Genomic DNA, 57,523 nt, shown 5'->3' on the forward strand with positions numbered 1-57,523 from the left:
CTGTTCTTCGGTATTGCCGCCTTGCTGCTCGGCCGTCGCCTGTGCTTCCTTGGCGAGTTGTTCCAACTCACTATAGGCCGCAGTGAAACCTGCCAGAGACAGTTCAAGTTCGACCGGGTTTTTGGGATCCGAACCAAAGGGCAGCAATTCCACATTGGCCTTGGAACCGCCTTTCAACGCGCCCAATTCATCCGCGGTGAATCCCATGCGCGAAACGCAACCAACCGGAGCGCAGAAGCTGAACGGATAGCCGCTTGCCTTGTTTCCGTCGATTCCGAAGCTCAGGCCCTTGGTCAGGTCGGTTTCCAGCGGAACGACCATGGTGGCGCCAGCGGCAACTTCGCCATTGCTCAGAGGAATAAGCGTCATCTCGGCGACGGAATTGCCGTCGCTGTCCTTCAGCAACTGATACAATTCGCAGGGATCATTGCCGCTTTCGGTCGTGACACAGCGAATCGTCCAGTCGGAATGAGTCGATTTCGCATAGTAGGAACCGACCTTCGGTTCGTCATCCGCGCCTTCGGCTGCCTGTTCGGAAGGCGTTCCGCCTTCGACCGGGGCACCAGGTGCCGCAGCTTCGCCGGTTTCTGCGGCTTCGCCTGCAGCGGCAGGTTCATCCGAGGCTGGTTCTTCTGCGGCAGCTTCAGGCTGCTCGGTCGCTGATTCGGCCTCGTCCGCATTCGCTTCGCCCGCGGCGGTTCCTTCTGCGGAAGCACCATCGTCGGATGTTGCGGCAGCTTCTCCCTCGGTCGCCGCATCCGCACCGGCTTCTTCTTCAGCCGCATCGCCATTCACGGCATCGGCTGCGTCTTGAGCGGCGGATTCCGCGTTATCAGCGGCGTTCTGGGCTTCCTCGGCCAAATCTGCTGCAGATTGCGGCAATTGCGCCGCGCCATCTGCCGGCGCCTCTGCTTCAGGGGCTGGGGCGTCCTGTGCGAAGGCAGGGGATGCGATGACCGCCAGAACCGCGAGAAGCGAGTACGAATTCCTGAGTTGCATAATCGGTTCTTTCCTTTGCTCGATGTTTTGCTGTCGCGTAACACGTATAAATGCGTTTGTCAGCGTGTAACACGATATCAGAGTTCAACATGGTTTGAGCGATTTCGCATTCAGCCAACCCGGGTTGCTACGACGAAAGGCGCGAAATGGCAAAATTATCGATGAACAGGGGCCGCATAGACAGTTGACGTCCTTGTGACACAAGAATAGCTTGCGACGAATGATGACCGGCCAGTCCGGCAGGGAGACAGCGTTCTCAAACGCAGGGGCCATGACATATGTCATGGCCCAACTCTTATTCCCGGATTGCCGGCTTGGCCGATTGACGCCATTCAATGTTTGGCACGGCTGATCTTCTTAAAGCCCGAACTCCCGGTAAACCCGGGGCAGCAATTCGGGCAGATCGTCGGCGATCAGTCCGGGACCGAACAAGCGTGCCGCATATGCATGCAGCAGGCAGCCAATGCCCGCAGCTTCCAGGACAGGCAAATCTCGCGCAAGCAAGCCGGTGATCAGCCCGGCCAACACATCTCCGGATCCCGCTGTCGCCAGCCAGGGGATGTCGAAGGCCGAATGCACCCATGCCCGCCCGTCAGGCGCCCCGATCACGCTATCCGGCCCTTTCAGCAGGACAACCGCATTGCAATGCGATGCCGCCTCTCGGACAGCGTCGATGCGGGAATATGCCGGACCGTGGCGGGCGGGCTTTTTCATTCGTCGGGAGATATCCGGGAAAAGTCGCGCAAATTCGCCCTCATGCGGCGTCAGAACGCAATGATCCGGCAACTGCCCGACCCAGTCGGGATTTTGCGCCAGGGCCGAGAGCGCGTCGGCATCCAGAACGCAGGGCAGGCGCGCATTCATTGCCGTCGGCAGCAGATCGGCGGCCCGTCGCAATCCGCAACCCGGACCTAGACAAAGCGCAGTGATCCGTCGGTCGGTCAGGAGATTTTGCAGAGCTTCGGCATTCCCGATATTGCGCAGCATCAGGGCGTCAGGTCCCTGCCTGCCGTGGCCGGTAATATCATCCGGCAGGCCAAGCGTCACAAGCCCGGCTCCGCTTCTGATCGCCGCCCGCGCCGCCAGCCGCGCGGCACCATCCTGCCCTGCTGCTCCGCCTACAATCAGTGCATGTCCGTATCTGTATTTATGCGCATCCTGGGGTTGGCCCGCCGCGACACCTTTGCCGAGCATTCTTGGAAGCACGGAACGGATTGGTTCAGCCCGTCGGTCATGGACGGGGAAGCGCGGCCAGATAGCGTAAAGATCGGCCTGCCTGGTCCGCCGCTCGCGCCATGGCCGCAAGCCGATATCCGCAATGATCAGCCGACCGCAGGCGGCAGGACCGGATGCCAGAAGATGCCCCGGCTTGGGGCTGTCGAAGCCGATGGTAAGTGTCGCGGCAAGCGGGGAGGGCGGATCGGTATCGCCGCCCAGCCAGCGACCGCTATCCATGCAGAGTCCCGAGGGACAATCCACGGCGACAAGCGGTGTATTTTCGTGACGGGTCAGATGAGAAAGATGGCGAAGCAGCACCGCGATCTCATCTTGTGGCGGTCTGCTCAGACCGGTGCCGAAAATGGCGTCCACATGAATGCTGTTTACGGGCGACTCGCGCAGGGTGGCCAGTGTCAGCGGCAGGATCGGGCCGATTTCCTGCCAGCGGCGTTTTGCGTCACCCGCATCGGAGCCGGGGATATTGTCCAGCCCCAATACCCGCAATCTCCATCCCACCTTCGCCAGAAGCCGCGCGATCACATACCCGTCGCCGCCATTATTGCCCGGACCGCAGAGAATCGTCGCATGTCCCGGTTTTGGCCATTGCAGCCGGATATGCCCGGCCACCGCGGCGCCCGCGCGTTCCATCAAGGTCAACCCCGGGAGTTCTCCGCCATCCATGGCCGCGGATTCGATGGCGCGCATTTGGGCGGTCGTGAGGATTTCAGTGCCAAACAGCATAGAAGTTGCCTATAGTTTCGTCATGAAGCCTAAATATTAGGCAAATACATCGGTCCGCCGCGTTCGGATCGTCCATCCGGCTCTTGCCGCATTTACGCCAGACATCAAACCCGCCAATCAGTCTTCAGGCAAGCCGCGAGGAAGGATCAATAGCGATGAAAAAGATCGAGGCGATCATCAAGCCGTTCAAACTGGACGACGTGAAAGAAGCTCTTCAGGAAGTAGGCGTACAGGGTCTGTCGGTTACCGAGGTCAAGGGCTTCGGGCGTCAGAAGGGGCATACGGAACTTTATCGCGGCGCTGAATATGTCGTGGATTTCCTGCCAAAGGTGAAAATCGAAATGGTCCTGCCCGACGACCAGGTCGAGGCGGCTGTCGATGCGATCGTAAGTGCCGCGCGCACCGAGAAGATCGGCGATGGCAAGATCTTCGTGTCGCCCGTCGAACAGGCAATCCGCATCCGCACTGGCGAAACCGGCGACGACGCGGTTTGAATATCTCCAGCGACACAGGTTCTGCGCCCGGCGAATGTGATTGCCGGGCCGATTTTACGAAGAAAGGGAAGTGATGAAAATCAAGGATGTCTTGAAATTGATCGAAGATGAAGACGTCGCCTATGTCGACGTGCGCTTCACCGATCCCAAGGGCAAGCTGCAGCATGTGACGCTGGACAAGGATCTGGTGGATGAGGATTTCTTCGAGGAAGGCTTCATGTTCGACGGCAGTTCGATTGCCGGCTGGAAGTCGATCGATCAATCCGACATGAAGCTGATTCCGGATCCGTCATCGGTCTATATCGATCCGTTCTATGCGGAAAAGACCCTGTGCGTGCACTGCAATGTGGTCGAGCCGGATACGGGCGAACCCTATAGCCGCGATCCGCGCGGAACCGCTGTCAAGGCAGAGGCTTATCTGAAATCATCGGGCGTTGGCGATGCCGCTTATTTCGGCCCGGAAGCCGAATTCTTCCTGTTCGATGACGTGCGCTATTCGGTTACTCCGCAAAAGGTCGCCTTCAGCATCGACGCGCTTGATGCGGCATGGAATACCGATACCGAATACGAGATGGGCAATCAGGGACATCGCGCCGGTCACAAGGGCGGTTACTTCCCCGTGAACCCGGTCGATGCCGCACAGGATATCCGCAGCGAGATGCTGTCGACCATGAAGCGCATCGGCATGAAGGTGGACAAGCACCATCACGAGGTTGCCTCGGCGCAGCATGAATTGGGGCTGATCTTCGGTTCGTTGACCGAACAGGCCGACAATATGCAGAAGTACAAATATATCATCCATAATGTCGCCGATGCTTATGGCAAATCCGCGACTTTCATGCCCAAGCCGATGAAGGGCGATAACGGCTCGGGGATGCATGTGAACATGTCGATCTGGAAAGACGGCAAGCCTTTGTTCGCGGGCGACAAATATGCCGATCTGTCGCAAGAGGCGCTGTATTTCATCGGCGGCATCCTGAAACATGCCAAGGCGCTCAACGCACTCACCAACCCCTCGACCAACAGCTACAAACGCCTGATCCCGGGCTTCGAGGCTCCGGTTCTGCGGGCCTATTCGGCGCGGAACCGTTCGGGCTGCGTGCGTATTCCGTGGACCGAAAGCCCCAAGGCAAAGCGTGTCGAGGCCCGCTTCCCGGATCCCTCGGCCAACCCTTATCTGTGCTTTGCCGCCTTGCTGATGGCCGGTCTGGACGGCATCAAGAACAAGATCGATCCGGGTTCGGCTTCGGACAAGGATCTCTACGATCTGCCGCCCGAGGAACTGGCCGAAATCCCGACCGTCTGCGGCAGTCTGCGCGAGGCGCTCGAGGAACTCGAAAAGGACATGGACTTCCTGTTGGCGGGCGACGTGTTCACCCGCGACCAGCTTGAAGGTTACATGGCACTGAAATGGGAAGAGGTTTATGCCTATGAGCATACGCCGCACCCGGTTGAGTATCAGATGTATTACTCCTGCTGATACGAGTTCGAAATCAGGAAAAGAGGCGCCGTCCGGGCGCCTCTTTTTTTTAAGATGCCTGGCAAAAGCGGCGCTCGATCGAACCCGCGCCCCGCCCCTTCTTCTTTGCACAAATACCTCGGGGGGCCGGGGGCTGGCCCCCGGTTCAGGAACCAGCCGACCCCAGCTGCTACGGGTGCAGATCAGGCGTCAACAATATCCGTTGCAAACGGGTAATCGGTATATCCTTTCTCGCCACCGACATAGAGGCCCGAGGTATCGAGCTCGTTCAACTCCAGACCGTTGCGGAACCGTTCGGGCAGATCGGGCGTGGCGATGAAGTCGCGACCGAAAGCGGCCGCATCGGCCACACCGTCGCGCAGCAATTGCGAGGCCGTGTCGAATGTCAGCCCCTCATTCGCGATGATCACACCGCCAAAGGTCCGCTTGATTTCGGGCAGAAGACTGTCATCCCCGACATGTTCCCGCAAGGCAAGGAAGGCCACGCCGCGCGCCGCCATATCCTGGGCGACCTGAGTGAATAGGGCGCGCGGATCGCTGTCACCCATGTCATGACTGTCACCGCGCGGGGCAAGATGCACGCCGACCCGATCCGCGCCCCAGACACCGATCACCGCATCGGCGATCTCGTTCAGCAGGCGCGTCCGGTTTTCGATCGCGCCGCCATAACCGTCAGTTCGCTGATTGGTGCTATCCTGCAGAAACTGGTCGATCAGATAGCCATTGGCGGCATGGATCTCGACCCCGTCGAAACCTGCGCGTTTGGCGTTTTCCGCACCCTGACGATAGGCTTCGACAACACCCGGGATTTCTGCTGTTTCAAGGGCGCGGGGCGTGACATATTCGGATTTTGGCCGCACCAGGCTGACATGGCCTGCGGGCTGGATCGCGCTTGGGGCAACAGGCAGCTCACCATTCAGGAATATCGGATGCGAGATGCGCCCGACATGCCAAAGCTGCAACAGGATCAGGCCGCCGGCCTCATGCACGGCCTGAGTGACGGCTTTCCAGCCTTCGACCTGCGCCTCGTTCCAGATCCCTGGCGTGTCGGCATAGCCCACACCCACCGGGGTGACACTGGTCGCTTCGCTCAGGATCAGACCGGCACCGGCACGCTGGCGGTAATATTCGGCCATAAGTGCGTTGGGCACACGTTCAGTCCCTGCGCGAGATCGTGTCAGTGGCGCCATGATAACCCGGTTTTTCAGGCTGAGAGGGCCGATCTGCAGCGGATCGAAAAGAGTCGTCATCGAATGTCCTTTCATCGTGACCAATGTCTTCCAGATGTGAGTTGTTTGCCCTTTTCGCAGCTTTCAATACCGCCTCGTGCATAGCCGCATCTCATTCAGCGCAACGCAAGGCGCTTGACAAGCGCGTCCCGGTTTGTGACCGTAGGCGCAGTCAGGGGAGTCCCGCCCAAGGGACTGAGAGGCTGATTGGTGGCAGCATCATGCAAATGAGCTGCCACGGTGTGGCGACCCTTTGAACCTGACCCAGTTGAGACTGGCGTAGGAAGACCGAAGGGCACATGCTCTTTGGGCCGTTCTGGCCCCCGCTGGGCCGGACGCCCGCTTTCTGCCTCCGACGCTTCTGGGTCTTTTCGAGTGAGCTTGAGGAGACATCATGAATAAGCATAGCAATCTTTCCGACGATCCCACGCCAGCACCGAAGATCACCACCGGCCCGCTGCCCGCCTCGAAAAAGGTCTGGCATGGCGATTTGCGCGTGCCGATGCGCGAGATCGAACTGCATCCTTCGGCCATGGAGCCGCCGGTGACGGTTTACGATTCCTCCGGCCCCTATACCGACCCGCAGGCAGTGATCGATATTGCGGCGGGATTGCCACGCTTGCGTGAAGGCTGGATTGCGGGACGTGGTGATGTCGAGCGTTACGATGGCCGGGTGGTGAAGCCCGAGGATAACGGGTTTGCAACGGGTGAACGGCTGGTTCCGGGCTTTCCCGTGCGGCATGAGCCGTTCCGGGCGAAATCGGGCGCGGTGACGCAGATGGCCTATGCGCGGGCCGGGATCATCACGCCCGAGATGGAATTCGTGGCGATCCGCGAAAATCTGGGGCGGCGGGCCGCGAAGGAAAAGCTGATCCGCGATGGACAAGATTGGGGGGCGTCGGTCCCGGATCACGTGACCCCGGAATTCGTGCGGCAGGAAATCGCCTCGGGCCGTGCCATCATTCCGGCGAATATCAACCATCCCGAGATCGAGCCGATGGCGATCGGGCGGAATTTCCTTGTGAAGATCAACGCCAATATCGGCAATTCCGCCGTGACCTCCTCGATGGAGGAAGAGGTCGAGAAGATGGTCTGGGCGATCCGCTGGGGCGCGGATACGGTGATGGATCTGTCGACGGGCCGCAATATCCACAATATCCGCGACTGGATCATCCGCAACAGCCCGGTCCCCATCGGCACGGTGCCGATCTACCAGGCGCTCGAAAAGGTGGGCGGCGTTGCTGAGGACCTGTCCTGGGAGGTGTTCCGCGACACGCTGATCGAACAGGCCGAGCAGGGCGTGGATTACTTCACCATCCATGCCGGTGTGCGCCTCCCCTTCATCCATCTGACCGCCGAACGGGTGACCGGGATCGTCAGCCGCGGTGGTTCGATCATGGCGAAATGGTGCCTGCATCATCACCGCGAGTCGTTCCTGTATGAACATTTCGACGAGATTTGCGACATCATGCGCGCCTATGACGTCAGCTTCAGTCTGGGTGACGGGCTGCGTCCGGGTTCGATTGCGGACGCCAATGATGCTGCGCAGTTCGCGGAATTGGAAACGCTTGGCGAGTTGACCAAAATTGCGTGGGAAAAGGACTGTCAGGTGATGATCGAAGGCCCCGGCCATGTGCCGATGCACAAGATCAAGGAGAATATGGACAAGCAGCTGGAGGTTTGCGGGGAAGCGCCGTTCTATACGCTTGGGCCGCTGACCACGGATATCGCGCCGGGCTACGATCATATCACCAGTGCCATCGGCGCCGCGATGATCGGGTGGTTCGGCACGGCGATGCTGTGCTATGTCACGCCAAAGGAACATCTGGGCCTGCCCGATCGCGACGACGTGAAAACCGGCGTTATCACCTATAAGATCGCGGCCCATGCCGCCGATCTGGCCAAGGGACACCCAGCGGCGAAACTGCGTGACGACGCGCTGTCCCGCGCCCGGTTCGAGTTCCGTTGGGAGGATCAGTTCAATCTCTCGCTTGACCCCGATACAGCACGCGAATTCCACGACCAGACCTTGCCGAAAGAGGCGCATAAGGTTGCGCATTTCTGTTCGATGTGCGGACCGAAATTCTGCTCGATGAAGATCAGCCACGATATCCGCGCCGAGGCACGGGCATCAGGCATGGAGAAAATGGCCGAAAAATACCGCGAGGGCGGAGACCTCTATATGCCGGTCGATGAGGTGGAGAAGATCGAGGGATGACGACGCATCCGGACAGGCACGCACAGGCGTCCGATCATGGGAGGCGCGATCCGGACATTGCGCAATGCAGTTTGCTGTTCAACTCCGGGCGCGCATGCTCCAGAGGTTCCGACGGCACTAGGGTCTGTCGCACCTGTCCGGTTTCGTGTCCCCTCCTTGTGCTTCTTCTTTGTCCAAATACCTCGGGGGTCGCCGGCAGGTGCGCCACTGGTTCAAGAACCAGCCGGCGACGGGCTGGCCCCGGCCATCGCGGGACGCAAGTAACCGGCGTTTCCGATGCAGCAGGGCACGCTCAAAAGCGCCGATCTTTGGACACGCCCGGGCGCATGTGCCGGGCGCCTTCGGTCCCTGCTTTCGCATGGAGAGATGATCGATGTTTTCGGTTTTAGGGGCGGGCGTTGCCGGGCTTTGCGTGACCACCGTTTTGGCCGAACGCGGCCTGCCTGTCGAACTGTTATCTGACGACTCCATCCCTGCCTCTCATTGGGCGGGTGGCATGCTCGCGCCGGGCTGCGAAGGAGAATCCGCCCCGCCCGAGGTCATCATTGCAGGTGTAAAAGCCGTCGAATGGTGGTCGTCCCATGTGCCCGGTGTCGTCCGGCGGGGAACGCTGGTTGTGGCTCCTCCTCGCGATGGTGCGGAACTGGATCGCTTTGCGCGGATGACGACTGGCCATGCCCCCGCCGATCCCGCCACGCTGGAGCCCGATCTGGCGGGGCGCTTCGCGCGCGGGCTGTTCTTCGCGGAGGAAGCCCATCTTGACCCCCGCAAGGCGATGGCTGCGCTGCGGGACCGGTTGACCGGCATGGGCATTCCCATCCGTCAGGGTCAGCCACGCGGAAGAATCATCGATTGCCGGGGGCTGGCCGCCCGTGACCTGCTGCCCGATCTGCGCGGAGTCAGAGGCGAGATGCTGATCGTCGATGCCCCGGATGTGACGCTGACCCGCACGGTGCGGCTGCTGCATCCGCGCTTCCCCTGCTATGTCGTGCCGCGTGGGGATGGGCGCTACATGATCGGCGCGACGACGGTCGAAACCGACGATCCCGGCCCGGTCACGGCGCGGGCGGTGATGGAACTGCTTTCCGCCGCCTATACCCTGCATCCCGGTTTCGCCGAGGCGCGGCTGATCGAGACCGGCGCGGGCCTTCGCCCCGCCTTTCCCGATAATATCCCGCAATTCCGCGAGGCGGGCGGAAGATTGCATGTCAATGGCATGTATCGCCACGGCTTCCTGATGGCGCCCGCATTGGCCGAGAAATTGGCGGATCATCTGATACGAAAGGAAAAACATGCGAGTTGAATTGAATGGCGAAGCGATCCGGACACAGGCCACCACCTTGTCGGAACTGATCGAAGAGCGCGATTTACCGGCCGCCTCGGTGGCGACCGCCGTGAATGGCGATTTCGTCCCCAGGACCTTCCGCGACGGAACGGCCTTGTCCGAGGGCATGCGGATCGAGATCCTGTCGCCCATGCAAGGGGGCTAAGTCATGTTCTATGATGTGACGCCGGTTTCCCGCTTGTTTCTGGGAACTGCGCAATACCCTTCTCCTGCGGTACTGGCCGACGCGATTTCCGCCTCGGGAAGCGAGATCATCACGGTCAGTCTGCGCCGCGAAGGGGCAGGGGGCGCGCATTTCCGCGATCTGCTTCAGGCCAGCGGCTGTCATATCCTGCCCAATACTGCGGGATGTCACAGCGCCCGCGAGGCGATTACCACGGCACGGATGGCGCGCGAGGTTTTCGGCACCAACTGGGTCAAGCTGGAAGTCATCGGCCATGCTGATACGCTGCAACCCGACCCTTTCGCGCTGGTCGAGGCTGCGCGTGAACTCTGCGCCGACGGGTTCGAGGTTTTCCCCTATACGACCGAAGATCTGATCGTCGGTGAAAAGCTGGTCGAAGCGGGCTGCCGGGTATTGATGCCCTGGGGATCTCCGATCGGATCGGGACAGGGTCTGAGGCATGAGGATGCGCTATGTTCCATGCGGGCGCATTTTCCCGATATTCCGCTGGTGATCGATGCGGGGATCGGCGCACCGTCGCAGGCTGCCCGGGCAATGGAGATGGGCTTCGATGCCGTGCTGTTGAATACCGCCGTTGCAAAGGCCGGCGATCCGGTCGCAATGGCGCGGGCGTTTGCCGGCGCTGTCGAATCCGGAAGGCTTGCCCATGAGGCCGGATTGATGGGGCGGCGGGATATGGCCGTGGCCTCGACCCCGCTCTTCGGCATGGCAGCACTGACATGACGCTGGATCGCTTTTATCTCATCACCGGAACGACCACGCTTCTGGAACGGCTCGTTCCGCTGGGCGTCAAACTGGTGCAATTGCGGCTCAAGGAGGTTCCCGATGAGGAGCTTCCCAACCATATCCTGCGTGCGAAGGCATGTTGCGCAGCGCATGGGGCGCAGCTGGTGCTGAACGATTACTGGCAGCTTGCGATCGATCTGGATATTGATTTCGTGCATCTGGGACAGGAAGATATGGATCTCGCGGATTTCACGGCATTACGCCGCGCGAATGTGCGATTCGGGCTTTCCACCCATGACGAAACCGAACTGGATCGCGCCCTGTCATATGGCCCCGAATATGTCGCCCTTGGTCCGGTTTATCCGACGCTGCTGAAAAAGATGAAATGGGGTCCACAGGGGCTGGAGCGTGTGCGCGAATGGAAGAGGCTCGCGGGAAAAGTGCCTTTGGTTGCCATCGGTGGATTGACGCCGGAACGGCTGCCGGGCGTCTTCGCGGCTGGTGCGGATTGCGCGGCGGTGGTGACGGATATTCAACAGGCAACCGACCCGGAGGCGCGCTGTCGTGAATGGATCGCGGCAACACGGTGACAAGCCCCGAATTGCCCCTGCCGGTCAGGCCCGGTCAAGATTGACGTCAATCAGTCCGGCGACCTGATCGGGATGCGTGATCGGTGCCATATGGCCGGCATCCGGCACAACCGCCCTGCCGACATCCGGCAGGCGGGATGCCAGCGTCTCGGCGATTGCGTGGATGGATGGCGGTGATTGCTCGCCGGAAATCAGCAGGACCGGCGCCGTGATCGCCTCCAGCCCGCCTTCGCGCAGCAGGTTTGCCCGGTCACGCATGAGATCGGGCGTGCAGGCCGCAACCAGTCTGACGCAAGCCCGCATCCTGTCCTTCATATCGTCTGGCAGGACGTCATAGGATTGCGTTCCCCATGCCGCGAGGAATTGCCGGGTTGCTTCTTCGTCCCGGCCTTCGGAAATAAGCCGTTCAAGATCGCCATCGGGCTGAACCGCAACCATTTCATCCGGCGCGGCGGCAAAAAGAACCGGTTCGATCAGGGTCAGGCTACGAATGGCCTCGGGCGCGGCGAGGGCGATGCGCAGGGCGACCGTGGCCCCCATACTGTGGCCGATCAGATCCAACGGATGGTTGATGAAGCTGGCGGCGATCCGGGTGGTGGCAGTATGGTAATCGGGACCGTTCGCTTCCGGTTGCCAAGGCCCGCTGCGGCCATGGCCGGGCATGTCGAAACCATGCAGATCGACCTTGCCTTCAAGGCGTTCGGCAATCGGCCCCCAATATCCGGCCGAGGCCATCATGCAGTGCAATGCCAGTGCCGGACGATCGGTATCGCCGGGCCAGTGGCGCCGGAAAATCTCGGTCACAATGCTTCGAGATGCCGGTCGAGGAAATCCAGCCTGTCCTGCCCCCAGAACCGCAGATCGGTCTCGCGGACGATATAGAAAGGTGCGCCGAAAACCCCGGCGGCGACCGCCTCTTCCAGATTGCGCCCATAGGTTTCGGCGCCGGTCAGCAGACCCTTGTCGCACAGATCGGGATCGAAACCATGCGCCTGCAGGATATCGCGGATGACGGCGTCGTCGCTGATATCCCGCTCTTCTGCCCAGACGGCCTGCAGGAACCCCTGAACGAGCGCGCCGATATTCCCGCCTCCGGCATTCTGGGCGGCGATGACTGCGTAGGATGACGGAGCCATATTCACCGGGAAATGCGCCGGTTTGGGATTGAGCGGCATTTTCAGATGCTCTGCCCAGCGGGGAAGTTCCTGCATCCTGTATTCAATGCGGCTTGGATGCCGCTTGGCTGGGGGTAAACCGCCCGTCCGCTCGAACAATTGCATGATGTCCAGCGGTTTATAGGTGATTTCTGCCCCGCGGGCGGCGGCAATCTTTTCCAGCCGATCCCCCGCAAGATAGGTAAACGGGCTGATCGTCGTGAAGTAATAGTCGATATGCGCCATCGAAAGCTCCTTTGGGGTTTGCTCAATTGTTAACCCGGTGTTAATGGCGGTGCAATCTCACGAAACACGACAGAGGCCCTGCTTCATATGCCCGTCATGACCGAGCCCAAACTTATCTCCGGCAATGCCAACAAACCCCTTGCCGCGTCGATCGCGCGTCGCATGTCCATGCATCGCGGCATGAATGTCGGGCTTTGCGATGCCCGGATCGAGCGTTTCAACGATCAGGAAATTTTCATCGAGGTCTTCGAGAATGTCCGCGGCGAGGATATGTATATCATTCAGCCGACCTCGAACCCGGCGAATGACAATCTGATGGAATTGCTGATCATGGTCGATGCGCTGCGCCGTTCTTCGGCCGCCCGGATCACTGCTGTCATTCCCTATTTCGGTTATGCAAGGCAGGATCGCCGCGCCAAGGCCCGCACACCGATTTCGGCCAAGCTGGTGGCAAATCTGCTGACCGAGGCCGGAGTGGACAGGATCCTGACGATGGATCTGCATGCGACGCAGATTCAGGGCTTTTTCGATATTCCGGTGGATAACCTTTATGCGGCGCCGATATTCGCGCTTGATGTGCAGCATCATTTCAAGGGCCGGATGAATGACCTGATGGTGGTCTCGCCCGATGTCGGCGGAGTGGCGCGGGCGCGGGAACTGGCGCAAAGGATCGGTGCGCCGTTGTCGATCGTGGACAAGCGCCGCGAAAAGCCGGGTGAAGTGGCCGAAATGACGGTGATCGGCGATGTGAAGGGCAGGGCCTGTGTCATCGTCGATGACATCTGCGACACTGCGGGAACTCTGGTGAAGGCGGCGCAGGTGCTGAAGGATGAGGGCGCGACCGAGGTGCATGCTTATATCACCCATGGCGTCCTGTCGGGACCGGCGGTCGAGCGGGTGTCGAAATCGGTGATGAAATCGCTTGTTATTACCGATTCGATCCAGCCATCCGAAGCCGTGAAGGCCGCGCCGAATATCCGCATCGTGCCGACGGCGCCGATGTTTACGCAGGCAATCCTGAATATCTGGAACGGCACCTCGGTCAGTTCGCTGTTCGAAACGGATACCCTGCTGCCGATCTATGAGGGGCTTTACTCGACGTCGTAATCGCTTGCATATCCGCATGATCTGCCGTTGCTGCAAAGGACGGATGATGTGAGTTGTCAGCTGGATGCTTTGTGCCATAAAGTCCGGCCGGTGGTTGGTACCGATCAAGGGCAGGACAAGATGGATCAGACGGCATTGTTGCAGGCAGGCAGAAATTGTTGGCGTGTCGAACATGCCGACAGATTTGCGTTCATCGTTGATGCCCGGGATTATTTCATCGCCCTTCGTAAAGCGATGATTGCGGCGAAGCACAGTATCCTGCTGGTGGGCTGGGATTTCGATCCTCGCATTCCGTTCGGCATTCCCGACGATGGCGGGCCCGAATGTCTGGGCGATTTCATCATCTGGCTCGTTGATCGCACGCCTGAACTGAAAACCAGGTTGCTTCAATGGGATACCGGTGCGATCAAAGAACTTTTCAAGCGAAATCTGTTCTACACATTTATTCGCTGGAAGGCGCATCCACAGATCGAATTGCGTCTGGATGGCGCGCATCCTCTGGCCGGTTCACATCACCAGAAAGTCGTTTCCATCGATGATAATCTCGCCTTTTGCGGCGGTATCGACATGACGGATGAACGCTGGGACACGCGGGAACATCTGGATGACGATCCCGGACGCGTGGGGCCGGATGGAACGCCCAATGATCCGTGGCATGATGCAACAAGCGCGTTCGACGGCGAGGCGGCCCGTGCAATCGCGGATCTGGCCCGGTTGCGATGGAAAATCGCCACCAAGCAAGAACTTGCACCCGTTTCCGAGATTCGGGATTGCTGGCCGGACGGCTTGGAGCCGAATTTGCGCGATCTGCGCCTTGGCATCGCCCGTACCATTCCCGAAATGGACGATAGGGCGCCAACGCATGAGATCGAGACGATGTATCTTGATCTGATCGCGCGCGCCGAGAAAATCATCTATGCTGAAAGCCAGTATTTCGCCTCGCGCCGGATCGCCCATGCGATTGCCAAACGGCTTGAAGAAGAAGACGGCCCGGAAATCGTCATCATCAATCCCCACACGGCGGATGGCTGGCTTGAGCCGGTCGCGATGGACACGGCGCGGGCACGTCTGGTCGAGTCGCTGAAGCGGATCGACAAGCATGGAAGGTTTCGCATCTATCATCCGGTTACCGAAGGCGGCAATGAAATCTACGTTCATGCCAAGGTGACGGTGGTGGATGACAGATTCCTGAGGGTCGGATCATCGAATTTCAACAATCGCTCCATGCGTCTGGATACCGAATGCGACGTGATCCTTTCGGTCGACGAACCCGGATGCGCGCATTTGAAGGACGAGATTACGACATTGCGGAACGACCTGCTTGCCGAGCATCTCGGGGTCGGAATGGATCAGATCGAGGAAGGTTTGAACCGAACCGGCTCGCTGATTGCGGTCATCGAGGAACTGCGCGGCGAGGGACGGTCGCTGGTGCCTTATGAAATCCCTGAACTCTCGGGGATCGAGGAGTGGCTTGCCGAGAATGAAATCCTTGATCCAGACGGGCCGGACGAGATTTTCGAATCTCCTTCGAAACGTGGATTATTCACAGGCTGGGGCCGTATCCGGAAGGATTGAGGCGAAGAGATCGCAAGGATGATATAGCCGATCATCAGGCGTTTCTTGGTTCCGATAAATTCAGGAATATGCCTGCGTCACTTCTGCGCGGGCGCATCTTTCGTCATTGTCGTAAAAGCGTCATTCATCCCTTACGAAATCGTCACGATTGCAGGTCACAACCCGCTGGAGTTCATTTCCCAGAGGTTTATCTGCCATGCGTCTGACTCTGACGTCGCTGATCGCGCTCACCGTGGCCACACCCATATTGGCCGAACCGGTCCTTAACCGTATTTCCAGCTTTCCAACGACCGATAATTTCGCCGAGGGCGAGGATCGCTCGCAGGAAACCAGCGCCGAAATCATGGCGGTGACGGAGGATGGCAATACGCTGATCTACTCTGACAGTCCGTTGGAAGCCCTGGGGCTGATCGATATCACCGATCCGAAGCAGCCTAAGCCGCTTGGCCATATCGCCATGGAGGGCGAGCCGACGACGACCGTGGTTCTTGGCGGCACGGCTTTCGTGGGAGTGAATACTTCGGAAAGCTATACCGACCCGTCGGGCGCATTGCGCAGCGTGGATATCGCAACCCAGAAAATCACCGCAAGCTGCGATATCGGCGGTCAGCCGGATTCGGTCGCGCTTAACAAGGATGGCAGCCAGATCGCGATCGCCATCGAGAATGAGCGCGACGAAGATGTGAATGACGGTGCGATCCCGCAGATGCCGGCCGGTTATGTCGTGACAATCCCCGTTTCCGATGGCACGGCGGATTGCGAGTCCCTGACCAAGATCGACCTGACCGGTCTGGCCGATATCGCGGGCGATGATCCCGAACCGGAATATGTCGCCTATAACGACGCCGGTGAACTGGCCGTGACCCTGCAGGAAAACAATCACATCGTCATCATCGGGGCGGACGGTTCGATTGCCGGTCATTTCAGTGCGGGCAGCGTCGATCTTGACGGAATCGATACCGAGGATGACGGCAAGATCGATCCAAGCGGGAGCCAGACCGGAATCCCTCGCGAGCCGGATGCCGTGGCGTGGCTGGACGATGAGCATCTGGTGACCGCGAATGAAGGAGACTGGAACGGCGGTAGCCGGGGCTTCACGATCTGGAAGAAAGATGGCAGCGTCGTTTACGACAGCGGAAACCTGTTGGACCGCAAGCTGATCGAGCTGGGGCATTACCCGGATGGCCGCTCGGACAACAAGGGGGGCGAGCCCGAGGCCGTGATCACCGCGACCTATGACGATGTGCCGATGATCTTCGTTGCATCGGAGCGTGGCAGCATCGTCTTTGTCTTCGACGCAAGCGATCCCGCTGCCCCCGAACTGCTTCAGGCGCTTCCTTCCGGTATCGGCCCCGAAGGGCTGGTCGCCATTCCACAGCGGGGACTGTTCGCGACAGCCAACGAAACCGATCTGGGTGAGGATGGCGCCGCGCGGGCCCATGTCATGGTCTATGAACGGCAGGATACTGGGGCCAGTTATCCGATGATTACATCTGAAGGGGCGGAGGATCTGATCCCCTGGGCGGCCCTGTCCGGTCTGGCCGCGGATCCTGAAGATGCCACGAAGCTTTATGCCGTCAGCGACAGCGTCCTGTCCGATACTCCGTCGATCTATACCATCGATGCGTCGCAAAATCCGGCGCAGATCACTTCCCGTGTTCTTGTGACCCGTGACGGTCAGACTGCCGAAAAGCTGGACCTTGAAGGGATCACGACAGATGGCGAGGGTGGCTTCTGGCTGGCATCGGAAGGAGATTCCGAGGAGGAGGTTCCCCATGCCGTGCTGCATGTGACGGCGGATGGAGCGATCACGCAGGAAATCGGCCTGCCGGACTCCCTGACATCGCATGAGACGCGCTTCGGCTTCGAGGGGGTCTCACTGGTGGAAGGCAAGCTTTGGCTGGCCATGCAGCGCGAATGGGGCGATGATCCTGCGGGCCATGTCAAACTGCTTCAACTTGACCCGGCGAATGAAGAATGGTCCGCAGTCCATTACCCGATCGAGCAGGGCGAGGGTTGGGTCGGTCTGTCCGATCTGGCCTATCATGACGGCGCGCTTTACGTGATCGAACGGGACAACCTGATCGGTGAGGCGGCCGCTCTGAAACAGATCACGCGTGTCGATCTGGCAGGGCTGGAGCCCGCGTCTCTGGGTGGTGACCTGCCGGTTGTCTCGAAGGAGGTTCTGCGTGATCTGATTCCGGATCTGCAGGCTACCGGCGGATATGTCGTGGATAAGGTGGAGGGATTGGCCATCACCTCGGACGGGACCGCTTATGTCGCGACGGATAATGACGGGACTGATGACAGTTCCGGAGAGACGCTGTTCTGGAGCTTTGATCTCCGGTAAAGGAAGCTGCGTCCTGATTGACGTTGCGAGGCGTAAGCAGGATACCCGGCCTTGAATAAAAAGCCCCGGATCTGGTCCGGGGCTTTCCTGTTTCGAAAAGGGGCGGAAACTCAGAAACTGTAACCCACCTTCACGCCGACACCCCAACCTTTGCGGTCATCGGTTTCCCCAACGACCAGCCTTTCCCCGGGATCGCCAATACCCACATCCGACTGGCTGAGTCTGACATAGCTGATGCCGGTGGTGATTTTCAGGTTATCCTGCGTGTAGATTGCCGCAAGGGTGATACCTTTCCGGCCCTCATAGGGTGACAGTGGCGTTCCGACCCCATCGCCGCCACCTTCATACTGGAAGGATACCGCGCCGGACCATTGATCGGTGAATTTCTTGGCCACACCAAGCGTATATGTGGTCGAATCCTCGAAATGGGTGAGGCTGGTTCCGCCAAGCACGCTTGGGCGGACCTTGAATTCGGACCAGTCAACCCAGCGAATCGAGCCAAGCACCAGCATGGTGGGCGAAATCCCGGTCTGAAATTCCAGATTGACGGATTTCGGCATTTTCACTTCGGTAATGTCCTCGGGCACCTGCATGCCCGGAATGCTTTGGATCGTGTCGAAATCATGCGTGATCGAGGAGTTGAAGGTCAGCGCAATCCTTGCCGCAATCTCTGGCTTTTCCCAAGAGACGCCTGCAAGCCAGCCAAAGTCGGTTTCCCGATCGATGTCCAGATGATAACCGTCAATTCCCCTGGCATCCCAGATCGCACCGCCCAGATCCGCTTTGGCCGTGGTGCTGAGCGCACGGATACCGCCATGGACGCCAAATCCGCTTTGCGGGAAGACATAGCGAACGACGCCGACGACTTCTTGAGTATCGATTTCCGCGCCGGTTCCCTGCAGATAAAGCGACCCGCCATCAGCCGCACCCGGATAGCTGATGTCAGAGCCAAATGGCTGGCCAAACATTACCGCGCCAGAGAAGTTCTCATTGAACTGTTTCTTATAGGCCAGGCCAACGGAATTGTAGGTTCCGGCGACATCCCCGGTATTGGATGGACCGGCACCGAGATTCAGGGTGTTGGTGCTGAGCGTTGGCTTTGCCAAGGTCCAGCTGAATTCGGCGTAATCGCCCGGCTCCCATAGCGGGCCGAGAAACTGGCCGCTACGATCGATCCCGCCGGCCAGGGCGGGGGCGGTGCTGATCAGAAGCGCGGCCGCGCCGGAATACACATATTTCATAGATACCTCCCATTGCAGGTCCGGGCCTCCTCTGTCCCGCGCGAACCTTGTGAACAGCCTACCCGCAACCCGGTTCAAATCAATTGTAACACAGAAATGACGTTACGTTGCTTTGCTGTACCGTCACGTCACCGTGGCGTTGCTGCAACTCTTTCGCGGCTGTCATGATCGGACGAAGGACGATGTTTCGCATATCTGCTCTGGACAAATCTTCCGCTGCATGAAAGTGGAAACTGCCAAACGAAATTATCGCAAGGATCACTGCCATGCAGATTCGTGAGGCTCTTACCTTTGATGATGTCCTTCTGGTTCCGGCCGCTTCGAACGTGCTGCCGTCCACGGCAGACGTGACCACATATGTGACGCGCCGGATCCGTATGAACATCCCGCTTTTGTCCTCGGCGATGGACACGGTTACCGAAAGCCGGATGGCGATTGCACTGGCGCAGGCGGGTGGCATGGGGGTCATTCACCGCAACCTGACCACTGAACAGCAGGCCGATGAGGTGCGCCGGGTCAAGCGTTTCGAGTCGGGCATCGTGTACAAACCGATCACCCTGCGTTCGGATCAGACGCTTGCGGATGCCAAGGCGCTGCAGGATCGCTATAACGTCACCGGTTTTCCGGTTGTCGATGATCAGGGCCGGGTTGTCGGTATCGTCACCAATCGTGACATGCGTTTTGCCAGCGACGATAACACGCCGGTGCGCATGATGATGACATCGGAACGGCTTGCGATGCTGACCGAGCCTGCCGATCGCCAACAGGCCATCGATCTGATGAAAGAGCGCCGGATCGAGAAGCTGCTGGTAACGGACGGGCAGGGTAAACTGACCGGGCTTCTGACGCTGAAAGATACCGAGAAAGCGGTGCTGAATCCTCTGGCCTGCAAGGATGATCTGGGGCGCCTGCGGGTCGCTGCGGCCTCGACGGTCGGCGAGGAGGGATTCGAGCGTTCCAAGGCACTGATCGATGCCGGGGTGGATATGGTGGTGATCGACACGGCACATGGCCATTCGGCCGGCGTTGCGCGCGCGGTCGAGCAAATCAAGAGCTTCTCCAACGAAGTGCAGGTGGTGGCCGGCAATGTGGCGACCGCCGAGGCGGTGCGGGCGCTTGTCGATGCCGGGGCCGATGCGGTGAAAGTCGGGATCGGGCCGGGTTCGATCTGCACCACCCGTATCGTTGCGGGCGTGGGCGTGCCGCAACTGACCGCAATCATGGATGCGGCGCAAGCCGCGGAGGACGTCCCGGTGATTGCCGATGGCGGCATCAAGTTCTCGGGCGATTTCGCCAAGGCCATCGCAGCGGGCGCAAGCTGCGCTATGGTCGGCAGCGCCATCGCGGGAACCGATGAAAGCCCCGGTGAGGTCATTCTGTATCAGGGTCGCAGCTTCAAGAGCTATCGCGGGATGGGAAGTCTGGGCGCGATGGCGCGGGGCTCGGCCGACCGTTATTTTCAGAAGGATGCCGCGACCGACAAGCTGGTCCCAGAGGGGATCGAGGGGCAGGTGCCCTATAAAGGTGGCGCGGGCGCGGTTCTGCATCAGCTTGTGGGCGGATTGCGGGCGGCGATGGGCTATACCGGCTGCGCGACCATCGAAGAGATGCGCAGCAATTGCCAGTTCGTGCGCATCACCGGGGCCGGCCTGAAGGAAAGTCATGTCCATGACGTGCAGATCACGCGGGAAAGCCCTAACTATCGGATGGGATAAGACGCGGCCGCGGGGATGTTTACGGCAATATTCCGATATGGCGGGGCGGCTTAGGCAGGTTGTTTGGATAGCCGGGGCGTCTGTTTGGCCTCGCCGTTATCTGTGCGCTTGATATTGCCATCGCTGTCGCGGAAACCTTCGATCAGGGACAGAAGGCTCCCGGCATTTCCGGTCAATATCTCCGTCGCCGATTCCGCCGTTCTCGCCGCCAGCGCATTGGTCTGGATAACCTGATCCAGCTGACTGATTGCGGTGCTGATCTGCTCTGACCCGACTCTCTGCTCGTTTGTGGCCGAGGAAATTTCCTGGACCAGGTCACATGTGCGCTGGAATTCCGGGATCAGAGTATTCAGTTCGGTCCGCGCCTTTCCCGACGCCTCTGTTGTCGTTCGCGAAAGCGAGACGATTGCGTTCGCGGCTTCCTGACTTCGTTCCGCCAGACGCCGGACTTCGGTGGCGACGATGGCAAAGCCGCGGCCATGGACGCCTGCGCGAGCCGCTTCCACGCCGGCATTCAATGCCAGCAGATCGGTTTGCCGGGCGATATCCTGCACGATTCCGATTTTCTCGGCGATGGCGCTCATTGCGGACATGGCCTCTTCCACGACGTCCACAGCGGATTTCGCCTGCTTCAGGGCGCGGACGGCGATGGTTTCGGTCTGCGCGGCATTTTCGGCGCATTGACGAATATTCGCGGTCATCTGTTCGGTCGACGCGCTGGCCTGTTGCGCTGCCGAGGCTTGCTGTGCGGCACCTTCGCTGACACGGGCGATTGCCTCGCCCATATCCCTGCAACCGGCCATGAGACTGTCGGCGCTTTCGTTTACCCGGTCAAGAAGACGATTCAATGCGGTATATTCACCAGAGATATTCCGGACGAATGCGGCATAGGCCCAGGTGTTTCCGACACGCATCTTTGACAGTGCAAGCGAGACCGATACTTCTCGGCCATCCCGCCGGACCAGCTTCAGGTCGCGGCTGGAACCGACGATCTTGTCATGGCCCGTTCGCCGGTTGGAGTTGACATACTCGTCATGCCCCGCCTGAAAGCGCTGAGGAACCAGCATGCGGACATTCTTTCCCAGAACCTCTTTTGCGGCATAACCCCATAGTTCTTCCGCCGCGCGGTTAAAGAAGATGACATCGTTGTTGCTGTCGATGATGACGACGGCGTCTATCGCATTGGAAAGCGTTGCCTCCGCCATCCATCCCGGCAGACGGTTTTTTGAGAATGTCAGGATTGCCAAGGCTGTTCTCCGGTTCTTCGGTTGAAAATGATTCGTCAAAATAAGCCGGAAAACGTAAAAATCTGATCAAGAGGACAAAGGCCGGTTTCAAAATCGTTCGTCTGGAAGCTGTTCGCCTTTGTCTGGCGGGCCGCGGTCGCAACTCACGATATACCAGCGGTTTTGGTGGTCATGGCATAGCCTGCCTGATGGAGGGGCGGCTCCGGATGTCATGCGTTCATCACTGCGCGGCCTCTTTCCTCCGGGTCATCTCCGCATTACCTATGCGCTGGTCAAGGAAAGGCGGGACATGATCTACAAGACCGGAAAAGACTGGCTTTCATCTGCCAACAAGCGCGTTGCGCTGTTCGGCATGTCCGGGCTGGGCAAGACGTTTCTTTCATCCATGCTGCGCGATACCGGCGACTGGTTTCATTATTCCGTCGATTACCGCATCGGCACCCGCTACATGGGCGAGAAGATCACCGACGAATTCAAGCGCCACGCCATGCAGGTTCCCCTGCTGCGGGAATTGCTGATGAGCGACGGGGTTTATATCGCCAGCAATATCACCTTCGACAATTTGGCGCCGCTTTCGACTTATCTTGGCAAACCCGGCGATCCGGCGCAGGGCGGGCTGGATTTCGATGAATACATGAAGCGCCAGGAGCAGCATCGCCGGGCCGAGATTGCCGCGATGCTTGATAGCGGCCATTTCATTCAGCGGGCGCAGGAAATCTACGGATACGATCATTTCATCTGTGACACCAGCGGTTCGGTCTGCGAGGTGGTGGACCCGGATGATCCCGGGGATCCGGTGCTGTCGGTCATCGAGAACCAGATGCTGCTGGTCTGGATTCAAGGGTCGGAGGCACATACATCCGAACTGATCCGCCGTTTCGACCGGGCGCCGAAGCCGATGTATTACCAGCCGGAGTTTCTTGTTGCGGCATGGAAGGAATATTGCAGCACGTACCAGCCTCCGATCAATCCCGATGATTTCATCCGCTGGACCTATGCCCGCGCGCTGGCCCATCGTCAGCCGCGTTACGCCGCGATGGCCCGGCGCGGCGTGACGGTCTTTGCCGATGAAGTCAAAGAGATACGGAATGCGGGCGATTTCGACGCGTTGATCGCCCGTGCCATTGATCGCACGGAATAAGGAAAAAGAAGAATGCCCATCACCCTGAACGAAGACCTTCCCGCTTATCGCATCCTGTCGGAAGAAGGCGTGATGGTGATGTCGCCGGGACGGGCGGCAATGCAGGATATCCGGCCCCTCCGCATTGGTCTGCTGAACCTGATGCCCAAGAAGATCCAGACCGAGAACCAGTTCGCCCGGCTGATCGGCGCGACGCCCCTGCAGATCGATTTTCAGCTTATTCGCATGTCGGATCACGAAAGCCGCAATACGGCTGCCGATCACATGAAAAGCTTCTATCGCACCTTCCGGGAGGTCGATCAGACCGGCGAGAAGTTTGACGGGCTGATCATTACCGGCGCTCCGATCGAGCATCTGGATTTCGGCGATGTCACCTATTGGGACGAGTTGCGCCGGGTCTTCGACTGGACGCAAACCCATGTCCACTCCACCTTTGGCGTCTGCTGGGGCGGAATGGCCATGGCCTGGCATTTTCACGGGCTTCAGAAATATATGCTGGACGGCAAGGCTTTCGGGTGTTTCCGGCATCAGAATCTTGCGTCGGCCTCACCCTATCTTCGCGGCTTTTCCGATGATGTTCTGGTCCCCGTCAGCCGCTGGACCGAAGTGCGGCAATCCGAGGTCGACGCGATTTCCGGACTGACGACCCTGCTTGCCAGCGAAGAGGTCGGTCCCTGTCTGCTTGAAGACCGGGCGCGTCGGGCGCTCTATATCTTCAATCATCTGGAATATGACAGCATCACGCTGAAGGAAGAATATGACCGCGACGTCAAGACAGGCAAATCGATCAATGTGCCCTGCAATTATTATCCCGATGACGATCCGTCGCGCATACCCGCAAATCGCTGGCGCAGCCATGCGCATCTGCTTTACGGGAACTGGATCAACGAAATCTACCAGACGACCCATTACGACATGAACCTGATCGGAAGGGACTGACCATGTCCGAGATGCCCGAACTGCCGCTGGTCGGTCAGATCAGCAAATATCTTGCCAGGAAGGCGCCAAAGGAAATCCGCAAATCCATCAAGGGGGCCGGCAAGGACGAGGTGCTCGATCCTGCCTATCCTTATCGCGCCGAGATGGAGAAAGACGATTACAAGGACCGGATGGAGCAATTGCAGCTGCAACTTGTCCGGATGATGCATGATGTGCAGGCCGCCGGGAAACGGATAGTCGTCCTGTTCGAAGGACGGGATGCTGCAGGAAAGGGCGGCACGATCGAGCGGATACGCGAAAATCTGAACCCGCGTTCCGCCTATATCGTCGCCCTGCCGAAGCCGACCGGACGCGAGGCCGGGCAGTGGTATTTTCAGCGTTATGTGGACTGGCTGCCTGCCGCGGGCGAAATCGCTTTGTTCGATCGAAGCTGGTACAATCGCGGCGTGGTCGAAAGTGTCTTCGGGTTCTGTTCGGATGACCAAAGGAACGCCTTTTTTCGCCAGTTGCCGGGATTCGAACAGACATTGGTCGATGATGGAATCGTTTTGGTCAAGCTTTGGCTGAATGTCGGACGGGCCGAGCAATTGCAGCGCTTCCTTGATCGCGAGAGCGATCCTTTGAAACAGTGGAAACTGTCCGATATCGATGTCGAAGGCCTTGCGAAATGGGACGAATATACCGGGGCCATCACCGAAACGCTCAGCCTGTCGCATTCACCTATCGCGTCCTGGACCGTGATCCGCTCGGACGACAAGCGCCGGGCTCGTATCGCGGCGATTCAAACGGTGCTGACTGCGGTGGACTACGCGGGCAAGGATGAGGAAGCGATCGGCAAGATCGATCCGAAGATCGCGGGCGGTCCCGAGATGCTTGATCGGTAAGCCGCGGCGCCCGTATACCGGCGGGATAATCAGGGCAGGGGTCTGCCGGAACAAATCAGGGATGTCACGGAATTCCACGGATTCCGCAAGCCGTCCAGAGGGGGAGGATAAGATGGAATTGTCACATGCTCGCGCAATCGTAACCGGCGGCGCCTCGGGTCTGGGGGCGGCGACGGTCCGGCATTTCCGCGATTGCGGTGCGCAGGTCCTGATATTGGATCTGGATGAGAAGGGCGCAGAAACCGCGGCCGAAACGGGTGCGGGATATTTGCGCACCGATGTGACGGATGAAGAAAGCGTGGCTTCGGCGATCTCGAAAGCGGTTGAAACCATGGGTGGCGTGGATATCTGCGTGAATTGCGCAGGCATCGCCATTGGTGAAAGGACTCTGGGCCGGGAGGGTCCGCACCGGCTGGACAGTTTCCGCCGCACGATCGAGATCAACCTGATTGGCAGTTTCAATGTGCTGCGCCTTGCCACCGTCCAAATGATCCGCAATCAACGCGAGGAAAACGGCGTTATCATCAATACCGCATCAATCGCCGCCTTCGATGGCCAGAAGGGGCAGGCGGCCTATGCCGCGTCGAAAGCCGGGATCGCAGGAATGACGCTTCCACTGGCCCGTGACCTTGCCGGGCAGGGGATCCGCGTTTGCGCCATCGCTCCGGGTATTTTCAGCACCCCGATGCTGCGCGGATTGCCGCAAGAGGTTCAGGACAGTCTCGCGACCGAGGTGACCTTTCCCAAACGGCTTGGCGATCCTGCGGAATATGCCCGTATGGCGGCATTCATCGTCGAAAGTGGCTATCTGAACGGCGAGGTAATGCGGCTCGACGGGGCGCTGCGTATGCGTTGAACGATTCGCTTGCGCGGGAAGTTCGCCCCGGCTAGCGTCTGATCAGACCGCTGCTGACAGGAGCCTTTCATATGCGCTTTTTAACGACGACCATTCTGGCCTCTGCCATCGCGGGGCCGGTGTTTGCTGCCGATCCGGAATTGACCGTGTTCGATTGGGCCGGATTCGAGGTGCCGGCCTTGTTTCAGGGATATGTCGACAAGAATGGCGATAGCCCGACTTTCGCGCTTTACGGCGACGATGACGAGGCATTTCAGAAGATCGCTTCGGGTTTCAAGGCCGATACCGTCCATCCCTGCAGTCAGATGGTCAGTAAATATCGCGATGCCGGGCTGATCGAGCCCTGGGACACGTCCAAGATTCCGAATTTCGACAAGATCGACCCGAAATTCCTTGATTCCGAGGTCTACAAGGATGACGAGGGCGTCTGGTATATCCCGACCGATTGGGGCGCGACCGCCATTGCCTATAACCCGGATACCGTCCCGGCCGAGGATGTCGCGAGTTTGCAGGTCTTCGTTGACCCGAAATATCAGGGGCGGATCTCTTTGCCGGATTCATCGGATGATGTCTGGGCGCTGGCCTATCTTGCGACCGGTACGGCGGACTGGACCGATGTCAGCGACGAGCAGTTTCAGGCCGCCGCCGAATGGCTGCGCGAGGCTCATCAGAATGTCGCGGCCTATTGGGCGGACCCGAGCGAGCAGGCGCAGCTGATGGCTTCGGGTGCCGTGGATATCGCATGGTCGTGGAATGACGGCGTGACCTACTTGCGGGCCGATGATTATCCCGTCGCATTCCAGCGAGAGGCGGAAGAGGGGTCCTCGACCTTTTTCTGCGGCTTCGTGAACATCAAGAACGGGCCGGGTAACGAGGAGAAGCTTTACGACTTCATCAATGCATGGCTTGATGCCGGCACCGGCAAGGCGCTGCTGGACGAGATCGGCTACGGTCATACATCGACCGAGGCGATGGAGACGATCAAGGATGAAGCAGCGGTCCAGGAAGGGCTGAGCCCGGTGGATGTTCCCATTCTTGCCCAGACACCGAACGATCCGGCGCAGCGCGAAAAACAGCTGGCCGAATTTGAGAAGATCAAGGCCGGATTCTGATCGCACAGGCCGGGCGGGGATTTCCCGTCCGGCCGCATGACTTGACTTGTCGGCGGCAACAGCAGAGCCTGTCTTTCCGGATGCAAGGGAAACTGACATGGCCAGATCGGTAAAAGATATCCCCTATCTGACGCCTGTCCCGGACGGGCCTCCGAAGGACGAGTTCGACGCCGCCGTGGTGGCAGAACGCCGTGCCGAAGAATCGCTGATCGTCGATGTCGATGGCTATGAAGGGCCGCTGGATCTGCTGCTGACGCTTGCGCGGACGCAGAAGGTCGATCTGATGAAAATCTCGGTGCTTCATCTGGCCGAGCAATATCTGAAATTCGTCGAGCAGGCCCGTGTTCTGAGGATTGAACTTGCCGCCGATTATCTGGTCATGGCGGCATGGCTGGCATTCCTCAAATCGCGCCTGCTCCTGCCGCCCGATCCCGAGGCCGAAGGTCCAAGCGCCGAGGATATGGCAGCCCATCTTGCCTTTCAGCTTGAGCGGCTGGACGCGATGCGGCAGGCGGCAGCGCGGTTGATGGGGCGTGACCGGCTGGGGATCAGCCGTTTTCAGCGGGGTATTCCCGAAACGGTGATCCGCAAGCGGCGCACCGAATGGCAGGCCGGGCTGATCGATCTGATGCGGGCTTACGCCCGGCTCAAGACGCGCGACGAATTTCGCCCCTATGCTTTCGATCGTCACGATGTCTTCACGATGGAACAGGCCCTTGAACGGCTGCGCAAGATGGTTGGCTATGCCGGCGAGTGGACCGACCTGTCCGACTTCCTGCCCGAAGGATGGGAGGGGCAGGGGGCGCGCCGCCGCTCCGCGACCGCAGCCACCTTTGCCGCGACGCTTGAGCTTGCAAGAGAGGGCAGGCTGGAGATACGGCAGGACGACACCTTCTCACCGATTACCATCCGACGCAGGCCGACGTGACCGATTTGACCGATAGTGACCAGAATAATCCCGAAATCGGCGAGGCCGCCAATTCGCCCGATTTCCCGCCGCCGCCGCTTGAGCAGCAGGAGCGGATGGTCGAAGCGATCCTGTTCGCGGCGACCACCCCTGTCACGACGCGTGATCTGGCCGCACGGATGCCGCATGGCTGCGATCCGGCCGAGGCTGTCGCCAAGCTGCGCCAACGCTATCAGGGCCGGGGCGTTTCGCTGGAACGGATTGGCGACGGTTACGCTTTCCGCACGGCCGCCGATCTTGGCTTTCTGATGCAAAGCGAAACGATCGAACATCGCCGGCTTTCGCGTGCCGGAACAGAGACATTGGCCATTATCGCCTATCACCAGCCGGTGACCCGCGCCGAAATCGAGGAAATCCGGGGCGTGGCGGTCAGCCGTGGCACGCTGGATCAGTTGATCGAGATGGAATGGGTGCGGATGGGACGCCGCCGGATGACTCCGGGACGGCCCGCGACTTTCGTCGTCACCGAGACATTTCTCGATCATTTCGGACTGGAATCGGCCCGCGACCTGCCCGGCCTGTCCGAATTGCGTGCGGCGGGCCTGCTGGAATCCCGTGCCCCGGACGATCCGATGCGCGTTCCCCTTGTCGAACGGCACGAGGATGACGATGTTGATCCTGACGAACCCGCAGAGGATTTGTTTGAAGACGATTGAGAGGGTGCCATGAATGCGAGTCAGCTTATCAACATGTTCATCCGGCTGATCATGCGCCGCCTTATGAACAAGGGCATCAACAAGGGCTTCGACGCGCTTTCGAAACGGAAACCGACACCGGGAAAGGGCCGGCCGCGTAATAATGGACCCCGGTCTGACACAAGGCGGGTAAAGCAGGCGTTGAGAATGTTGCGCCGGATGCGTTGAGACCCTCGCCAAGTCACGCGGATCCGGTTAGGTCTGCGTCATGAATGACGAGCCCTTCGAGATTTTCATCACTGCCACGCCGGGGTTGGAACAGCCGCTGGCGGCTGAACTGCGCGAACATGGCTGGACGCCCGGGATATTGCCTGGTGGCCTGACGATCCACGGGAATTGGCATGATGTGTGGCGGGCAAACCTGATGCTTCGCGGCGCGACGCGGATATTGGCCCGTATCGGCAGTTTCCGCGCCCTGCATCTGGCGCAACTGGACAAACGCGCGCGCAAATTCGCCTGGGGCAAGGTTTTGCGCCCCGATATCCCGGTGAAGGTCGAAGCGGTCTGCCGCGCCTCGCGTATCTATCACGCCGGCGCAGCCCAACAGCGTATCGAGCGCGCGCTGCGGGAAGAACTTGGCGCGACGATCAGCCCGGAGGCGGCGATCACCGTCAAGCTCCGGATCGAGGATGATCTTGCGACGATCAGCCTGGATACCACCGGCGAGTCGCTTCACAAGCGGGGCCACAAGGAGGCCGTCGCCAAGGCCCCCATGCGCGAGACGATGGCGGCGATGTTCCTGCGCGAGATGGGCTATGATGGCAGCCAGACGGTTCTTGATCCCATGTGCGGCTCGGGCACGTTCGTGATCGAGGCAGCCGAGATCGCCGCGGATTTGGCTCCGGGACGCGACCGCAATTTTGCTTTCGAGAAGCTGGCAGTCTTCGATCCTCCCGAATGGCAAAGAATGCGACAGGCATCGAATACACGGCAACCGGCGCAGCTATTTTATGGCAGCGACCGGGATGCGGGTGCTGTGCGGATGAGCACTGCAAATGCGGACCGCGCCGGGGTCAGGGATCTTGTGCGCTTCGAGTGCAAGCCGATCAGCGATCTGCTACCGCCGCCGGACTGCGCGCCGGGAATCGTCATCGTCAATCCGCCCTATGGTTCCCGGATCGGCAACAAGGGGCCGCTTTTCGGGCTGTATGCATCGATGGGGCAGCGGTTCCGAGAATTTTTCCGGGAATGGGAGATCGGAATCGTGACCAGTGACGCCGGATTGGCCCGCGCAACCGGCCTGCAATTTCATCCACCCGGACCCATCGTTGCGCATGGCGGGCTGAAGATCAGGCTATGGCGCGTGAAAAAACCATAATTCGCCAATTCCGTCATTCCGGACCATCGCGCCACGTCAGCCAATAGGCAATGCCGTCGTCGATTTGATTTCTTCCATGGACAGCAGCGCGGTGACATTGTGAATCTTCACCTCGCCGATCAATGACTGGTAAAACCGGTCATAGGCCCGGGCATTCCTGACCTGTATTTTCAGGATATAATCGATATCGCCCGCAAGACGATGCGCTTCGATCACTTCGGGGCGTTCGCGCAGGGCCTGAAGAAAATTCGCGGCCCATTCCCTGTCATGTTCGCTGGTGCGGATCAGAACGAAGAAACAGGCTTCAAGGCCCAGTGCCTCGGGGTCAAGGATCGCGACCTGCCGCCGGATCACGCCCGCCTCGCGCAGCTTGCGGATCCGGTTCCAGACAGGGGTCTTGGACGCGCCGACCCGATCCGCGATCTGGTCCAGAGACAGGCTGGCGTCCTGCTGTAGCAGGGAAAGGATTTTGCGATCCACCTCGTCCAGCCGGACGAATGTTTGTGTTGATGCGCTGTCTTGCGAATGGCGTTCCATTACCCGTGCCCCTTCGGCCGTTTCGTTCTTATTTTGCTGAACCTATCGCAAAGATCCAGAATAAAATTCTATATAGAGAGCATCAACGGAAAGGTCCACGAGATGAGCAAAGCCTTCATACCGACGGCCGCCAGACCCGGCGTCATTACCGCGAATGATCTGCGCGAAGGCCATAACGTCTGGATGTGTGAGGATGGCTGGACGCCTGACCCCGCACAAGCGACTTTGTACGAAGATGAGGCAATCGCCGAGCTTGCGCTTTTGAAGGCTATCGGACAGGACAATCTGGTCGTTGGCCCGTATATGGTCGAGGCAAGGCGCGGCCCGAACGGCCCCGAGCCGACCCATTTCCGCGAGGCCTTCCGGCAGAAAGGCCCCTCCAATTATTTCCACGGCATTCAGACCACCAAGAAATCCGAGGCAGCCCATGTTTGACGCCCGCCCCTCCGATACGGATTATGTTCGTCACCGCGTTTCCCAATTCCGCGCGCAGGTTGCCCGCCGTCTGGATGGCAGCCTGACCGAAGAGGAATTCCGGCCGCTGCGGCTGATGAACGGTGTTTACCTGCAATTGCATGCCTATATGCTGCGGATCGCCATTCCTTACGGCACATTGAACCCCGATCAGATGCGGATGCTGGCCTATCTGGCCGAGCATTATGACAAGGGCTATGGGCACTGGACGACCCGCACCAATATGCAGTTCAACTGGCCGAAGCTGGTCGAAATTCCCGATATGCTGGATCATCTGGCTTCGGTCAATCTGCATGCGATCCAGACCTCGGGCAATACCATCCGCAACACCACCACCGACGCATTTGCCGGGGCGGCGGCGGATGAGATCACCGATCCGCGGCCCTATGCCGAGCTGATCCGGAAATGGTCAACCGACCATGCCGAATTCCAGTTTCTGCCGCGCAAGTTCAAGATCGCCATTTCCGGCGGCAAACGTGACCGCGCGCTTGTGTCGGCCCATGATATCGGGCTTCGCATCGTCGAGAAGGACGGTCAACGCGGCTTCGAGGTCTGGGTGGGCGGTGGCCTTGGCCGGACGCCGATGCTGGGCAGTGTGATCCGCGATTTCCTGCCGGAACAGGATCTGCTGCCGTATCTGGAAGCGATCATCGCGACCTATAACCTGACGGGACGCCGCGACAACAAGTACAAGGCACGGATCAAGATCACCGTGTCCGAACGTGGTCTTGATGTGTTCAAGGCCGATGTCGAGGACGATTTCAAATTCCGCCGTCTGGAATTCCACGGCGTGGATCAGGAAGCCCTGGCCGAGTTCCGCGAACGTTTCGCCGCCCCCGCCTTCCGCAATGCTGCGGTTGACGGTTTCGAGGCCGAACGCGCCGCCAATCCGGCTTTCCGCAGCTGGACCGATACCAACCTGCATCCCCACAAGATCGACGGCTATGCCAGTGTCATTGTGACCTTCAAGGCGCCGGGGGCGACTCCGGGGGATGCGTCGGCGGAACAGATGCACCTGTTGGCCGAACTGGCCGAGAAATACGGGCATGACGATATCCGCGTCAGTCACGATCAGAACGTTGTTCTGCCGCATGTGCATAAAGCCGATCTGCCGGCGCTTTATCTGGCACTGCGCGAGGCGGGCCTTGCCACAGCCAATGCAGGCAAAACCAGCGATATCATCGCTTGCCCCGGCATGGATTACTGCACGCTGGCGACGGCGCGCTCGATCCCGATCGCTCAGGAAATCGCTGAGCATTTCCGTGCGGTTGGTCTTGAGGATGAGATCGGCAAACTGAATATCCGCATCTCAGGCTGCATCAATGCCTGCGGGCATCACCATCTGGGCCATATCGGCATTCTTGGTCTGGACCGGGCAGGGGTAGAGAATTACCAGATCACCCTAGGCGGCGACGGTTACGATATTCCGGCCATCGGACAACGTGCCGGGGCGGGTTTCCCCGCTGAGGAGGTCGTTCCCGCCATCGACCGTTTGCTGCGCGCCTATCTGGAAATTCGCGAGGATGAAAACGAGCGTTTCATCGACGCTTACCGCCGGCTTGGCCCTGCACCGTTCAAGGCTGCTCTTTACCCCGAGACCGTCGATGCTTGATCAATCGCTCGATACAAGGGCGGGACGGCTCAACGAACGATACCGGCACCACGCTGCAACCGAGGTGCTGCGTCGTGCGGTCTCTGATCCCGATCTGGGGAAAGTCGCGCTGGTCTCGTCATTCGGCGCCGAGTCGGTTGTTCTGCTGCACATGGTCTCGGTCGTGTCGCCGGGATTGCCGGTCTTGTTCATCGATACCCAGATGCTGTTTCCCGAAACGCTGGAATATCAGCGTGAGGTTGCGGACCGCTTGGGGCTGACCGATGTGCGGGTGATCCGCGCAAGCGAATCCGAGGTTTCGCGCCTTGATCCCGATGGCAGTTTGCATCAGTTCAATCAGGATGCCTGCTGTGACCTGCGCAAGACCGTTCCGCTGGAACGTGCGCTGGATGGTTTCGATGCATGGATCACCGGGCGCAAGCGGTTTCAGGGCGGACAGCGGACCGAGCTTGAATTTTTCGAGCCCGAGCCACCGTTGCGCCTGCGCGTCAATCCTCTGGCGCATTGGAGGCCGGAAGATGTGCAGACATATATGATCGAGAACAACCTGCCGCGGCATCCTCTGGTTGCCAAAGGCTATGCATCGATTGGCTGCGCACCCTGCACATCCCCTGTGAAACCGGGCGAAGATCAGCGCGCAGGCCGTTGGCGGGGAAGCCAAAAAACAGAATGCGGCATTCATTTCATCGGCGGACGCATGGTCCGCGGAAAGGTTCCGGCATGAGCGAGAATATCATTGTCCGTGATGACGGGTTCCATAAGTTGACGGACGAACCCGAGATCACCTTTGCCCCGGATACACAGCCCGAGGAACTTGTGGATCATCTGCACCACAATCTGATCGCCATCGATTTTCCGGCAATTGGTGACGGACGCGGCTTCTCGCTGGCCCGCCGCTTGCGGGCGCTTGGCTACACGGGCCAACTGCGGGCATCTGGTCGTTTGATCGCGGATCAATATGCGATGGCGCGGCGTGTCGGCTTCGACGAGGTGGAAATCTCGCCCGAAATCGCTCAGCGGCAACCGCAGGAGCAGTGGATTGCCCGCGCCGACTGGCGCGAATGGAACCATCGTGATCAGCTTGCCGGATGACGGGTCTTTCGCCCGGAACGAAGAAACATTAGAAGACCTGAGGATTCATACATGACGCTGGATATCCCCGTGACCGAGGCCGCAACGACGAAACCCGCGAAAACCCTGCCTGACGCGCAAACCGTCACTGGGGTGAAGCATTGGAACGATCATCTGTTCTCGTTCCGCGTGACCCGGCCCGCCTCGCTGCGTTTCCGGTCGGGCGAATTCGTGATGATCGGGCTGCCGGGCGATAACGGCAAGCCGATCCTGCGCGCCTATTCCATTGCTTCGCCCAATTGGGACGACGAGCTGGAATTCTATTCGATCAAGGTGCCGGACGGGCCGCTGACCTCGAAACTGCAGCATATCAAGGAAGGCGACGAGATCATCCTGCGGCCCAAACCCGTTGGGACGCTGGTTCTGGACGCGCTTCTGCCCGGCAAGCGCCTGTGGTTTCTGGCTACCGGCACCGGCCTTGCGCCTTTTGCAAGCCTGATGCGCGATCCTGAAACCTATGAGCGTTACGAGCAGGTCGTCATGATGCATACCTGCCGGACCGCGGATGAGTTGAACTATGGCCGGGAACTGGTTGAAAATCTTCGGAATGATCCGCTTTTAAGTGAGCTTTACGGTGACGATTTCGCCAATCGGCTACTGTATTATCCGACCACCACGCGTGAGGAATCCCCGTTGATGGGACGGATTACCGATAACCTGACCTCGGGCAAGGTGCTTGAAGATCTGGGACTTCCGCCGGTTTCTCCGGAAACGGACCGGGCGATGATTTGCGGCTCTCTTGCGTTCAACGTGGATGTAAAAGCGGTGCTGGAAGGTTTCGGCCTGCGTGAGGGCGCGAATTCCGAACCGAAGGAATTCGTTGTCGAAAAGGCGTTCGTCGGCGAGGGAATATAAGTTTCGTTTCACGTCAGATTGCGGTGATCAGGGGCGCGGGCAAGACCTGCGCCCTTTTGTTTGGGCAATGCTCACGAATGGGTCATACGGTGGAACTTCCCGGCCCGCGAAATGTTATGCCCGCAACCTGAAACCAGTATTCGAGATATGCAGATGCGCCGGATCATCAAAAACAGCACCGCGATCATTGCCTGCCTTTCACTTTTGACGCCGCATCTTGCATGGGCGCAGGATCAGGATGGGCCCAAGCGCCAGCGCCCTGCCGCATCCGAGGAAGTACGCCCTGAGGTTACCTCAAAGAAGCCGCAGGGAAATGCACGGCAGCAGCAGCGCAATGCAAAAGAAGGTGCCGCAAAGCGGCAGAAGGGCCCCGGCAATGAGAATGCTGCAAAGAAGCGCCGGAATGCGGAGAACCAGAATAAAAAGAATGGTCAGAAACAGTCGGAACTGCGGCGCGACAAGCAGGCCGAACCCAAGGAAAAGCCGGTAAAGCAGCAGAAAAAACAGGCGGAACGGAAGGGGAAGCAGGCTCAACAGCAAGGAAAGCGTCAAAACCCGAAAGACCATGATCGTATTAAGAATCAGCTGGGCCTGAAGGCCGAATCCGATGATGCCAAAGGGAAAAAACCGCAGCGGCTGAAGAACGATCAGGCAAAGGAAAAGAACCGGAACAAAGAAGATCGGCCCCGGCAAGCCGGGAACAGGAAAGGCAATGATGATCCCGGCAAGTTCAAGGATAGACCTGGCTTGCGGACCGACGGCAAATCTCCTGCCAACAAACCGCATCGGGACAAGCCGAAACAGGCCGGAAATGGCAACAAGGCTGATCGGAAACAGCGCGACAAGGAAATCGCGCGTGAATTGGGATTGCGCACAGGCAAGAGAGACCAACGGATCCGGCTTTCCGAATCCGATGTCGCAAAAAAACGTCAGGGAGACATGGGTGGCCTGCACAGGGTGCTGCGCGGTGAGGTCGAGTCCGGGCTGGACGAGTCCCGGCTGACTTGTCTGTCGGGCGCGGCCTATCCCTGTAATGACGGCAGCGCCGCGATCACGCCGGGCGGCGTCGTCCTGGAGCGGCAAAAGAACGGCCGTTTCGTCATGGCGCCGGCTGCGCGGCAGATGTACCGGGTGAATGACAATGGCAAGGTCGTCCGGCGTGTCGCCGAGGAAGGCTCTGCCCAGACCGCCATTGCCAGGGAACTTGCAAGGGCCGCCGGGATTCCGAATGCGGCAGCCTTGATCGAAGGCGGTCGGAGAGGCAGAATTTATGAGCAAAGGGTGACCAGAGAGAACAGCCGCTCTTCCCGTGAGGATTTCGCAACCAGTCTGCGCGACGGCTGGTCCGGCTCGAATAACTGGCGCGACCGGCGTTCGGATGATGATGACGATGACGACGATAACGATCTGACCAAAGCTCTGGTATTGGGGCTGGGAGCACTGGCTGTCGGATCGATGCTGAACAATAATCGTCAGGTCGCGCTTAGCACACCGGACCGGGTCGTCGTGACCCGCCCCGATGGCAGTCAGGAGGTGATCAAGGACGAGGTCGCCTTGCTGCGCGAGCCGGGATCGACCGTAACGACCGAGAATTTCGATGATGGCTCTTCGCGGACGATCGTGACGCGGGCGGATGGAAGCAAGATCGTGACCATCCGTGATGCCGATCTGCGCGTTCTGCGCCGCTCGCTGATCTCTCCTGATGGGCAGAGCATGCCATTGATCGACGATACCATGGAAGTCGCGCCGGTCGATATCGCAGAGCTTCCGGCCCCAATTTCGCCCTCACCATACCAAGACGGACAACTGGACGAAGAAGAACTGCGCGAGGCACTGCGACGCGAGGCCGATATCGATCGCCGCTTCAGCCTTGCCCAGATCCGCAACATTCCCGAGGTTCGGTCACTGGTTGCTCCGGTTGATATCGAGGGCGTTACCTTCGATACCGGCTCGGCCGCGATCCGGCCTGAACAGGCAGACCGGCTCGCGGGTCTGGGCAATGTCATTCACGAGACGATTCAGGAAAATCCCAACGAGATTTTTCTGATCGAGGGACATACTGATACGGTTGGCGCATCAGCCACGAATCTTGCCCTTTCCGACCGGCGTGCCGAGTCCGTGGCGCTTGCGCTAAGCGAATATTACGATGTTCCGCCGGAAAACCTGGTCGTGCAGGGTTACGGTGAACAATATCCGAAAGTGCGCAGCGACGGCGATATCCGCGAGAATCGCCGCGCTTCGGTCCGGCGGATTACCGATCTGCTTCAGGGCGCCGAATAATCCGATCATCAAGATGTTCCGATCTGGCACTTTCCTTTCTTCCGGCTTGGGCGTATGCCACCGCAACCGGCGGACGAACCGCCCAAGCAAGAAAGTGCCAGATGCACCAGGAAATCACGACGATTACACGAACCGAGGATCTTGCCCGCTTTGTCGAAGCCGCAAAATCCGCTCCTTATGTCACCATCGACACCGAATTTCTGCGAGAGCGGACCTATTGGTCGAAGCTCTGTCTGATCCAGCTTGCCATCCCGCCCGCCTCTACCGCAAAGGATAACGGCGGAGAGGCCGTTCTGGTTGATCCGCTGGCCGACGGCTTGTCGCTTGAACCGCTTTACGACCTGTTTCGTCACAAGCAGACAGTCAAGGTCTTTCACGCCGCCCGGCAGGATCTGGAAATTTTCCATCATGACGCCGGGCTGTTCCCCGATCCGCTTTTCGATACGCAGGTCGCCGCGATGGTTTGCGGCTTTGGCGAGCAGGTCGGGTATGAAACGCTTGTGCGCAAGATCGTGCGGGCCAATCTGGACAAATCCTCGCGCTTTACCGACTGGTCGCGCAGGCCGCTGTCGGATGCCCAGAAATCCTACGCTTTGGCCGATGTGACCCATCTGCGCGCCATTTATGAATTCCTGTTCGCTGAACTGGCCCGAAGCGGCCGGGAAAGCTGGGTGAAAGAGGAAATGGCGATTCTCGAAGATCCCGAAACCTATACGACCCGTCCGGACGAGGCATGGCTGAAGGTGCGCACACGCAGCAATTCCCCGCGCTTCCTGGCGATTCTTCGGGAGCTTGCCCGATTTCGCGAAGCCTATGCTCAGGGCAAGGATGTTCCTCGTTCGCGGGTCTTCAAGGATGACGCGATGATCGAGCTTGCCTCGACCAAACCGGAAACGGAAGCCGAACTGAACCGGTCGCGCCTTTTGCCGCGGGAGGCCCGGAAGGGCGAGATTGCTCAGGGAATTCTTTCCGCGGTGAAGGCTGGCCTTGGTGCGCGGGACCTGCCGCAGCCAAAGCGCGAGGAACCCGGCAAGCCGGGAAATCCCGCCCTGTCCGAGCTTTTGCGGGTTCTGCTGAAGGCGAAGGCGGATGAGTTGGGCGTTGCGTCCAAACTGATCGCGTCGGCGGCCGATCTGGATTCGCTGGCCACCGGTGAGCGCGATCTGCCTGCATTGAAGGGATGGCGGGCAGAGATGTTCGGACAGGATGCGTTGCGCCTTGTCCGAGGGGAAATTGCCCTCTCTGCGCGCGACGGCGCCGTCTGCATTGTTCCCGCAGCCTGACATCATGCCGGATCGCATCGAACTTGGCCGACCTTATCCAGAGGATTGCGATGATATCGCCCGGGCGATGCAGGACAGAACGGTCAGCAATTGGCTGACATCCGTTCCGCAGCCATACGGTTTCGACGATGCGGTCCGTTTCGTCGCCGAGGCGGGCCCGGATGAATATGCGATCCGCATCAATGACAGGCTTATCGGCATGCTGCGGGCCGCTGAAAGTTTCGGTATCTGGCTTATGCCTGAATTTCAAGGCAAGGGAGTCGCATTTCGGGCAGCCATTTTAGGTGTGAGCCGTTATTTTCTGACCGGCGCGACGAAAATGGGTGCCGTTTACCTGGACGGAAATATGAAATCCGAACGTCTTCTGCATCGTCTGGGATTTCGTCCGGCGGGGCAGGTTACGGCGTGGTCTCATGCATTGGCGCGAGAGATGCCGGCAACCTCAATGGAGCTTACCAAAACCGGGTTTGCCAGGATTCACGGATTTTCGCTGACGACGTCGAGGCTGCGGATTGATGGCTTTACCGATCAGGATCTTTCCGCTTTGCATCGGATTGTAACCAGATCCGAAGTGGCGCGAATGTTGCTGCGCTTTTCGCCGGATATGACTCGGGACGAGGTGGCGGCGATCTTCACGGAAGAGATGTTGATCCCGCCAATGCGGCTGGTCATCCGGTACAAGGATCGGGTTGCCGGTACTGTCGGGATTTTGTCGGGAGAGCCGGCCTCGATCGCCTATTTCCTTGACCCTGAACTTGCCGGGCAGGGATTGGGACAAGAGGCGGTCACGGCATTTCTGGACGAATATATCCTGCGCTTTGCCCCGCGGGAATTGCGGGCCGAGGTGTTTTCGGACAATCCGGCTTCAGCTCGCATTCTGCGGAATTTGGGATTTCAGCAGGAAGACGAAATCATGATATCGTCCCTTGGCCGTGATATGCCTGCATCTGCCGGGATTTATCGCTGGCGGGATAAGGGCTGACGCTTCAACCTGACACCGGGTCGGTAAGCGCCCAGGGCTGCAGGATTTCCGCGCCGGGAATGATCGGATCGAGTTTCGTTCCCTGCAGATCGAAACGTCGCGGCGCCGAACCGATCCCGCCTTTGGTCACCAGGCAGCCAAGCGCGCGCGACACATCGTCAAGATCGGATTTCAGGGGCAATAGAAGCAATGTCCCCGAAATTTCCGGGCAGTTATGGGTTGCGGGTGAGATCAGCCGCATTTCCGCGATCTGCGGTGCTCTGAAAACGGTTTCGGTCAGATGGCAAATCGTTTTGCGGGAACCTCTGTTCATCAGCGAGCAGAATGGCATGCCCCGCAGCTCCATCCCCATCAGATCCATCAGATGCTGTCCGACAAGGCGGAAACGTGCCATGCCAGGCGCGAGACGTTCGACAAGAAAGGCATGGTCAAGCATACCGGCCATATCTTCGCGCGTGACCTGTGCACGAAATGGAACTGACGCGTTTCGGCGCAGACCCTGCCAGTAATGACGCATGTCCTGAACAAGACGAGCAGTGCCGGATGAAACGCTATCTTCGCGTATAGGGACCACATACAGAAGCTTGCCGGTCGGGGTGATGCGGCGGGTCGTCTCGTCGGGGTTGGCGTCGAAATCGTCCATCACGACATTTCCTTGTTAAAACATCAATAACAAACTTGTCTTTCTGTCCGCTATGCCTCCCTGTCCGCCGTTCCGGTCGTTACCGCCAGCAAAAGGCAGTAAAGGCGAAATCGCATTTCTTCGGCAAAGCTGAACCTGATCCCAGAATATGTGAATGCGCCTTGCCCTCCGAGTCCTTTCCTAAGAACTGGTTAAAGGACAATCGGGGTTGACCCTCTGCCGAGGCTGGTTCATGCCATCCATCGACTGACAGCAAGGATATTCGCCGATGAATCGAACAGGGTTGCTGATCATCCTGTCATCACCCTCCGGAGCGGGAAAATCGACTCTGGCGCGCCGTTTGATGGCATGGGATTCCTCGCTCAGCTTTTCCGTTTCGGCGACGACGCGGCCTGCGCGGCCCGGGGAAGTGGATGGCGAGCATTATCATTTCATGTCTCCCGACAGATTCCGCGCCATGGTGGATTCGGGCCAGATGCTGGAACATGCCGAGGTTTTCGGCAATTTCTACGGCAGTCCCCTTGGTCCGGTCGAAACCGCGATGCGCGAGGGCAAGGACACGCTTTTCGATGTTGACTGGCAGGGCGGTCAGCAGATCCGGGCTTCCGCGCTTGGCAGTCATGTCGTGTCGATCTTCGTTCTGCCGCCATCCCTGACGGAACTGGAAAGGCGGTTGCGTACACGAGGTCAGGACAGCGATACCGTGATCGCCGGACGGATGGAGAAAAGCCGGGCCGAGATCAGCCATTGGGCCGAATATGATTATGTTCTGGTCAATGAAAACCTGGAAGAGACCGAGGCAAGCTTGCGGGATATCCTGACCGCGGAACGTCTGCGCCGGGATCGTCAGGTCTGGCTGGGCACATTCGTGAAAACCCTGATGGAGGAGAAGCGCGCATGATCTGGGAACTTGACGGGCGAATTCCTGAACTGGCCGATGAAAGCTGGGTCGCGCCCGATGCGCAACTTATGGGAGGCGTGGTGCTGGAAGCCGGCGCTTCGGTCTGGTGGGGCGCGGTCCTGCGCGGCGATAATGAAGAGATCAGGGTGGGGCAGGGCAGCAATGTACAGGATCTTTGCGTCTGCCATACCGATCCGGGATTCCCGTTAGTGATCGGGAAAGACTGCACCATCGGTCACCGCGCGATCCTGCATGGATGCCGGATCGGCGATGGCGCATTGATCGGCATGGGCGCCGTTATCCTGAACGGCGCGCGGATCGGCCCCGGGGCCTTGATCGGCGCCGGGGCGCTGGTTACCGAGGGCAAAGAGATTCCCGCCGGAGCTCTGGTGATGGGAGCGCCGGGTAAAGTGGTGCGGATGCTGGATGAGAACGCGCAGGAGGAGCTGCGCGAAACGGCGGCAAGATACCGTGCGAACGCAGCACGGTTCCGTTCGGGGCTCAAGCGGGTGGAATGAATACCGATCTGGCCAGACGGATTGCCGCGCTTCTGGAAGGTATCCCCATTCCGATGATGGCCGTGGATGGCCAGACCCGGCTGATCGCCGCCAACCGACAGGCCGCGGCATTGTTTGGCGAAGACCTTGGCGATCGCCCCTTTGTGACCATCGTTCGCCATCCGGCGGTCGTTCAGGCGGTGGAATGGGTGCTGCAACCCGATCTGGGCGATGCGCCTCCGACCGATCCGGCCTTGCCGACACCGCCCGAGGGGATTGCGACGCTGCGGGCGAATATCGTTGCGGATGGGCGGGAGATCGGCGCCGAGGTCACGGTTTCGCCGTTGCCCGCGAATATCGGCAAGGGAGCCCTCATCGCCGTGATGGATAATTCCGTTGCCGAGGAGGCCGAGCAGACCCGCCGTGATTTCGTTGCCAATGTCAGCCACGAATTGCGCACGCCGCTAACGGCGATGATCGGCTTTATCGAGACATTGCGCGGCCCCGCGCGCAATGACGCCGCTGCGCGCGACCGGTTCCTGGATATCATGGAGCGTGAGGCGAACCGGATGAACCGCCTTGTTCATGACCTGCTGTCGCTCAGTCGCGTGCAGGCCGAGGAACGCCGCAGACCCTCGGCCAAGGTCGATCTGCCGGGTTTGCTGCGCGGGGTGCTGGCGACCCTGCATCACAGCGCCGAGGACAGCGGCGTCACGCTGGAGGCGGAAGGGCTGGACAGGGAATTGCACCTGCCCGGAGATCCCGACCAGCTTGTACAGGTGTTCCAGAACCTGATCGAGAATGCGATCAAATATGGCGTTTCGGGCAAGCGCGTCAGGGTCACATTGAAACGTATCCGCCACGAGCCGCTTCTGCGCGGCCCCGGCTGGGCGGTCGAGATCAGGGATTTCGGCGAAGGTATCGATGAAATGCATCTGCCGCGCCTGACCGAACGGTTTTATCGCGTGGATACGCATCGGTCGCGGGCACAGGGCGGCACGGGATTGGGGCTGGCCATCGTCAAGCATATCGTGAACCGGCATCGCGGCCGCCTGCGGATCACCAGCACAAAGGGCGAAGGCAGCAGTTTCACCGTAATCCTTCCCGAGACATTACAGCGCGGCTGACGGTTGCGGCATCGCGGGGTATCGCCCTTGCGCCGCGCATCGCCTATACAGCCATTAACGCGATGACAGGAGAGACCGGATGCCCGATATCGACCCCGCAAAACTGGCCGCTTCCAGGGCCGCAATCGAACTGGTCCGCGACGGGATGCGGCTGGGGCTGGGCACCGGCTCGACCGCCAGCATCATGGTCCGGGAACTTGCCGCGAAGGTAAAGGCGGAGGGTCTGAGCCTGCGTTGCGCCGCGACCTCGAAAGCGACGGCGGAACTTGCGGAAAGTCTTGGGTTGCGGATCGAGACGTTGGACCAGATCGGCTGGCTGGACCTGACCATCGACGGCGCGGACGAGGTCGATTCCGAACTGAATCTGATCAAGGGTGGCGGCGGTGCGCATCTGCGCGAGAAGATCGTGGCGATGGCAAGTGATCGGATGGTGGTGATTGCTGATCCGGGTAAGGTGGTCCAGCAGCTTGGCGCTTTTCACCTGCCGGTCGAAGTTCTGGCTTTTGGCTTTGAAGCAACGCAGGAATTGCTGCGCCGTGCGCTTGATGATTTGGGACTGGGTGGAAAGCCGGTACGGCCACGCCGTCGCGGCGGTGATCTGGCCGTGACCGACGAAGGGAATTATATCCTTGATCTGGCGCTTGACGTGATCCCCGATGCCCCGGCTCTGGCCCGTGCCTTGGCGGCCATTCCGGGCGTAGTGGAGCACGGGTTGTTTCTGGGTATCTGCGACATGGCGATCATCGGGCGGGCCGATGGCAGCACGATCACGCTGGGCGCCGGTGGCGCCGAAGAGGTATGATGATGAATTTCGATTTCGATCTGTTCGTGATCGGTGGCGGCTCGGGCGGGGTTCGCGCCGCGCGGATCGCGGCGGGACAGCATGGCGCGAAGGTCGGTCTGGCCGAGGAAAGCCGCATGGGCGGCACCTGTGTCATTCGGGGATGTGTGCCCAAGAAACTGATGATCTTCGCTTCGGAGGCAACACAGAAAGCCGCGGAGATGCGGGGATATGGCTGGCAGGAGGCTGATCGCGGCGCGTTCGACTGGCAGGTTTTTCACGGCAAGCTTGATGCCGAGCTGAACCGCCTGGAGGCGGCCTATACCTCAGGACAGGTCAAGGCAGGCGTGGAGCTGTTTCATCAGCGGGCCAAATTTGCCGATCACCATATCGTGGAACTGGCCGACGGCACCCGCAAGACCGCCAAGCATATCCTGATCGCGACAGGCGGCCGCCCGGTCAAGCCGGATATCCCCGGGGCGGAGCTGGGGCTGATCTCGGATGATTTGTTTCTGCTGGATCAGTTGCCGGGACGTGCCTTGCTGATCGGCGGTGGCTTCATCGCCTGTGAATTCGCCACGATCCTGAACGGGCTTGGTGTCGATACGGTGCTGGCCTATCGTGGTGATGCGGTCCTGCGTGGCTTCGACCGCGAAGCGCGCGATATGGCGAGTGCGCAGCTAAGGGATATCGGCGTCGATCTGCGGCTGGGCCTGTCTCCTGCCGGGCTCGAAAAAAGCGGTAATCGTGTCACTGCCCGTTTCGACGATGGCAGTAAGGATGATTTCGACGCGGTCTTCTTTGCGACCGGGCGCGCGCCCTATACGTGGGATTTGGGGCTGGAGAATACCGGAATCCGCCTGACGAAGAGCGGCGCGATCGAGGTGGATGAATGGTCGCAGACCTCCGTTCCCTCGATCTTTGCCGTGGGTGACGTGACCGACCGCGTGAATCTGACGCCGGTGGCGATCCGTGAAGGACATTCATTCGTGGATACGGTATTCGGAGATAATCCGCGCCGGGTAAATCATGATCTCGTCGCCAGCGCCGTCTATCTGCGGCCGCATGAGTTAGGCACTATCGGTCTGACGGAAGAGCAGGCGGCGGAACGTGGCCCGGTCGATGTCTACGCGGCTGTGTTCCGTCCCATGCGCTCGATGTTCGCCGGCTCGGATGCCCGGATGATGATGAAACTGTTGGTTGATCCGGACAGCGACAAGGTGCTGGGCTGCCACATCTTCGGTCCTGACGCCGGGGAGATGATCCAGCTTGCCGCAATCCCCGTCACCATGGGCGCGACCAAGGCCGATTTCGATGCGGCGATGGCAGTTCATCCGACGGCTGCGGAGGAGCTTGTGACGATGCGCAGCGTGACGAGACGGCACCCTGCGGAATAGGTAAAAACCGGTGCATAGGGTTGAACATTCGAGGTTTTGACCCCAGTTTGCGACAGGTGAAACAGACCGGAAGGAAGGTCAAGCATATGGCAAATCAGGGCCCCTGGGGCGGCGGTGGCAAAGGCGGCGGAGACGATGGCGGCAATGATCGCGATAAACGTCCGTCGAACCGGCCTTGGGGTGAACAGCGGCCTCCGGAAGGGGGGCAGAAGCGTCCCGGTCAGCAGGGCGAACAGATGCCCGAAATCGAAGAGCTGATGAAAAAGGGGCAGGAGCGTCTTCGCGTGCTGATGGGCGGCCGTGGCGGTGGCAACGGTCGGAACGGCGGCGGCGGTGGTGGTGGTCCCTCGGGGCCGGGTTTTGGCTTGGGCTTCAACAAGACCACGGTGGCGATTGCCGCATTGGTGGGTATCTTCGCCTGGGGTTTTGTCAGCTTTTATCGTGTGGAAACGAACGAAAACAGCGTTGAATTCCTGTTCGGCCGCGCGGTTGCAGTCGGCACTGAAGGTCTGAACTTCGCGCCCTGGCCAATCGTGACCGCCGAAGTCCTGACCGTCACCGACGAACAGGTGACCGAAATCGGTACCGGACGTGCGGGGCCGATGGACAGCGGGCTGATGCTGACCCGCGACCAGAATATCGTGGATATGGAATATCAGATCGTCTGGAACATCTCCGACCCCGAAAAATATCTGTTCAATCTTGCCGATCCCCGGGACACCGTGCGTGCCGTGGGCGAATCCGCGATGCGTGACATTGTGGCACGCAGTGAACTCGCCCCCATCCTCAACCGGGATCGTGGCGCAATCGCGAGTGACCTTGACGATGCGGTGCAGCGGACTCTGGATGCTTATCAGTCCGGCATCAACGTGGTCCGCGTAAACCTTGACCGTGCCGATCCGCCGGAAGCGGTTATCGACGATTTCCGCAAGGTGCAGGCCGCACAGCAGCAACGCGATACGCTTGAAAAGCAAGCCGATGCCTATGCCAACCGCGAATTGGCCGCTGCACGTGGTAAGGCCGCCGAAATCCTTGAGGAAGCCGAAGGCTATCGCGCCCAGGTGGTCAATGCCGCGGAAGGTGAAGCGGCCCGTTTCAACTCGATCTATGAGGAATATGTGAAAGCACCCGAGGTGACGCGCCGCCGGATGTATCTGGATGCCATGAGGAATGTCCTGAGTCAGGTGGACAAGGTGATACTGGGTCAGAACGGCACCGATGTCGTGCCCTATCTGCCGCTTGATCAGTTGCGTCGCTCCAGCGGAAGCACCGACGCCAAACCCGCCACCCCAAGCGGAGGGTCGAACTGATGGCTACACGCAGATTCCCCCTCTCGGCTCTGGCGCTGCCCGCATTTATCGCGATCATTGTCGTGGGCATGTCCTCTCTGTTCGTCGTGGATGAACGGGAAAAGGCCCTGATCCTGCGGTTCGGCCGCGTGGTTGGCGTTCAGGAAACGCCCGGTCTGGGCGTCAAGCTTCCCTTCATCGACAATGTCGTGAAATATGATGACCGTATCCTTGGACTGCCGACGTCACCTCTGGAAGTAACCCCGCTGGATGACCGTCGTCTTGTCGTCGATGCCTTTGCACGCTGGCGGATCACCGAGCCGGTCCGGTTCCGGCAGGCGGTCGGCGCAGGGGGTATCGAAACGGCTCTGGGCCGGCTGGAACCCATCGTGAATGCCTCCATCCGCGAGGTGCTGGGTTCGGTTCCTTCGACCGATGTGCTGTCGGATGACCGGACAGCGTTAATGAACCAGATCCGGGATGAGGCACGGAAGAATTCGGAAGGGCTGGGGGTCGAGATCATCGATGTTCGCTTGACCCGGACCGATCTGCCCGAGCAGAACCTGCAGGCGACGTATGACCGGATGAAGGCCGAACGTGAACGGGAGGCCGCGGATGAAGTCGCACGGGGTAACGAGGCCGCGCAACGCGTTCAGGCAGCCGCCGATCGTACTGTGGTCGAACTGATCTCCGAGGCGGAAAGGCGAGCAAGCATCATCAAGGGTGAGGCAGATGCGAAGCGAAATGCCGTCTATGCGGATGCGTTCGGTCGCGATCCCGAATTCTTTGATTTCACCCGTTCGCTGACCTCTTATGAAGGCGCATTAAAAGGCGAAAATACGCAGATGGTCATCCAGCCGGATGGAGAATTCTTCTCGTATCTGTCTGACGACGGCTCTGACCGTGCGCGGCCTGCCTCTGAACCGGTTCCACCCGGTTCCCGTGCGTCGCAGATCGAAGACCGGACCGAAGCTGGAGAGGAAGGCGGTCTGGTGACTCCGGAAGTGAAAGACCGCGAAGGCCGTCCTCTGGGAGAATCGGCTGGCGTCGAATTGACTCCGGTGCCGGAAAATCTGGTCACGCCGCCGGAAGAGCCCTCGGCTGTGGTTCCGCCTGAAACCGATGCGGATGATGAAGCCGCGCCGATGGATCAACCGGAGGCCGCGCCGGATCAGGAAACGCCCGAGGAGCCCGTTCCGGCGGAACCGGCCCCCGCCGAACCCGCACCGGCTGAAACGCCTGAACAGAATTGAAACCAAAGCGGGCGGGGCCAACAGGTTCCGCCCGCTTTGCAACAAAAGTCACGATCAGTTCACTCATTGCGAGCGTGATTTATTTGCAACGAGAAACGAAATCCGTTTCATTTCAATCCTGTCCCGGCTGCGATAGTTCGGCCGACTTTCAATGACAACATGAGGACATTCAGCATGAAACCGCTATCTCCTCGGCATCTTCTCACCGCTTCGGTACTAGCTGTGGGCGTCGGGCTTGGTTTTGCTTATGCACAGCAACCAGATAAGGATGTATCGCCCGAAATCAGCCAACAGGCACAGGAAGCGGCGAATAATAACGAGCCGCTAAGCGCGCCTTCGGATACGCAATCCGAATCCGGCGTCATGCCAGAAAGCTTTGCCGATCTGGTCGAACAGGTCTCTCCTGCCGTGGTCAACATCACCACGACTTCGGTCGTGACGCAGCCGACACAGGGGCAGGGGCCGATGTTCCCCGAGGGAAGTCCGTTCGAGGATCTGTTCAGGGATTTTGGCTTTCCGGGTGCTCCGGGACAGAACGTGCCTCAGCGTTCGAACGCCTTGGGTTCGGGTTTCGTGATTTCGGCGGATGGCTATATCGTCACCAATAATCACGTGATCGAAGGCGCCGATGAAATCGAGATCGAATTCTATTCGGAAAAAACCCTGCCCGCGAAAGTCGTCGGTACCGATCCCAAGACCGATGTCGCATTGCTGAAAGTCGATAGCGAAGACGCAATTCCGTTCGTGAAATTCGGCAATTCCGATTCTGCCCGTGTCGGTGACTGGGTGCTGGCCCTGGGAAACCCGCTGGGGCAGGGCTTCTCTGCAAGTTCGGGCATCGTTTCCGCCCGCAACCGCGAGCTTTCGGGCACCTATGACGATTATCTTCAGACTGACGCTGCCATCAATCGCGGCAACTCCGGCGGCCCGCTGTTCAACATGAAGGGCGAGGTTATCGGCGTGAATACTGCAATCCTGTCGCCCAATGGCGGCTCGATCGGCATCGGTTTCTCGATGACATCGAATGTCGTCGAGAAGGTCGTCTCGCAATTGCAGCAATTTGGCGAAACCCGCCGGGGCTGGCTGGGCGTCAAGATACAGGACGTGACGCCTGACATGGCCGAGGCGATGGGACTCAGCAGCGACGGCGGTGCAATGGTCACCGACGTGCCCGAAGGCCCGGCATTGGAGGCCGGAATGCTGGCGGGCGACGTCATCACCGAATTCGGAGGCCAGAAGGTCGATGATATCCGCGAACTGGTTCAGCGTGTCGCGGACGCTCCGGTCGGCGAACCGGTCGAAGTCCTGGTTCAGCGGGACGGAGAGCCCATAACGCTTGAAGTGACTCTGGGCCGTCGGGAAATCGCCGAGGGCACCGCCGCCAACGAAGCCGGGAACGCGGCCCCCGAGGAAAGCAGCAATCAGGTGCTTGGCATGACCCTTGGCGTTCTGACACCCGAGATGGCATCGCAGTTGGGGGTGGCGAACGGCATGCAGGGACTGGTTGTCGAGGATCTGGATCCCGAAGGTGCGGCTGCCGACAAGGGCATCAGTGCCGGTGACATCATTACCGGCGCAGGCCAGCAACCCGTTGCCTCCGTGGCTGATCTGCAAGCGCGGATCGACGAGGCGCGTGAGGCTGGCCGCAAATCCGTTCTGCTTCTGATTCGCCGCGAAGGAGAGCCGCGTTTCGTGGCGCTTCCGGTGGACGAATAATCAAGAGGCCGGTTGCCGGTCCCACAGGGCTACAAGATGTCAGAGGGGCGGCCACAATGTGCCGCCCCCTTTTCATTGCGAGTCCGATGCCCTATCTCCGCGACAGATAAAGGAAATGAGCAGATGGCCAAGATCACCTACATCGAACATAACGGAACCCGCCATGAAGTTGACGTCGCCCCCGGCATGACCGTGATGGAGGGGGCACGGGATAACGGCATTCCGGGAATCGATGCGGATTGCGGCGGTGCCTGTGCCTGCTCGACCTGCCATGTCTATGTGGATCCGGATTGGATCGACCGCCTGCCACCGCGCGATCCGATGGAAGAGGATATGCTCGATTTCGCCTATGAACCCGATCCTGAACGCTCGCGGCTGACCTGCCAGTTGAAGGTGACGGATGAGTTCGACGGGCTTGTCGTGCAGATGCCCGAGCGGCAAATCTGAACGGATTCGGTTATTGAAAAGCTGATCATGCCGCGCCCGACCATTGCACGATGAGTCTGCCTTGAGGGCAATCACGGAATTCCGATCCCTCAAATGATAGATACGGGGCATGATTAGCGGTACGCCCAGGGTGCCGGAGTAGGGCAGAATGGTCCCTACCAGACGAGCTTGATGCCCGAAGCCATCAGCAGGAGCGCAAGGATTCCGCGCAGCCAGCGGTCAGACAGGAACCGGCTGCCGATATAGGCGCCGATCGAACCCCCGGCGGCAACAGCGACAAGCCAGATGGGCAAAGCGGCCGGGATATGATCCCATGCCGCATAGGCGCCGGCCAGTGCCGCGGCCGAGTTCATCAGATTGTAGACTGCCGTCGTGGCGGCCGTCTGCCGTGCGGTACCCCAGTTCATGCTCAGGATGATCGGGGCGAGAAACACGCCGCCGCCCGTCCCGGTCGTGCCGGATACAAAGCCGATGATTGCCCCTGTTGCCAAGGCCGCTCCGAAAGGCGGAGTGACTGTTGTTTCGGGCGATGACGAGTTGTTGCGAAACGCCGTGCGCGCCATCTGAAGCGCGGAAAGGATCAGCACGATCCCGACAAGCGGAAAATACATGCTTTTCGGTAATTGGACCGCTCCGCCAAGCATCGAGAAAGGGAAGCCCAAAAGAGCGAAAGGCCAGACATTCCGCCAAGAAAGACGTCCGCTCCGTAGGAACAGGACAGTTCCAATGGCTGCGACCAAAATGTTAAGGGAAAGCGCCGTCGTCTTCATCGCAAGGGGTGTAAAACCTGCCAGACCCATGGCGGCGATGTAACCTGATGCCCCGGCCTGCCCAACCGCCGCATAGATCAGGGCGATGACAAGGAAGAAGATTGCAAGCAGGGTCGTATCGATGTCCAATCTGTCAGTCCTCAGCCTGCTTAAAACCCAGCTTATGCCTTGTGAGAGTATCGGAACCAGGATCCGAGGTGGGGAGAGGTCGCCGGACTGTAGCGTTGCACTGTCAAGTTCGAAACGATCTATTGCCGCGCCATGGCCCTGTCGCGCCTGAACAGCCATAACAATGCCAATCCGGCAAGCGCCAGAAACGGCAGCATGGCCAGATTTACCGCGCTCCAGCCCGCCTGCGGCGAGCCGCCAAGGCAGTTCATCAATCCACCCGAGGACAGGGATGCCAGAAAGACCCCCGTGAACACGATCAGATCGTTCATCCCCTGAACGCGGCCACGCTCGGCCGGGCTATGTGCGCGGGTCAGCATTGCGGTGGCGCCGATGAAACCGAAATTCCAGCCTATTCCCAGCAGGATCAGCGTGGCGAAGAAATTCGTCAGTTCCACGCCGGTCAGGGCGACCCCGCCGGCGCAGGCCAGCAATAGCAGCCCAAGGGCGACAATCCGGGTGACGCCGAAACGGTTGATCAGATGCCCGGTGACGAAGCTGGGCGCATACATGGCAAGAACATGGGCACTGACGATAGAGGCGGCGTTCCTTGGCTCGAAACCGCAGCCGACAACCGCCAGCGGCGCCGAGGTCATCACCAGATTCATCAGGGCATAAGAGACCATTGCGCAGATCATCGCCACAATGATGACTGGCTCGCGTAAAATTTCGGAAATCGGGCGTCCCGGATCCTCTCCCTGTTGCGGAGGCGGGGGTTTGGGGATGTCCAGAAACCGGAACAGGACAAACCCAAGCAGGTTGATTACGATGACCGCGACATAGGCGCCCAGAAACGGGATGTCTCCGATATTGCCCGTAAAGCTTGCGATAGCGGGGCCGATAATGGCCGCGGCCAATCCGCCCGCCATGACCCAACTGATCGCGCGCGCCTCGAAATCGGGCGGTGCGGTATCTGTGACGGCGAAGCGATAGAAGCCCTGAGCCGACATGTAGATACCGGTCATCAGGCCGCCCAGCATAAGCAGCCAAAAGCTCCCGTACCAAAGCGCAAGAGCCGAGATGGCAGCCCCGATGGCGCCTGCGAATACGGACAGCTGAAACCCGCTGCGCCGCCCGTGCCTTTGCATGAAACGGGCCAGCGGCCGTGCCGATGTGGCCGAACCGAGAATGATCATCGACAGGGGCAGAGTCGCCAGACAGGCGTTCGGCGCAAGGCTTTGCCCCGCCAGGCCGCCAAAGATGAAATGCACCGGCATCTGTGCACCCAGCAGCGCCTGCGCAGCCACCAGAACGGTCACATTGCGCCAGGCACGCTTCATGTCCCGAGGCTGGGTCATCAACTGCGCGGTAAATCCGCGGCCAATCTTGCGCGATCCGTGATGGCCTGCCAGTTACCCGCCGCCATATCCGCATCGCTGACGATCCAGCTCCCGCCGACGCAGATCACATTGGGCAGGCTGAGATAATTATTTGCGTTGCTGGGCGAAACGCCGCCAGTGGGGCAGAAACTGATATTTGGCAATGGTCCGGCCAGGGATTTCAGAGCGGGCGCGCCGCCCGCGGCCTCGGCAGGGAAGAATTTCAGCATGTCGAAACCGGCATCGGCGGCGCGCATGACCTCGGATGCGGTCACCGCGCCGGGCAGAAGCGGCAGTTCCAGTTCTGCGCAGGCAAGAATAAGCTTTCCCGTCGCCCCCGGAGAAACCGCGAATTCCGCGCCTGCATCCTTTGCGCGCTTGGCGTCATCCGGGGTCAGCACGGTACCCGCGCCGACATGACCACCGTCGATGGCCGACATTTCCCGTATCGCATCCAGCGCGGCATCCGAACGCAATGTCACCTCAAGCACAGGCAACCCGCCGCTGATCAGGGCGCGGGCCAGATCCGCCGCTTTCGAGGCATCCTTGATCACGATGACGGGGATGACCGGGGCAAGCTGGCACAATGCGCGGGTTTTCTGGGACTGGATGTCAGGGGTCATATCGGTGCCTTGGTGGTGATGATTGCCCGCAGACTGACCGCAATATCATGCCGATGCAAGATGGTTGCCAAAATACTCCGGTGAAACCCGGCGGCAGCTCTCGGTCCTGATCACTGCGGGATAAGCAGGCATCGGACCGGCCGTTCTTCCGTGATTGCGGCGTGAAATGCCGGGACGGAAAGTCAGTCCCTGCGTCCGAATAACCGCTCGATATCGCTCAGGCGCAATTTGACCCATGTCGGGCGGCCGTGATTGCATTGTCCGGATTTCGGCGTGATCTCCATTTCGCGCAACAGCGCATTCATCTCATCCGCGGTCATGCGGCGTCCCGACCGGACAGAGCCGTGACAGGCCATGGAGGACAGAACCGCATCGATCCGCGCGCGAAGCCGGTCGGACGCGCCCTGATCAGCGAGATCGTCAAGAATGTCTCGGATCAGAGCCTGCGCGTTCAGTTTGGACAGCATTGCCGGAGCTTCGCGCACGGCAATGGCACCGCCGCCGAATTCCTCGACCACAAGGCCGAGTTCGGCCAATTCAGCCGCTATCGACATGACACGATTGGCATCGGATTCGGACAGCTCCACGATCTCGGGGATCAGCAGCGCCTGCGAGGCGATGCCATTCGTTTCGGCCTGTGCCTTGAGACGTTCATAGACCAGTCGCTCATGCGCGGCATGCTGATCGACAATGACCAGCCCATCCTCGGTCTGTGCAATGATGTAATTCTCGTGAATCTGTGCGCGCGCGGCCCCAAGAGGGGATTCGGTTGTGCCGATATCCGCAACATGTTCGAACCGGGCCGAAGGAGCTTCGCCAAATCCTGCCTGCTGTGTGGGAGCCGGGGCCTGAAGATCGAGGCTTGCCCGGATTGCGCCGCCCGAGGGGCGGTAGTCCATCTGGTAGTTCCGCGGCGGAGGGGCATTCAGCCCGCCGGCAGGTTCCGGTCGGAAGGAAGCCAATGTCGCATCGCCGACCGTGGACGAGGCGCGATGACCGGCATTCGCCAGACAATGGCGCAAGGCACTGACCACCAGCCCACGCGCGGCGGAGGGGTCGCGAAACCGGACCTCGGCCTTGGCGGGATGCACATTCACATCGACAAGCTGCGGATCGCAGGTCAGATACAGCACGGCCGCCGGATACCGGCCCGCGGTCATGACATCCATATATCCCGCCCGCAATGCCCCCGTCAGAAGCTTGTCCCGGACCGGACGGCCATTGACATAGATATGCTGGGCAACCGCCGCGCCGCGCGAATAGGTCGGCAAAGCTGCGAAGCCGGTCAGGGTCAGTCCGTCCCGCTCGGCATCAAGGGGGATCGCGTTATCTATAAAGTCGCGGCCCATGATACGGGCAAGGCGGGTTTGCAATGCGCCGAACAATTCTCCCTGTTCGGCATCCGCCCGGAAAATTTCCCTGCCGTCAGAGCTCAGGGTGAATCCGACATAGGGTTCGGCCATGGCAAGCCGGCGCACGGTATCGGCGACGGCCTGTGCCTCGGTCCGTTCGCTGCGCATGAATTTCAGCCGGGCAGGAGTGGCAAAGAACAGGTCGCGCAATTCGACGATCGTGCCGGGGTTACCTGCGGCCGGGCGAACCGCCGTCATCCGGCCACCCGCAACCGAAATCTCGGCGCCGTCACCTCCCGCCACGCGCGAGGTGATCGTCAGACGTCCGACCGCGCCAAGTGACGGCAGTGCTTCGCCGCGAAACCCAAAGCTGTTGATCGCCAGAAGATCGCCGCCGTCGATCTTGCTTGTCGCGTGGCGCGACAGAGCAAGCGGAAGATCCTCTGCCGTCATTCCGCAGCCATCATCGCTGACCCGGATCAGGCTTTTGCCGCCATCTCCGATCGCGATATCAATCCGGGTCGCCCCCGCATCCAATGCATTTTCGATCAGTTCCTTGACCGCAGAGGCGGGCCGTTCGACCACTTCGCCCGCAGCGATGCGATTTGCCGTTGCTTCGTCAAGTTGACGAATGATGGGGCGAATATTGGGGTTGTGATTATTCATACCGCCATATTTAGCAATTTTCAGGCAAATCTTCCAGCGTTTCTATATAAGCTGCGGAAATGCCAATTGCCGGTGTGGGAGCAGATCCGTCGTCACTCGACACCAGATCGCGTGTCTTCCGACGGTGTTTCCGGTTGCTTTGCTTCGTCCTTCCCGTCGGATGGAAATTCATCGGTAGGAGCGGCAAAGCGATTGATCAGTGCGGATTCCAATGTCTTGTTCAATTCCCGGCTGCGCTTCACATATTCCGTATTCTGTTCAAGCGGAACATTTGGCTTCCACAACTCCGCCAGATCGCGCAGCGCCGCGCGGTCCAGCCGGTAAAAGATTTTCTCCAGCTCGGCGGCCTCGTATTCGGACAAACCGGCATTCTCAAGCACATAGCGGCCGGCGCGCAGGGAACTGTCGAACAGCTCGCGGACGATATCATTCGCACCGGCCGCGTATAGCCGGTAGACATCGACCCGGTCCCGTGCGCGGGAGATGATATGCAGATCGGGCCTGCGTTCCCGCGCATAGGTGATCAGCTTCAGATTGGCCGCAGGATCGTCAAGCGCCGCGACCAGAATGCCGGCCGTGTCCAGCCCGGCGGCCGCAAGTATCTCGGGGCGTGTCGGATCACCGAAATAACCCTTGAAGCCAAAGCGGCGCATCACCTGAATCACCTTGAGATCATGGTCAAGAACGGTCGTCTGGAACCCCGACATCGTTACCAGCCGGTTGACGGTCTGACCGAAGCGGCCAACTCCGGCGATGATGATCAGCTGCTGTTCATCGATATCGTCGCTGGGGATATCGCTGCCGGTCTTCTCATCCAGCCTGCGTCTGATCTGGCCGTGAACGATGAACAGCAGCGGCGTGACAAGCATTGACAGGGCAATGACAAGCAGAAAGCCCTCGGCAAGCGATTTTGGCAAAATCGCGAGCGAGACGGCATAAGCGATCAGCACGAAACCGAATTCCCCGGCCTGTGCGAGCGACAGGGTAAAAAGAGAGCGATCTGTGCGGCCCATTTTCGTCATGCGGGCGATGATCCCGACGACCAGTGCCTTGGTTCCGATAAGCGCCGCGGTGATGCCCAGGATCGGAACCGGCTTTTCAAGCAGCAGCTGCAGATCCATGCCCGCTCCGACCGTAATGAAGAACAGGCCGAGAAGCAGTCCCTTGAACGGTTCGATCTGCGATTCGAGTTCATGTCGGAATTCCGATCCCGCCAGCATGACGCCGGCAAGAAAGGTGCCCAGTGCCGGAGACAGACCGACAAGGATCATCAGCGAGGCGATCCCCACGACGATCAGCAGCGCCATGGCGGTTTCCATCTCGCGCAGCCGCGCGGAAATGACAAAGCGGAAGATCGGCCTGATTGCAAATTGGCCCAGAAGGATGACACTCCCGACCGCCGCAAGCGTGATCAGGGTTCCGGCCCAGCCCGGCAGGTTTGCCATGAAGACTTCGCCGATATACTCATCGCCGTGCAGGCTGGCTCCGTTTCGATGCGGGAAGGGCGCAAGAAGAGGCATCAGGGCGATCATCAGAATGACCGCGATGTCCTGGGTCAGAAGTACGGAAAACGCCGAACGCCCGCCATTGGTCCGCATCAGGCCCTTTTCGGTCAGCGTTTGAAGCACGATAGCCGTCGAACTTAGCGACAGGATCATACCGACGACCAGAGCGGCCTGCCAACTGAGTCCGAACAGAATCGCGATCACGGCCAGAAGCAGGGTTGTTCCCACGATCTGCGCCGCGCCAAACCCAACCAGTTTGCGGCGCATGTTCCACAGGCTGCGAGGCTCCAGTTCCAGCCCTATAAGAAACAGCATCAGGGCAACGCCGAGCTCCGCGAAATGCTGCAGGGCATCCAGATCCGAGCCGGTCAGGTTCACAAGCGGGCCAAGAAGGATTCCGCAGGTGAGATATCCCAGAACCGATCCCAGACCCAGCCGCACCGCAAGCGGTACGGCGACGATCATCAATGTCAGGTAGACCGTCGCCAGCAGCAGGAAGTTTTCCATTACTGCCCGCCCAGCACCGAAAGTTGCTTGGATCGTCCTCCTTCGACATAGGTGATACGGCTATCACCGATTTCGACGATCTGACCTCCGTTGATCTTGTCGCCCAGACGAAGCGTGATGACCTTGCCGTTGGACAGCCGCACCAATGCGCGGCTTGCCTTGCCTGCGCCGACCGTCCCGATGATCTGGGTCCGATTGATCTGGATGCCCCCTTTCGTCGTTGCGGCAGCCGCGACGGAAGCGGCGGTTTTGCCACCCGATCTGGGTTGAGCGACCTCGGGTTCATTTTCGGCTTCGGGCGGAACGTAACGCTGATTGCGCGCGGCGGCGGCCCGTGCCTCGGCCTCGGCCTGTGCGCGGGCACGGGCTTCGGCGGCGGCGCGGGCCTGCGCTTCGGCCTGGGCATCGGCTGCGGCTCTTTCGCGGGCACGCGCTTCGGCCTGGGCCTGCAATTCCTCGTCGCGCCTGCGCTGTTCGGCAATTGCCGCCTCTTGCCCTGCATCGGCCGGCGCTGCATCCGATGCCCCCGCCGGTGCGGCATCGTCATTCCGGCGTGGCGGGATCTCAGACGAAGTGAGCGCCGTCAAAGCGACGGCGCCCGGTGATGCTGTGCTGTTCTGGACGGCTGCGGCGATGGCGTCTTCGACGGCATCGCGCGCCAGGCTTGGATCGCCGGATCCCGGATCATTGCCGTTCTGCGCCCTGAGCGCCTCCGGACGGGCCATCGGCCTGCCTGAACTGCCAAGACTGGCCGTGGCCACCCGTGAAGGAGGGCTGTCGCTTGCATTGCCTGCGCTCGCTACATCCGGGCTGCCCGCGGTATCCGAACGTGAAACCGGGCGCTCGGAACTGCTTATCGCCTCTTCGACCGCGGCGCGGACTGCATCCTGTGACGGGCCGGAGATTTCGACGGGTCTGCGCTGCGGCCGTGCCTGCGCCAACTGTATGACCGCCCCATGCTCGGCCTCGGACAGTGCTGGCGCACCGGCTTGCGCGGTTCTCAGATCGCGGAGAAGCTGTTCAAGAAACAGACGTTCGGATCTGGTCAGTCTTGTAGGCGTCCCTTCTTCGGAGCTGCTGCCCTCTTCCAGGAATGTCAGATCCGCCGGTCGGGATGGCGGGCGCGACGAGTTTCCGGTAGCCGTATTCGCAGCCGGTTGTGCATTGGCAGCGGGCGCCGCCTCGGATTCGGCCGGCGCTGTTGTGGCTGCGGGTGCTGCCTCGGGTTGGGCCGGAGCAGGCGCGGCGGCGGCCGGACGGTTGGGAGGGCGTTGCCCGGATACGCGGACGGGTTCTGGTTCGGACCGCTGCTCATAGGGTTGCGGATCCGCGGGAACCGATGGGCGTGTATCGCTGGTGGCAGGCTGGGACGTCTGTTGAGGCGAGACACGCGGCGGGCGGACAGAGCGTTCAAGCCGCTGTTGCTGTGCCTGAGTGGTTGCCGCTTCCTGCTCTGACGGTTGCGGTTGATTGGCTGGTTCCGTTGACGCCGATGCCGAAGGCGAGACCGCACGGTCGACGGCCTGTCCCGCTGCAATCTGTGCCGCCTCACCCTGAAGAACCCGAGAGTTCGAGGGATCGGAAGATGGCGTTTCCGGCGTCTCGGCATCGGCTCCGGAAGTAAGCGATTCCGCAGC

52 protein-coding genes and 1 riboswitch (2 of these 53 cut by a window edge) are annotated in these 57,523 nt (G+C 59.9%); of the genes, 36 read left to right on the forward strand and 16 right to left on the reverse strand.

Annotated elements, in window-relative coordinates; all coding sequences use genetic code 11:
* Together D3P04_RS14915 and D3P04_RS14920 are read right to left on the reverse strand one after the other, a co-directional pair.
* On the reverse strand, window positions 1-999 hold the 5' portion of the coding sequence (locus D3P04_RS14915) for an invasion associated locus B family protein (RefSeq protein ID WP_119750278.1). 33 nt of this gene lie to the left of the window's left edge; only the first 999 of its 1,032 coding nucleotides appear in the window; its start codon is at window positions 997-999; its stop codon lies off the left edge, out of view.
* Window positions 1,000-1,356: 357 nt separating this feature from the next.
* Entirely contained in the window at window positions 1,357-2,958 is a 1,602-nt protein-coding gene (locus D3P04_RS14920) for an NAD(P)H-hydrate dehydratase (RefSeq protein WP_119750279.1), read from the reverse strand.
* Window positions 2,959-3,113: 155 nt separating this feature from the next.
* On the opposite strand from D3P04_RS14920, the gene D3P04_RS14925 reads away from it, so the two are divergent.
* The gene (locus tag D3P04_RS14925; protein WP_119750281.1) at window positions 3,114-3,452 is read left to right on the forward strand and encodes a P-II family nitrogen regulator; all 339 of its coding nucleotides are present in this window, start codon (window positions 3,114-3,116) and stop codon (window positions 3,450-3,452) included.
* A gap of 73 nt (window positions 3,453-3,525) precedes the next feature.
* Window positions 3,526-4,932, forward strand: coding sequence for a type I glutamate--ammonia ligase (glnA, locus tag D3P04_RS14930; RefSeq protein ID WP_182912886.1), 1,407 nt, complete (start codon window positions 3,526-3,528; stop codon window positions 4,930-4,932).
* A gap of 182 nt (window positions 4,933-5,114) precedes the next feature.
* Here glnA and D3P04_RS14935 read toward each other — a convergent pair whose 3' ends face one another.
* Window positions 5,115-6,182 (reverse strand): alkene reductase, encoded by a 1,068-nt coding sequence (locus D3P04_RS14935; RefSeq protein ID WP_119750538.1) that lies wholly within the window; start codon window positions 6,180-6,182, stop codon window positions 5,115-5,117.
* Between the two features lie 143 nt (window positions 6,183-6,325).
* Window positions 6,326-6,464: riboswitch (TPP riboswitch) on the forward strand.
* A gap of 91 nt (window positions 6,465-6,555) precedes the next feature.
* On the opposite strand from D3P04_RS14935, the gene thiC reads away from it, so the two are divergent.
* The 5 genes from thiC (at window position 6,556) to D3P04_RS14960 (ending at window position 11,224) form a co-directional block, all read left to right on the forward strand.
* A complete protein-coding gene (thiC, locus tag D3P04_RS14940) occupies window positions 6,556-8,379 on the forward strand; it encodes a phosphomethylpyrimidine synthase ThiC (protein WP_119750285.1) in 1,824 nt (607 codons plus the stop codon).
* A 373-nt stretch (window positions 8,380-8,752) separates the two neighbouring features.
* A complete protein-coding gene (locus D3P04_RS14945; RefSeq protein WP_119750287.1) occupies window positions 8,753-9,682 on the forward strand; it encodes an FAD-dependent oxidoreductase in 930 nt (309 codons plus the stop codon).
* Window positions 9,672-9,869 carry a sulfur carrier protein ThiS gene (gene thiS / locus D3P04_RS14950; protein WP_119750289.1) on the forward strand — a complete coding sequence of 66 codons (198 nt, stop codon included), beginning with the start codon at window positions 9,672-9,674 and terminating at the stop codon, window positions 9,867-9,869. Before D3P04_RS14945 ends, thiS begins: the two co-directional genes overlap by 11 nt.
* A gap of 3 nt (window positions 9,870-9,872) precedes the next feature.
* Window positions 9,873-10,631: a thiazole synthase gene (locus tag D3P04_RS14955; RefSeq protein WP_119750291.1), complete on the forward strand. Its 759-nt coding sequence runs from the start codon at window positions 9,873-9,875 to the stop codon at window positions 10,629-10,631.
* 2 nt (window positions 10,632-10,633) lie between these two features.
* Window positions 10,634-11,224 (forward strand): thiamine phosphate synthase, encoded by a 591-nt coding sequence (locus D3P04_RS14960; RefSeq protein ID WP_119750540.1) that lies wholly within the window; start codon window positions 10,634-10,636, stop codon window positions 11,222-11,224.
* Between the two features lie 24 nt (window positions 11,225-11,248).
* Here the strand turns inward: D3P04_RS14960 and D3P04_RS14965 are convergent, their stop codons facing one another.
* Together D3P04_RS14965 and D3P04_RS14970 are read right to left on the reverse strand one after the other, a co-directional pair.
* Window positions 11,249-12,028, reverse strand: a complete 780-nt coding sequence (locus D3P04_RS14965) for an alpha/beta fold hydrolase (RefSeq protein ID WP_119750293.1) — start codon at window positions 12,026-12,028, stop codon at window positions 11,249-11,251.
* Entirely contained in the window at window positions 12,025-12,624 is a 600-nt protein-coding gene (locus D3P04_RS14970; protein ID WP_119750295.1) for a 2-hydroxychromene-2-carboxylate isomerase, read from the reverse strand. The genes D3P04_RS14965 and D3P04_RS14970 overlap by 4 nt, the downstream gene beginning before the upstream one ends.
* Window positions 12,625-12,711: 87 nt before the next feature.
* On the opposite strand from D3P04_RS14970, the gene D3P04_RS14975 reads away from it, so the two are divergent.
* The 3 genes from D3P04_RS14975 (at window position 12,712) to D3P04_RS14985 (ending at window position 17,656) form a co-directional block, all read left to right on the forward strand.
* The gene (locus D3P04_RS14975; RefSeq protein WP_119750297.1) at window positions 12,712-13,731 is read left to right on the forward strand and encodes a ribose-phosphate pyrophosphokinase; all 1,020 of its coding nucleotides are present in this window, start codon (window positions 12,712-12,714) and stop codon (window positions 13,729-13,731) included.
* 48 nt (window positions 13,732-13,779) lie between these two features.
* Entirely contained in the window at window positions 13,780-15,306 is a 1,527-nt protein-coding gene (locus D3P04_RS14980) for a phospholipase D-like domain-containing protein (protein WP_333473103.1), read from the forward strand.
* A gap of 196 nt (window positions 15,307-15,502) precedes the next feature.
* A complete protein-coding gene (locus tag D3P04_RS14985; protein WP_119750299.1) occupies window positions 15,503-17,656 on the forward strand; it encodes an esterase-like activity of phytase family protein in 2,154 nt (717 codons plus the stop codon).
* A 110-nt stretch (window positions 17,657-17,766) separates the two neighbouring features.
* Here D3P04_RS14985 and D3P04_RS14990 read toward each other — a convergent pair whose 3' ends face one another.
* Entirely contained in the window at window positions 17,767-18,897 is a 1,131-nt protein-coding gene (locus D3P04_RS14990; RefSeq protein WP_119750301.1) for an outer membrane protein transport protein, read from the reverse strand.
* A gap of 266 nt (window positions 18,898-19,163) precedes the next feature.
* Here D3P04_RS14990 and guaB point away from each other — a divergent pair, with 266 nt between their 5' ends.
* Window positions 19,164-20,612: an IMP dehydrogenase gene (gene guaB, locus D3P04_RS14995; protein WP_119750302.1), complete on the forward strand. Its 1,449-nt coding sequence runs from the start codon at window positions 19,164-19,166 to the stop codon at window positions 20,610-20,612.
* 50 nt (window positions 20,613-20,662) lie between these two features.
* Here the strand turns inward: guaB and D3P04_RS15000 are convergent, their stop codons facing one another.
* Window positions 20,663-21,859: a methyl-accepting chemotaxis protein gene (locus D3P04_RS15000; protein ID WP_119750304.1), complete on the reverse strand. Its 1,197-nt coding sequence runs from the start codon at window positions 21,857-21,859 to the stop codon at window positions 20,663-20,665.
* 289 nt (window positions 21,860-22,148) lie between these two features.
* Here D3P04_RS15000 and D3P04_RS15005 point away from each other — a divergent pair, with 289 nt between their 5' ends.
* From D3P04_RS15005 to D3P04_RS15045, 8 genes are all read left to right on the forward strand, one after another.
* Window positions 22,149-23,000, forward strand: coding sequence for an ATPase (locus D3P04_RS15005; RefSeq protein ID WP_119750305.1), 852 nt, complete (start codon window positions 22,149-22,151; stop codon window positions 22,998-23,000).
* A 12-nt stretch (window positions 23,001-23,012) separates the two neighbouring features.
* A complete protein-coding gene (locus D3P04_RS15010) occupies window positions 23,013-23,939 on the forward strand; it encodes a homoserine O-succinyltransferase (RefSeq protein ID WP_119750307.1) in 927 nt (308 codons plus the stop codon).
* 11 nt (window positions 23,940-23,950) lie between these two features.
* Window positions 23,951-24,823, forward strand: a complete 873-nt coding sequence (gene ppk2, locus D3P04_RS15015; RefSeq protein WP_182912894.1) for a polyphosphate kinase 2 — start codon at window positions 23,951-23,953, stop codon at window positions 24,821-24,823.
* Window positions 24,824-24,935: 112 nt separating this feature from the next.
* Window positions 24,936-25,679, forward strand: coding sequence for an SDR family oxidoreductase (locus D3P04_RS15020; protein WP_119750544.1), 744 nt, complete (start codon window positions 24,936-24,938; stop codon window positions 25,677-25,679).
* Between the two features lie 71 nt (window positions 25,680-25,750).
* A complete protein-coding gene (locus D3P04_RS15025) occupies window positions 25,751-26,791 on the forward strand; it encodes an ABC transporter substrate-binding protein (protein ID WP_119750311.1) in 1,041 nt (346 codons plus the stop codon).
* Between the two features lie 97 nt (window positions 26,792-26,888).
* Window positions 26,889-27,719, forward strand: a complete 831-nt coding sequence (locus D3P04_RS15030; RefSeq protein WP_119750313.1) for a segregation and condensation protein A — start codon at window positions 26,889-26,891, stop codon at window positions 27,717-27,719.
* A 5-nt stretch (window positions 27,720-27,724) separates the two neighbouring features.
* The gene (gene scpB / locus D3P04_RS15035; protein WP_408634382.1) at window positions 27,725-28,414 is read left to right on the forward strand and encodes an SMC-Scp complex subunit ScpB; all 690 of its coding nucleotides are present in this window, start codon (window positions 27,725-27,727) and stop codon (window positions 28,412-28,414) included.
* A 247-nt stretch (window positions 28,415-28,661) separates the two neighbouring features.
* On the forward strand, window positions 28,662-29,771 hold the full coding sequence (locus D3P04_RS15045) for a THUMP domain-containing class I SAM-dependent RNA methyltransferase (RefSeq protein ID WP_119750317.1): 1,110 nt from the start codon (window positions 28,662-28,664) through the stop codon (window positions 29,769-29,771).
* 36 nt (window positions 29,772-29,807) lie between these two features.
* Here the strand turns inward: D3P04_RS15045 and D3P04_RS15050 are convergent, their stop codons facing one another.
* On the reverse strand, window positions 29,808-30,308 hold the full coding sequence (locus D3P04_RS15050) for an Lrp/AsnC family transcriptional regulator (protein WP_119750319.1): 501 nt from the start codon (window positions 30,306-30,308) through the stop codon (window positions 29,808-29,810).
* A 102-nt stretch (window positions 30,309-30,410) separates the two neighbouring features.
* Between D3P04_RS15050 and D3P04_RS15055 the strand changes: the two genes are divergently transcribed.
* The 5 genes from D3P04_RS15055 to D3P04_RS15075 are packed head-to-tail and all read left to right on the forward strand — an operon-like array spanning window position 30,411 to window position 34,380.
* Window positions 30,411-30,743, forward strand: a complete 333-nt coding sequence (locus D3P04_RS15055; RefSeq protein WP_119750321.1) for a DUF2849 domain-containing protein — start codon at window positions 30,411-30,413, stop codon at window positions 30,741-30,743.
* Window positions 30,736-32,394 (forward strand): nitrite/sulfite reductase, encoded by a 1,659-nt coding sequence (locus tag D3P04_RS15060; protein WP_119750322.1) that lies wholly within the window; start codon window positions 30,736-30,738, stop codon window positions 32,392-32,394. Before D3P04_RS15055 ends, D3P04_RS15060 begins: the two co-directional genes overlap by 8 nt.
* On the forward strand, window positions 32,387-33,118 hold the full coding sequence (locus tag D3P04_RS15065; protein ID WP_119750324.1) for a phosphoadenylyl-sulfate reductase: 732 nt from the start codon (window positions 32,387-32,389) through the stop codon (window positions 33,116-33,118). The genes D3P04_RS15060 and D3P04_RS15065 overlap by 8 nt, the downstream gene beginning before the upstream one ends.
* Complete coding sequence (locus D3P04_RS15070) at window positions 33,115-33,486, forward strand: DUF934 domain-containing protein (RefSeq protein WP_119750326.1); 372 nt, start codon at window positions 33,115-33,117, stop codon at window positions 33,484-33,486. The genes D3P04_RS15065 and D3P04_RS15070 overlap by 4 nt, the downstream gene beginning before the upstream one ends.
* Before the next feature lie 51 nt (window positions 33,487-33,537).
* Window positions 33,538-34,380, forward strand: coding sequence for a ferredoxin--NADP reductase (locus D3P04_RS15075; protein ID WP_119750328.1), 843 nt, complete (start codon window positions 33,538-33,540; stop codon window positions 34,378-34,380).
* 294 nt (window positions 34,381-34,674) lie between these two features.
* Here D3P04_RS15075 and D3P04_RS23410 read toward each other — a convergent pair whose 3' ends face one another.
* A complete protein-coding gene (locus D3P04_RS23410; protein WP_182912888.1) occupies window positions 34,675-35,271 on the reverse strand; it encodes a hypothetical protein in 597 nt (198 codons plus the stop codon).
* A gap of 48 nt (window positions 35,272-35,319) precedes the next feature.
* On the opposite strand from D3P04_RS23410, the gene D3P04_RS23415 reads away from it, so the two are divergent.
* The 3 genes from D3P04_RS23415 (at window position 35,320) to D3P04_RS15090 (ending at window position 38,925) form a co-directional block, all read left to right on the forward strand.
* Complete coding sequence (locus tag D3P04_RS23415) at window positions 35,320-36,660, forward strand: OmpA family protein (protein WP_182912889.1); 1,341 nt, start codon at window positions 35,320-35,322, stop codon at window positions 36,658-36,660.
* A gap of 113 nt (window positions 36,661-36,773) precedes the next feature.
* Complete coding sequence (gene rnd, locus D3P04_RS15085) at window positions 36,774-37,943, forward strand: ribonuclease D (protein WP_119750548.1); 1,170 nt, start codon at window positions 36,774-36,776, stop codon at window positions 37,941-37,943.
* Window positions 37,944-37,947: 4 nt separating this feature from the next.
* Window positions 37,948-38,925: a GNAT family N-acetyltransferase gene (locus tag D3P04_RS15090; RefSeq protein WP_182912890.1), complete on the forward strand. Its 978-nt coding sequence runs from the start codon at window positions 37,948-37,950 to the stop codon at window positions 38,923-38,925.
* Window positions 38,926-38,929: 4 nt separating this feature from the next.
* Here D3P04_RS15090 and D3P04_RS15095 read toward each other — a convergent pair whose 3' ends face one another.
* On the reverse strand, window positions 38,930-39,568 hold the full coding sequence (locus tag D3P04_RS15095; RefSeq protein WP_119750334.1) for a PAS domain-containing protein: 639 nt from the start codon (window positions 39,566-39,568) through the stop codon (window positions 38,930-38,932).
* Window positions 39,569-39,836: 268 nt separating this feature from the next.
* Here D3P04_RS15095 and gmk point away from each other — a divergent pair, with 268 nt between their 5' ends.
* From gmk to D3P04_RS15140, 9 genes are all read left to right on the forward strand, one after another.
* Entirely contained in the window at window positions 39,837-40,469 is a 633-nt protein-coding gene (gene gmk, locus D3P04_RS15100) for a guanylate kinase (protein WP_119750336.1), read from the forward strand.
* On the forward strand, window positions 40,466-40,987 hold the full coding sequence (locus D3P04_RS15105) for a gamma carbonic anhydrase family protein (RefSeq protein WP_119750337.1): 522 nt from the start codon (window positions 40,466-40,468) through the stop codon (window positions 40,985-40,987). The genes gmk and D3P04_RS15105 overlap by 4 nt, the downstream gene beginning before the upstream one ends.
* Window positions 40,984-42,093: a sensor histidine kinase gene (locus tag D3P04_RS15110; protein WP_119750339.1), complete on the forward strand. Its 1,110-nt coding sequence runs from the start codon at window positions 40,984-40,986 to the stop codon at window positions 42,091-42,093. The genes D3P04_RS15105 and D3P04_RS15110 overlap by 4 nt, the downstream gene beginning before the upstream one ends.
* 79 nt (window positions 42,094-42,172) lie before the next feature.
* The gene (rpiA, locus tag D3P04_RS15115) at window positions 42,173-42,895 is read left to right on the forward strand and encodes a ribose-5-phosphate isomerase RpiA (protein WP_119750340.1); all 723 of its coding nucleotides are present in this window, start codon (window positions 42,173-42,175) and stop codon (window positions 42,893-42,895) included.
* Between the two features lie 2 nt (window positions 42,896-42,897).
* The gene (gorA, locus tag D3P04_RS15120) at window positions 42,898-44,271 is read left to right on the forward strand and encodes a glutathione-disulfide reductase (protein ID WP_119750550.1); all 1,374 of its coding nucleotides are present in this window, start codon (window positions 42,898-42,900) and stop codon (window positions 44,269-44,271) included.
* Between the two features lie 86 nt (window positions 44,272-44,357).
* Complete coding sequence (hflK, locus tag D3P04_RS15125; protein WP_119750342.1) at window positions 44,358-45,581, forward strand: FtsH protease activity modulator HflK; 1,224 nt, start codon at window positions 44,358-44,360, stop codon at window positions 45,579-45,581.
* On the forward strand, window positions 45,581-46,813 hold the full coding sequence (gene hflC / locus D3P04_RS15130; RefSeq protein WP_119750343.1) for a protease modulator HflC: 1,233 nt from the start codon (window positions 45,581-45,583) through the stop codon (window positions 46,811-46,813). Before hflK ends, hflC begins: the two co-directional genes overlap by 1 nt.
* A 174-nt stretch (window positions 46,814-46,987) precedes the next feature.
* Window positions 46,988-48,529, forward strand: a complete 1,542-nt coding sequence (locus D3P04_RS15135; protein WP_119750345.1) for a DegQ family serine endoprotease — start codon at window positions 46,988-46,990, stop codon at window positions 48,527-48,529.
* 123 nt (window positions 48,530-48,652) lie between these two features.
* Window positions 48,653-48,976 (forward strand): 2Fe-2S iron-sulfur cluster-binding protein, encoded by a 324-nt coding sequence (locus D3P04_RS15140; protein WP_119750347.1) that lies wholly within the window; start codon window positions 48,653-48,655, stop codon window positions 48,974-48,976.
* A 155-nt stretch (window positions 48,977-49,131) separates the two neighbouring features.
* On the opposite strand, the gene D3P04_RS15145 is transcribed toward D3P04_RS15140, so the two are convergent.
* From D3P04_RS15145 to D3P04_RS15170, 6 genes are all read right to left on the reverse strand, one after another.
* Window positions 49,132-49,875, reverse strand: a complete 744-nt coding sequence (locus D3P04_RS15145) for a sulfite exporter TauE/SafE family protein (RefSeq protein WP_119750349.1) — start codon at window positions 49,873-49,875, stop codon at window positions 49,132-49,134.
* A 119-nt stretch (window positions 49,876-49,994) separates the two neighbouring features.
* On the reverse strand, window positions 49,995-51,212 hold the full coding sequence (locus D3P04_RS15150; protein ID WP_119750351.1) for an MFS transporter: 1,218 nt from the start codon (window positions 51,210-51,212) through the stop codon (window positions 49,995-49,997).
* Window positions 51,212-51,856: a bifunctional 4-hydroxy-2-oxoglutarate aldolase/2-dehydro-3-deoxy-phosphogluconate aldolase gene (gene eda / locus D3P04_RS15155; RefSeq protein ID WP_119750353.1), complete on the reverse strand. Its 645-nt coding sequence runs from the start codon at window positions 51,854-51,856 to the stop codon at window positions 51,212-51,214. Before eda ends, D3P04_RS15150 begins: the two co-directional genes overlap by 1 nt.
* A gap of 182 nt (window positions 51,857-52,038) precedes the next feature.
* Window positions 52,039-53,874 carry a DNA mismatch repair endonuclease MutL gene (gene mutL, locus D3P04_RS15160; RefSeq protein ID WP_119750355.1) on the reverse strand — a complete coding sequence of 612 codons (1,836 nt, stop codon included), beginning with the start codon at window positions 53,872-53,874 and terminating at the stop codon, window positions 52,039-52,041.
* 92 nt (window positions 53,875-53,966) lie between these two features.
* Window positions 53,967-55,886, reverse strand: coding sequence for a cation:proton antiporter domain-containing protein (locus tag D3P04_RS15165; RefSeq protein WP_119750357.1), 1,920 nt, complete (start codon window positions 55,884-55,886; stop codon window positions 53,967-53,969).
* Window positions 55,886-57,523: the 3' portion of a hypothetical protein gene (locus D3P04_RS15170; protein WP_119750359.1), read on the reverse strand. Its footprint extends 1,377 nt past the window's final position; 1,638 of the gene's 3,015 nt are visible here — the last part of the coding sequence; its start codon lies beyond the right edge, outside the window; its stop codon occupies window positions 55,886-55,888. The genes D3P04_RS15165 and D3P04_RS15170 overlap by 1 nt, the downstream gene beginning before the upstream one ends.

Source organism: Paracoccus onubensis, assembly GCF_003591515.1.
GTDB classification, from domain to species: Bacteria; Pseudomonadota; Alphaproteobacteria; order Rhodobacterales; family Rhodobacteraceae; genus Paracoccus; species Paracoccus onubensis.

What these genes read in the sequence shown, in the direction of transcription:
- D3P04_RS14920 (WP_119750279.1), bottom strand. Translation starts at nt 2,958, where the DNA reads ATGCTGTTTGGCACTGAAATCCTCACGACCGCCCAAATGCGCGCCATC.
- D3P04_RS14925 (WP_119750281.1), top strand. Translation starts at nt 3,114, where the DNA reads ATGAAAAAGATCGAGGCGATCATCAAGCCGTTCAAACTGGACGACGTG.
- glnA (WP_182912886.1), top strand. Translation starts at nt 3,526, where the DNA reads ATGAAAATCAAGGATGTCTTGAAATTGATCGAAGATGAAGACGTCGCC.
- D3P04_RS14935 (WP_119750538.1), bottom strand. Translation starts at nt 6,182, where the DNA reads ATGACGACTCTTTTCGATCCGCTGCAGATCGGCCCTCTCAGCCTGAAA.
- thiC (WP_119750285.1), top strand. Translation starts at nt 6,556, where the DNA reads ATGAATAAGCATAGCAATCTTTCCGACGATCCCACGCCAGCACCGAAG.
- D3P04_RS14945 (WP_119750287.1), top strand. Translation starts at nt 8,753, where the DNA reads ATGTTTTCGGTTTTAGGGGCGGGCGTTGCCGGGCTTTGCGTGACCACC.
- thiS (WP_119750289.1), top strand. Translation starts at nt 9,672, where the DNA reads ATGCGAGTTGAATTGAATGGCGAAGCGATCCGGACACAGGCCACCACC.
- D3P04_RS14955 (WP_119750291.1), top strand. Translation starts at nt 9,873, where the DNA reads ATGTTCTATGATGTGACGCCGGTTTCCCGCTTGTTTCTGGGAACTGCG.
- D3P04_RS14970 (WP_119750295.1), bottom strand. Translation starts at nt 12,624, where the DNA reads ATGGCGCATATCGACTATTACTTCACGACGATCAGCCCGTTTACCTAT.
- D3P04_RS14975 (WP_119750297.1), top strand. Translation starts at nt 12,712, where the DNA reads ATGCCCGTCATGACCGAGCCCAAACTTATCTCCGGCAATGCCAACAAA.
- D3P04_RS14985 (WP_119750299.1), top strand. Translation starts at nt 15,503, where the DNA reads ATGCGTCTGACTCTGACGTCGCTGATCGCGCTCACCGTGGCCACACCC.
- D3P04_RS14990 (WP_119750301.1), bottom strand. Translation starts at nt 18,897, where the DNA reads ATGAAATATGTGTATTCCGGCGCGGCCGCGCTTCTGATCAGCACCGCC.
- guaB (WP_119750302.1), top strand. Translation starts at nt 19,164, where the DNA reads ATGCAGATTCGTGAGGCTCTTACCTTTGATGATGTCCTTCTGGTTCCG.
- D3P04_RS15005 (WP_119750305.1), top strand. Translation starts at nt 22,149, where the DNA reads ATGATCTACAAGACCGGAAAAGACTGGCTTTCATCTGCCAACAAGCGC.
- D3P04_RS15010 (WP_119750307.1), top strand. Translation starts at nt 23,013, where the DNA reads ATGCCCATCACCCTGAACGAAGACCTTCCCGCTTATCGCATCCTGTCG.
- ppk2 (WP_182912894.1), top strand. Translation starts at nt 23,951, where the DNA reads ATGCCCGAACTGCCGCTGGTCGGTCAGATCAGCAAATATCTTGCCAGG.
- D3P04_RS15020 (WP_119750544.1), top strand. Translation starts at nt 24,936, where the DNA reads ATGGAATTGTCACATGCTCGCGCAATCGTAACCGGCGGCGCCTCGGGT.
- D3P04_RS15025 (WP_119750311.1), top strand. Translation starts at nt 25,751, where the DNA reads ATGCGCTTTTTAACGACGACCATTCTGGCCTCTGCCATCGCGGGGCCG.
- D3P04_RS15030 (WP_119750313.1), top strand. Translation starts at nt 26,889, where the DNA reads ATGGCCAGATCGGTAAAAGATATCCCCTATCTGACGCCTGTCCCGGAC.
- D3P04_RS15045 (WP_119750317.1), top strand. Translation starts at nt 28,662, where the DNA reads ATGAATGACGAGCCCTTCGAGATTTTCATCACTGCCACGCCGGGGTTG.
- D3P04_RS15050 (WP_119750319.1), bottom strand. Translation starts at nt 30,308, where the DNA reads ATGGAACGCCATTCGCAAGACAGCGCATCAACACAAACATTCGTCCGG.
- D3P04_RS15055 (WP_119750321.1), top strand. Translation starts at nt 30,411, where the DNA reads ATGAGCAAAGCCTTCATACCGACGGCCGCCAGACCCGGCGTCATTACC.
- D3P04_RS15060 (WP_119750322.1), top strand. Translation starts at nt 30,736, where the DNA reads ATGTTTGACGCCCGCCCCTCCGATACGGATTATGTTCGTCACCGCGTT.
- D3P04_RS15065 (WP_119750324.1), top strand. Translation starts at nt 32,387, where the DNA reads ATGCTTGATCAATCGCTCGATACAAGGGCGGGACGGCTCAACGAACGA.
- D3P04_RS15070 (WP_119750326.1), top strand. Translation starts at nt 33,115, where the DNA reads ATGAGCGAGAATATCATTGTCCGTGATGACGGGTTCCATAAGTTGACG.
- D3P04_RS15075 (WP_119750328.1), top strand. Translation starts at nt 33,538, where the DNA reads ATGACGCTGGATATCCCCGTGACCGAGGCCGCAACGACGAAACCCGCG.
- D3P04_RS23415 (WP_182912889.1), top strand. Translation starts at nt 35,320, where the DNA reads ATGGGTGGCCTGCACAGGGTGCTGCGCGGTGAGGTCGAGTCCGGGCTG.
- D3P04_RS15090 (WP_182912890.1), top strand. Translation starts at nt 37,948, where the DNA reads ATGCCGGATCGCATCGAACTTGGCCGACCTTATCCAGAGGATTGCGAT.
- D3P04_RS15095 (WP_119750334.1), bottom strand. Translation starts at nt 39,568, where the DNA reads ATGGACGATTTCGACGCCAACCCCGACGAGACGACCCGCCGCATCACC.
- gmk (WP_119750336.1), top strand. Translation starts at nt 39,837, where the DNA reads ATGAATCGAACAGGGTTGCTGATCATCCTGTCATCACCCTCCGGAGCG.
- D3P04_RS15105 (WP_119750337.1), top strand. Translation starts at nt 40,466, where the DNA reads ATGATCTGGGAACTTGACGGGCGAATTCCTGAACTGGCCGATGAAAGC.
- D3P04_RS15110 (WP_119750339.1), top strand. Translation starts at nt 40,984, where the DNA reads ATGAATACCGATCTGGCCAGACGGATTGCCGCGCTTCTGGAAGGTATC.
- rpiA (WP_119750340.1), top strand. Translation starts at nt 42,173, where the DNA reads ATGCCCGATATCGACCCCGCAAAACTGGCCGCTTCCAGGGCCGCAATC.
- gorA (WP_119750550.1), top strand. Translation starts at nt 42,898, where the DNA reads ATGAATTTCGATTTCGATCTGTTCGTGATCGGTGGCGGCTCGGGCGGG.
- hflK (WP_119750342.1), top strand. Translation starts at nt 44,358, where the DNA reads ATGGCAAATCAGGGCCCCTGGGGCGGCGGTGGCAAAGGCGGCGGAGAC.
- hflC (WP_119750343.1), top strand. Translation starts at nt 45,581, where the DNA reads ATGGCTACACGCAGATTCCCCCTCTCGGCTCTGGCGCTGCCCGCATTT.
- D3P04_RS15135 (WP_119750345.1), top strand. Translation starts at nt 46,988, where the DNA reads ATGAAACCGCTATCTCCTCGGCATCTTCTCACCGCTTCGGTACTAGCT.
- D3P04_RS15140 (WP_119750347.1), top strand. Translation starts at nt 48,653, where the DNA reads ATGGCCAAGATCACCTACATCGAACATAACGGAACCCGCCATGAAGTT.
- D3P04_RS15150 (WP_119750351.1), bottom strand. Translation starts at nt 51,212, where the DNA reads ATGACCCAGCCTCGGGACATGAAGCGTGCCTGGCGCAATGTGACCGTT.
- eda (WP_119750353.1), bottom strand. Translation starts at nt 51,856, where the DNA reads ATGACCCCTGACATCCAGTCCCAGAAAACCCGCGCATTGTGCCAGCTT.
- mutL (WP_119750355.1), bottom strand. Translation starts at nt 53,874, where the DNA reads ATGAATAATCACAACCCCAATATTCGCCCCATCATTCGTCAACTTGAC.
- D3P04_RS15165 (WP_119750357.1), bottom strand. Translation starts at nt 55,886, where the DNA reads ATGGAAAACTTCCTGCTGCTGGCGACGGTCTACCTGACATTGATGATC.